We start from the raw sequence: 57,671 nt of genomic DNA, 5'->3' as shown, positions 1-57,671 counted from the left end.
TAATGATTCTTCAATCTCTGAACGTTTGTATCTGATAAGGTTGCCTAATCTGTAAGGCTTTATTACTCCTTTTTTATTCCAATCTGATAAAGTAACTAATGAAACTTTTAAGATTTTAGCTACTTCTTTTCTTGTGAGATATTCTGCTTGTTTTTTTGGTTGAAAGTTTTGAGCAATAGTTTGTAGTTCTGCTCTAACATCTGATAAGATGCTTTCTTTTAATTGAAGTGGTGTTACCCCGTGTACTTGTGTGATATTGTTTTGTTCCATCGTAAAACTATTTATTGATTACGAGGTAAAAATTAAGTAGGATAAAGAGAAGTAAGCGTTCGAGAGGGTGTTCGAACGGAATTAGCTTACCTCTTTTTTGTGTGGTATGTTAAAGTTTTCTTTTTCAAATTTTCTATGGGTTTCTTGCGCTTTACTATTAGTTATATTTAAGTATGCAGCAAGAGATCCAATAGTGGCTTTGATTTTAAATTTATTTAAAACATCTTTACTAAATTGTGTGAAATTTATTTCACCATTAGTAAGCCTTTTTGGATTTATATACTCTAACTCTGCTAATTGCCCCATTATATAACCTAAATGTGATGTTTTACCTAACCATTCTATTTGATATTGTGCTGGTTTTGAATTTTCAATCACTTCTTCTATTTCATCAATTTTATTGTAAAGTACTTTTATAAAACTATTACCTATAGACGATAATGATAAAGGAAGAAACGAAAGCGTTTTATGTTTGTAGTTTTCTAAAAACAAATCTACAAGTTCGTAGAAAGGAATATCAAATTTCTCAACTTTATCTTCTGTATCTTCTTTTAAAATTCTCTCTGCTATTTCTTCTACAGTAGAAAGTTGATTTACATTTTGAGATTCTGAATAATATCTTGAATCTTCTTGGTGTACGTGAAAATCTACTTTTAATTGCCTTAAAGGAATATTGAATAATTGTATTGTGTACTTTAAATAATTCAATTTTTCATTATTGTCGGCTAAACTGGATAATTTTAATATTACTTCACTAATAGACTCAATATAAATAGGTTTTATATCATCAATTATATATTTACGCTGTTTGGTAATATAGTCAGCATCTTGTTCAAAGTATTCATTTCCTCTATAGATTACTAAATCTGGGTATTTTTCTAAATCTACATTATCTTCATCAACAGAAACGATAAATTCTTTATAGTAATTTTTTATCAATGCTTTTTGTAACTTGAATATAGCTTCCAATAGGCTTAATAGTTTGAAAGGTTAGCAATTTTTCTTTAAATATAGAATATTTTATTTTATGCTAAAATTTAAACATTAAAGAAACCAGTTTTTACGATATGAGAAGCTCTTTCTTCGTCTTTGATTCTAATGTATTTGTAAAATTCTTTTTCTGTTGTATGACCAGAAAATAGCATAATATCATAAACACTCATACCTGCTTTGTATTTATTTGTACAAAAACTTCTTCTTGCAGTATGTGATTTTATTAAGTCGTATTTTGGAATCATTTTAGTAATTGTTTTACCACCTTTTGTAAACTCACATTTAACTAACTCATTCCATTTAAGCATTTGTCCAACTTGCTTTATATAATCGTTTAAATAGCTTTCTGCAATTTTTCTTGGTGGTTTACTATTATGCCTTTTAGCCATTATCTCACGCATTTCTTTAGTAATAGGACACAAAACCTCTCTATTGTATCTTTTATTTTTTTGTTGCTTAATTTTGAAATAATGAACATTATCTATTTCAACAATATCATTTTCAGATAAATTATTATAATCACTTATTCTTTGTCCGGTATAACAACCAATTAAAAAAACATCTCTTGCTAATTCTACTTCTGGATATTTAGATAAATCTTTATCTAACATTTCTTTTATTTCTGCATCTGTTAGATAAATTTCTGTAGTAATTTCTGTTGCTACTTTAAAATCTTTACTTTTAAACTTCTGATTACTCGAATAACCTTCTGCAAGTGCATAGTTTAAAAATGTTTTTAAGTTCTTTATATGCTTTCCTATGGTATTCAAAGCATAATCTTTACTTTCCATAAAAGTATTGAAATCATTATAAAAGCTAATATTGATAAAATCAAACATCAATTTTCTATTATAATACTTTTCATATTCTTCTAATCTTTTTTTAGTCTGCTTATAAGACCTAATTGTAATTATTGAAATATGTGATTCTTTTACCTGAATATATTTATCTATAACTTGAAAAAAAGTAAGGTTTGTATTTATTTCTTGGTGAGGTTCTATTTTCTTCGTAAAGATGTCTAATTTGTACTTTAGAAGTTCATTAGATATGTTTTTTGATTCATTTAGAATATTTGCACATTCTTTGTTTAATTGGTTTTCTAAATCGCTTAAATCTTCATTTATCTTGTCTTTGTTTTCTATACCAACTTTATTTTTAATACGTTGTTTTTTAAAATCCCAATCATTAAAACAAGACTTGTAACCTGTAGAGTATTTAAACCTAATTTTACCGTAACTAAAAAATAGAAAAATTAAACTTTGTAGATTTTTATTTTGTTCTAACTTTGCTTTTGAAGTTTTAAAAGCAAACCTAATTGTACCTTTTGTTCTCTCAATCCCTTTACTCATAGCTTAATCAATTTATATAAAGATACAAAAAAGGGTGTTAATTAGGGTGCTAATAAGAGTTTATTTATATAATACGCACTTATTTTTTACGAGCTAAAAAAATATCAAAAACCCAATAAAAATAACACTTAACAAAGTTTTTGACAAGATTTACAATATACAAGAAAAGTAAATTACAGTACTGGAGGTACCACTTAAAAGTCCAAACTTTTGTTTGGGCTTTTTTTGTTTTAAAAAACTACTGTTTTATAGCTCAAGTCAAAAAATCCAGCAAAAGCTGGATTTTTTTTTATTTCATCATCTGAAGATTGTTAATTTCTAATTGTGTTAAGGCTCTCCACCTTCCTCTTGGTAAATTTTTCTTTGTTAGTTCTGCAAAAATTACTCTATCTAATTTGTTAACCTTATAACCAACGTGTTCAAATATTTTACGAACAATTCTGTTTCTACCTGAGTGAATTTCTATACCTATTTCACTTTTTGGCTCGCCATTTATATAAGAAACCGCATCAATAAACACTTTTCTACCTTCAATAATAACTTCGCCTCGTAGTTTTTCTAAATCTTTTAAATCTAATTTTCTATCTAAAGAAGCGTGATATAATTTACGAACATTGTGTTTTGGATGTGTTAATTTTTTTGCTAAATCTCCATCATTTGTAAACAATAACAAACCTGTTGTATTTCTGTCTAATCTACCAACGGGATAAATTCTTTCTTTTGATGCATTTGCAACCAACTCCATTACCGTTTTTCTACCTCTATCATCATCCATAGTAGTAATGTAGTTTTTTGGTTTATTTAAAAGTATATACCTTTTTTGTTCTGGTGAAATTGATGTTCCATCAAAACGAACAACATCATTAGGCTGCACTTTATAGCCCATTTCTGTTACTAATTTTCCGTTTACTTCTACACTTCCATGTTCTATATAAGTATCTGCTTCTCTTCGAGAACAAATTCCTGAATTAGCAATGTATTTGTTTAAACGGATTCCTAATGATTCATCGGCTTTAGGTTTCGATTTAATTTTTTTATACGTTGTTTTTGAGTTTTTTCTGTTTAGAGGAATGCTTTTTTTACCTTCTTGTCGTCCTCGCGACGAGTTTTTATTTGATTTCATTACTTAAAATTTTTGCAAAAGTAGTTATAAAAAACGTTAATTTAATCTGTCTATTACTTTTTCTACAATTAAAGATACATCAATAAAAACCAAAGAAAAAACACCAATAAGAAGCAATATTTTTAAAATATTATGAATCATTCTATATTGATTTCTTTCTTTAGAATTCCAGAGATAAAATCCGAGGAAAATTAATACGAGCATAGAAAAATAAAAATAATACCTCATATAACTTAACGCAGGATAGCTGAATAAAATCACAATAGGAATTAATGTTAAAAACATTAGAAATATTGATAATATCTTGGTCTTTTTTTCTCCGTAAGCAACTGGAAAAGTATCGTAATTATTTACGAAAGCTCCTTTCATATTTTGTAAATCTTTTACCAATTCTCTTACCATTATTACCAAAAACAAGAAAACTGCATGTACAAAAATGATTTTTGAAAAATTTTTAAAATAAATAAAAACTGCAAAAAAAGGTGAAATTGTTAGCACAGTTGCCGAAATTAAACCTGTTAATGGATACTTTTTTAATTTATGAGAATAAAACCAAATGGCAAAAATATAAACTGCAAAAAATAAAGCTGCTCTCCAAGAAATTAGCCATCCAAAAGCAAAACCTATAAAATTTAATGCAAAATAAAGTCTTAGTTTTGTAGATTGTTTTACATAATTATCGATTCCAGATTTTAAAGGACGATTTATCCTATCTACTTTTACATCATAAAAATTATTGATAATATACCCTGCTGCTACTACACAAACACTGGCCAAAATGATATATAGCAAATCAATATCAAAAATTACATTCTTAAGTTTTTTTTGTGGAGAAAAAATAAATATGGCTGCCAGATATTGAGCCATAATTAAAACTAAAATATTGTAACCTCTAATAACTGAGAGTAAGCTAAAAAATTTAAAAATTATTCTTTTTATTTTAAAGCTAGGCATACATTAAAATCTATACACCAACTCTAATTTGTATTTTTTAAGGCTATTTTGTGCTTTTTCATAATCTTCTGTAAACCCTAAAATATAACCACCTCCGCCAGAACCACAAAGTTTAAGATAATAATCGTTAGTTTTTATACCATTTTCCCAAACTTTATGAAAAGCATCAGGAATCATAGGTTTAAAGTTTTTTAGCACAATTTTAGATAATGATTTTACATTGCCAAATAAAGACTTTACATTGCCGTGTAAAAAATCATCTATACAAGCATCTGTTGTTTTCGCAAATTCTTGGCTAATCATTTTTCTAAAACCTTCGTTTTTCATCTTATTCATAAAGATATTTACCATTGGCTCAGTTTCGCCAATCTGTTCTGAATCTAGTAAAAAAACAGCTCCTTTTCCTTCTTTTTGCGATGGTATTCCTGCGGGTTCTATATTTTCTTTAGAATTGATTAAAATGGGTAAACTTAGATAACTATTTAAAGGATCTAAGCCTGAACTTTTTCCGTGAAAAAAAGACTCCATTAAAGAGAAAACTTCTTTTAATTTTAAAAGTTTTTCTCTAGTTAAGTTTTCTAAAACTGTAATTTTATCGTTGGCATATTTGTCGTAAATAGAAGCTACTAAAGCACCAGAACTTCCTACTCCATAACCTTGCGGTATAGAAGAATCGAAATACATTCCGTTATTAATATCCGTTTTAAATTCATCTAAATTAAAAGAAACCAAATTGGTTTTTAAATTTGATAAATATTGATAAAAGCGTTCTAAATTTTGATTTGAAATTTTAGATGTTTCTTTTAACTCTGAAGAAGTTTTTAACGCGCCTCTATAAGAATTAAACGGAATTGCTAATCCTTTAGAATCTTTGATAATTCCATATTCTCCAAAAAGTAGAATTTTAGCATAAAAAAGTGGTCCTTTCATTTTTCTTTACAAGATTTAGGCAAAAATACAAAATTTAATATTAAGAGAATATTGTTAAAGATTTTTGTAAAAAATTTTCCAAACTCCAACTTTTTTACCGTTTTTGTATTTTCCTCGTTCTTTTATTTTACCCGATTTATAGTACGTTTTCCAAACACCTTCTTCTAGATCATTTTTAAACTTTCCTATAACTCTTAACTCGCCTGTATGATAGTATTCTTCGAATTTCCCTTCCTTTTTATTATCAACAGTAAAAAAAACTCTAAAAATATTTCCGTTTTTATAATACAGAGAGATATTTTTATCTTTTTTTGATTCTATTTTATAGTAGGTAGCATTGTATTTTTTTGTCTCTTTTAAGTCAGCATTTAGCCAAACTCTTTCTTGAGAATTTATTTTTGTAGCTACACCTAGAAAGAATAAAAATATGAGAATTTTTTGATACATTATAACTCTTTTGCGCCAAATCCGTTTGTATCGCAAATATACTGATTTTTCTGACAGTACTTTGCTAACTCATTCTCTATGAATTTGTTTACAGTTTCTTTTTCATCTTCAGGATATAAAAGATGAACATTGGCACCTGCATCTAAAGTAAAACAAATATTGCTCTCTTTTTCATAACGATATTGCCAAATTTTATTGATAATTTCTAAGGTATTTGGCTTCATTAAAATAAAATATGGATGGCTTGTTAACATCATTGCATGCAAAGTTAACGCTTCGCTTTCTACTAAATTAATGAACTCTTTTACAGCTCCTTTTTGAAGAATTTTAGAAATTTTACCTAAATTTTCATTAGCTTGTTTAAAACGATTTTCTGCATACGGATGCTTGTGCATTAAATTGTGACCAACTGTGCTAGAAACCTGTTTTTCGCCTTTATCAACCAAGAGAATTGTATCTTGATAATTATTAAAAATGGGATGAATTTTGTAAGGAAATTTTACGCCAAATAAATCTGAACTTTCTTCTATTTCTGGATGCTTACCCCAAACAACCAAAGGACCTTCTATACTTCTGCTTGCACTACCTGAACCTAATCTTGCTAAAAACGATGCTTTTTTATGAATATATTCTTTTGATAAATTTGATATTAATTTAGACTCTAAACTCATTAAACACATTGCAATGGCACTCAAACCACTTGCTGAGGATGCAATTCCGCTAGAATGCGGAAAAGAATTCTCTGAATTAATGGTCATTTTATAATCAAAAATATAAGGACAATATTCTTGTACTCTTTTAAAGAATTCTGCAATTTTAGGTTTGAATTCGTCTTTTTGTTTTCCTTCAAAAAATAAATCGAAATCTACTTTTTCTGTTTGCTGTTTTTTCTCAAAATCTATAGTTGTAATGGTATGACAATTGTTTAAAGTAAAACTAATTGAAGCATTTTTTGGAATTTGAGGATTGCTCTTTCCCCAATATTTTACCAACGCAATATTACTTGGAGTTTGCCAAGTAAAACTTACTTTCTCTACTAAATTCTCTACTGTTTTTGGTATAAATTGATTTGTATGCAAAGTCTAAAATTTGTGTCAAAGATAAAACTATTTCTACTAAAATTCAGTCAACTTTTGCAACACATTTTCTTTATAAGTTCTGCCAATTGGCAAAGCTTTTTTATTAATTTCTACAAACTCATTGGTATAAGAATCTATTTTATTTTTTTGAACAATGTAAGATCTATGAATTCTAAAAAAATTATTTATTGGCAACTTGGTTTCTATATTGCTAATGGTTTCTCTAGTTACCACAATTTTATCTTGCAAATGGATTTTAATATAGTCTGAAAGGCTTTCTACATAACGTATTTCATCAAAAGAAATTTTTACCATTTTTCTGTCTGACCTCACAAAAATAAAATCGTTTTTTATGGGTTTTTCTTCTTTTTTATCATCAATAATAATCGTTGAATTTGTTTCAAAAAACTTGTTTACTGCCTGTAAAAATCGATCGAAAGCAATGGGTTTTAGCAAATAATCTACAGCTTGTAAATCAAAACCATCTATTGCATATTCTCTATAAGCCGTTGTAAAAATAATTTTAGTTTTTTTGTTGATGGATTTTGCCAAAGACAGCCCAGAAATGTCTGGCATATTTATGTCTAAAAACAGTAAATCTATTTTGTTTTTGTTAGAGATTTCTAAGACTTCCATCGCATTTTTACAACTTTTAACAAGATGTAAGTTTGTAATTTTTGCTACAAAAGATTCTAAAATTTCTCTTGCAACAACCTCATCATCAACAATAATACAATTTATTTTATCCATTTTTTAAGCTTCTGTATTTATTTCTAAAAGAACTTTAAATACATTGTTTTTATGATACGTTTTTAACTTATGTTTATCAGGATATAACATTTCTAATCTTTTTTTAATGTTTGTTAATCCTATTCCGTTTGTATTTTTACTTTTATTTATTGATGAATTTTCAACTCTAAAAAACAAGGTGTTTTCTTTTGTTTTTAAATTGATATCAACCTTTAAAACATCATTTAAAATTTTACCGTGTTTAAAACTATTTTCTACAAAAGGTATTAATAACATTGGCGAAATTTGAATTGTATTAACATTAATTTCTTTTGTAAAATGTACTTTTAAAGTATCGTTAAATCGCATTTTTTCTAAAGAAATATAATCTTCTAAATGATTCAGTTCTTCTTGTAATTGCACTTTAGGCTTGTTAATTTGATATAAAATATAATCTAACAAATTAGATAATTTTAAAATCATATTAGGAGCTTCTTCAGATTTTTTTAATGCAAAACCATAGATTGTGTTTAAAGAATTAAACAAAAAATGTGGGTGAATTTGCATCTTTAAAAACTTTAGCTCCTGTTCTTTTAATTGCAGTTGTGTTTGTAAAAACTTATTTTCTAAAGCCTTATTTTCTTCAAGTGATTTATAATTGTGTTTTAAAATTTTTAAACTACTAGCCAATGCAACAATCAACAAAACACAAACTAAAATTACTGAAGAACTTTTGGTAAGCGTTGGCATTTGCTGAAACTCTAAATTAAAGAAAAACACAAACCCAAAAGCCATAGTCATTAAAACACCTGCTGTTACAAAAACAGCTGTATAAAATGAATAGAGCGCAAATATTCTGTATTTTTTAATCAATAAATACTTTGGGATTAAATTGTACACAAAAACGTAAGATGCTACCACAGAAATAGTACTTAAAATGTTAGAAAACCAAAATAAAAATTCTTTATTAGAAGTACCAACACTAAAAAAACTATAAAAGAAAAACCATACTAAAATGCAAAAAAGAAAATGAAGCAGTACTTTTTTTACGTTAAAAAACTGGTTTTTTGCCATTCTGCAAAATAAAAAATAACAAGTTCATTTTATAAATAATTATGACAAATTACAAGTTTTAGTGTCGAAACAACAAAAAATCATCATTTTAACAAGAACTATCTTTCTTTTGTAGAAACCAAATAAAAAACAATCGTTCATCGCAAAAAACAATTTACAATCAATAATAAAAATACATTTACCAAAACTTTAAAATAAATAGTATGCATTTAATTAACGAAGGAGGTCTTTTATTTATGACTTCATTAATCATTTTACTTATCCTTACCTTTTTTTTATTGGCTAAAGGATTTAAAAATAACACCCAAAAAAACCTAAATCTTATAAAAGCGATTAGTTTATTCGCTCTCGTTTTCGGAATTTTTGGTTTTATTCTTGGACTCATAAATGCTTTAGATGCGCTAGATTCTGTTAATGGAGATATACATCCTGCTGTTTTAGCTGGCGGAATTAAACGTAGTATTTTATCACCAACATTAGGAACCTTTGTTTTTCTTGTAGGTAGATTAGGAATTATTGTACTTACTTGGATTAAAAAGGAATAATTATTAAACTTATTATTTATGATAAAAAAACATCTTTTATATACACTGTTTATTACTTTTATACTGTGTAACTGCACACCTAATGTAACCTTAGACGAACTTTTAAAAGAATATGAAACTCAAAAAAAGGCAATGGGCACAATTTCAATTTTTAAAGACGGAAAAGAAATTTACAATAAATCTTTTGGCTTAAAAAATATTGAGAAAAACCAAAAAGCAAATAAAGACACCAAATATTGTATAGGCTCTATCTCAAAATCTTATACTGCTACCGTAATTCTACAATTGGTTGATGAAAACAAGCTATCTCTTACAACAAATTTAAGTAATTTTTTTCCAAAGATAGTAAATGCTAAAACTATTACTATAGAACAACTTTTAAGGCACAGAAGCGGATTGTATAATATTACTAGAAGTCCAAATTTTGAAGTATGGATTGCAGAGCCAAGAAATAGAAAGCAAATGGTTTCTAAAATAAAAGAATTTAAACCAGAATTTAAGCCCGGAGAAAAGACCTCTTATTCTAATACTAATTTTATTTTACTATCTTATATTGCTGAAATAATTGAAAAAAAATCGTTTAAAGAGATTCTTAACAATAGAATTTTTAAAGTACTAGGTTTAAAAAGAACTTCATTTGTTGATACTTTAAACTTAGCAAATAATGAAGCTATGGATTATTTTCCTGAAAACGGAAATTGGTTGCCCATTACTTACCATACCAATTTAATTGGAACTGCTGGGGCAGGTGGCGTTACATCAACAGCCAAAGAAGTAAATATATTTTATACTAACTTATTTTCTGGAAAATTGTTTTCAGAAAAAGCATTAAAAGAAATGACAACCCCCATCAATGAATTAGGAATGGGCATTGGAATTTCTAAATTTAATGGACTAATTACTTATGGCCATAATGGCAGAATAGATGGTTTTAGGTCAATTGCAGCTTATGCTCCAGAAAAAAAACTTTCTATTGCTTTAACATTTAATTGTTCTAAAGTTTCTATGAGTAAAACTTTAATTCGCGTATTTAAAGCTTATCAAAAAACTTTTGAAAAAAATTAATTATTTTTTCTTAGTTTCTAAAATGCCTATTTAGTTTTATAGAAATAGGTATTTTTGCTTTTATGAAAACCCCAAAAGTTTTTTTATTGCTAAATGGAGAACCTCCAAAAAAAACACCTAATTTTTCTGATTATGCTATTATTTGTGCTACAGATGGTGCTTATCAATTTTTAAAAGAAAAAAATATTATTCCAAATTTTATTGCTGGTGATTTTGATTCTATTAAAAATCTTCCAAAAGATATAGAAGCCATTCACACTCCAAATCAAGATTTTACAGATTTTGATAAAATGCTTCAAATTTTATTTGATAAAGGTTTCAAAAATATTGATGTTTTTGGAGCAAGTGGTAAAGAACAAGATCATTTTTTAGGCAATTTGCACACGGCAATTCAATGGAAAAACAAATTAAAACTTATTTTTTTTGATGATTTTAGTCGTTATTTTTTAGCTGATAAAATCATCAAAATTAAAAATTGTAAAGAAAAAATGATTTCTTTAGTTCCTTTTTTTGATGTAAAAAACATAACAACAAAAGGTTTACAATATCCTTTAAAAAATGAGAATTTGGTTTTTGGAGAAAGAATTGGCACAAGAAATAAAGCGATAAAAAACACCATAGAAATCAGTTATAAAACTGGCAATCTGTTTGTATTTATAAATCATTAAAAACAAAAAAGTTGAATAGAAAAATTAAATTATTATGGGATTTTAGAGGTTTAGATGCAAAAGAAACCGCAAAACATCACACCATACATTTAAAAGAATTTGCAACACTAGAAAATCTAACTTTTTTTGAGGTTGATATTCAAGAAAAAAATGCTATGCTATTTTCTGCTTTTATTACAGTTAATGAAAAAGATCTTAAAATTTATAGAGATGCTCTAAAACCACACAGAGGTAAAATTGCTTAGTTTCTAACAAACACAAAAAAAAGACTCCACAAAATGTAAAGTCTTTTTATGTATGTAAATTGCAAACTAAATTACCATCTGATAATTACACTTCCCCAAGTAAAACCACTACCAAAAGCAGCTAAAACAACTAAATCATTTTCTTTTATTTTCCCTTTTTCCCAAGCTTCTGTTAAAGCAATAATTACGGATGCTGCAGTTGTATTACCATATTTCATAATATTATTAAACACCTTATCATCAGACAATCTAAATTTACGCTGAATAAACTGTGTAATTCGTAAGTTAGCTTGATGAGGAATTAACATATCTATATCTTCTTTCTGTAAATTATTGGCTTCTAGACCTTCAACAATGGCTTCAGAAAAACGTGTAATAGCGTGTTTAAAAACAAACTGACCATTCATATAAGGATAATATGAAACATCATTTGGATCATTTTTTTCTAAAATTTCTGGTACCCACCTTTGGGTTGATGGTCCTTCTAAAACTAATTCTTTAGCGTGTTTTCCTTCCGAATGTAAATGAGAAGACAAAATTCCTTTTCCTTTTTCTTCACATCTAGATAAAACTGCAGCTCCTGCTCCATCACCAAAAATAACAGTAACTCCTCTACCTCTGGTAGAACGTTCTAAGCCACCTGAATGATTTTCAGCCCCAATAACCAAAATATTTTTATACATTCCTGTTTTAATAAACTGATCTGCCACAGACATAGAATAAATAAAACCCGAACATTGGTTACGCACATCTAAAGCACCAATTGTTGGCATATCTAATAAATCTTGCACTTGCACACCTCCGCCAGGAAAATACATATCAGGGCTCAAAGTTGCAAAAATAATGAAATCAATATCCTCTTTTGTTAAACCTGCTCTTTCAATGGCTATTCTAGATGCTTTAGCACCCATAACTGCTGTGGTATCTCCTGTTTTAGGATCAATCCATCTACGTTCTTTAATTCCTGTTCTTTCTTGAATCCATTCATCAGAAGTATCCATAAACGCTTTTAAATCGTTATTGGTTACCACATTTTCTGGAACATAATATCCTAAACCAGTTATTTTTGAGTTATACATATATTTATATTTTAGTTATTTGTTGATTAGCTAAAATAGTGATAAATTAACACCTTTACAAAAGTCAGTTTAACAACTTTATCAAACCTAAATTATGAACAGAAAAGATTTTTTATCTCTATCTACAAAAGCAGCAATGTTTTTAGGATTATCTACAGCTATTTCTTGTAAAGAAGAAACTATAGAAAAAACAAACACTTTACTTAATAAAGCTGCCAAAGGAACCGCTTTTGGTTTAACTGCTCCTAAAATTGATAAAGTTAAAGTAGGCTTAATTGGTTGTGGCAATCGCGGGCAAGTACTTATACAAATGTTTGATTGGCTGGTAAAAAACAACAATGCAGAAGTAGTTGCAATTTCTGATTTAAAGAAAGAGAAAACCGCCAAAGTAAATGCACATATTCAAGAAAAACAAGGTTTAAAAGCGCAAGAATATTTTGGTAATTCTGACGAATGGAAAAAAATAGCAGACAGAGATGACATTGATTTATTAATCATTGCAACGCCTTGGGAAATGCACACACCAATGGCTTTATACGGAATGGAAAAAGGAAAACATATTGCTTCTGAAGTTCCTGTTGCATACACTTTAGAAGACTGTTGGAAATTAGTTGAAACCGCAGAACGTACTCAAAAACATTGTATGATGATGGAAAACTGTTGTTTTAACAATGAAGAATTATGGGTCTTAAATATGGTAAATAAAGGTGTTTTTGGAGATTTAACGCACGCAGAAGGTGCGTATATTCATGATTTGCGTAAACATTTATTAGATGAAAAATATTATGAAAATCAATGGAGAATAAAACATCACCTTAAAAAAGATGGTAATTTCTATACAACCCATGGCTTAGGACCAATTAGTCAATATATGGATATTGGACGTGGAGATACTTATGACCACGTTGTTTCTATGAGCTCCCGTGAAAAGAGTTTAAGTGATGCTGCAAAACGAGCAGGAATTAACAAATTCTCTAACGTAAAATGTGGAGATATGAATACCACAATGATTAAAACCAAATTAGGCAAAACTATTATGTTGCAATTTGATGTTCATTCTGGCAGACCTTATGATCGTTTAAACACTGTTGTCGGCACAAAAGCAGTTCATGAAGGTTATCCTTCTAAATTATATATTAATAAAGACGAATTGGCTTGGTGGGGACATAAATGGTTAGAAAAAGAAAAATATACTGAATACAGAGAAAAATACAATCACCCGCTTTGGGGCAAATTAAAAGCACAAATTTCTGATAATTCTGTTGGGCATGGAGGAATGGATTTTGTAATGATTTATCGTTTAATAAAATGCTTAAACAAAGGCTTACCTTTAGATATTAATGTTTACGACAGTGTTTTATGGAGTGCAATTACACCGCTATCAGAATTGTCTGTTGCACAAAATAGCGCTTCTGTTAAAGTACCCGATTTTACTGGTGGCACTTGGAAAAATAAAAACAAAACAGAAATGTTGAGAGACATATAGGTTTTAATGTTCAATTTTAAGTTTTTCAACCCAAAATTAAAAAACTCAAAACTTATATTCTGTCATCTTGTCATAATTTATTGTTTGGTATTTTTTTTGACTATTGATTCGTCAAAAAAGAACATTCTGTCATTTCGAACGAAATGAAATGTAGTTGAGAAATCTGTTTTTTTGAGATTTCTCCATAAAGTCGAAATGACAGTGTGCAAATTATGTAAACAAAAACTAAAATATAAAATTATGAGCAAAGGAAACATTAATGTATCAGTAGAAAATATTTTTCCGCTGATAAAAAAATTCTTGTATTCTGATCACGAAATCTTTTTACGTGAGTTAATTTCTAACGGAACAGACGCAACCACAAAACTTAAACACTTAATTTCTATTGGTGAAGCAAAAACCGAATTAGGAGATGCTAAAATTGAAATTAGTATTAATAAAGAAGCCAAAACCTTAACCATTAAAGACCAAGGTTTGGGTATGACTGCAGATGAAGTAGAGAAATACATTAACCAAATTGCATTTTCTGGAGCTGAAGAGTTTTTAGAAAAATATAAAGACGATAAAAACGACACGGGTGTTATTGGGCATTTTGGTTTAGGTTTTTATTCGGCATTTATGGTGGCAGATAAAGTAGAAATCATTACAAAATCTTATAAAGATGAACCTGCTGCGCATTGGACTTGCGATGGTTCTCCTGAATATACTTTAGTTGAAAGTGACAAATCTGACAGAGGAACAGAAATTATTTTACATATTTCTGAAGATGAAACAGCGTTTTTAGAAGATAGTAAAATTACTAGTTTGTTAAACAAATACAATCGTTTTAACCAAGTGCCTATTAAATTTGGAACTAAAAAAATAAACGACCCAAATTTTACACCAAAAACTACCAAAGACAAAGACGGTAAAGAAACTACAGAGCCTCACAAACAAATTGAAGTTGATAATATTATTAACAACACAAATCCTGCTTGGACAAAAAAACCAGCCGATTTAGAAAAAGAAGATTACGAAAATTTCTACAGAGAATTATATCCAATGCAATTTGAAGAATCTTTATTTCATATTCACTTAAACGTAGACTACCCGTTTAATTTAACAGGAATTTTATTCTTTCCAAAATTAAGTCCAACTATGGACATGCAAAAAGATAAGATTCAATTATATCAAAATCAGGTTTTTGTAACAGATAATGTAGAAGGAATTGTACCAGACTTTTTACAGATGTTAAAAGGTGTAATAGATTCTCCAGACATTCCTTTAAACGTGTCTCGTTCTTATTTGCAAGCTGATGGAGCTGTTAAAAAAATCTCTGGATATATCACTAAAAAAGTAGCTGATAAATTAGCTTCATTATTCAAAAAAGATCGTGAAGATTTTGAGAAAAAATGGAACGATATCAAAGTAATTATCGAATACGGAATGTTGTCTGAAGATAAATTCTTTGACAAAGCTAAGAAGTTTGCATTGTATCCAACAGTTGCAGATTCTTACTTTACGTTTGATGAATTGGTTGAAAAAACCAAAGATGCACAGACGGATAAAGAGGGAAATCACGTTGTTTTATATGCTTCTAACAAAGATGCGCAACATAGTTATATTGAAGATGCAAAAGCAAAAGGATATGAAGTGTTGCTATTAGATTCGCCAATTGTTTCTCATTTAATGCAAAAATTAGAGACTTCTAACAACGAAGCTAAAATTCAATTTAAGCGTGTAGATGCAGATCATATTGACAATCTAATTAAGAAAGATGACAACGTAATTTCTAAACTTTCTGATGAAGAAAAAGAAAAATTAAAGCCAATTATTGAAGCTGCTGTACCAAAAGAAACTTATACGGTTCAGTTAGAAGCTATGGATTCTGCTTCTTCTCCGTTTATCATTACAGTTCCAGAATTTATGCGTAGAATGAAAGAAATGCAAGCTTCTGGTGGTGGAGGAATGATGGGAATGGGTAATATGCCAGATATGTACAATTTGGTGGTGAACACCAATCACCCATTAGTTTCTGAAATTTTAAATACAAAAACCGAAAAGAAACAAACTCGTTTAATTTCGCAAGCGTTTGATTTAGCAAAATTATCTCAGAACTTATTGCACGGAAAAGAGTTAACAGATTTTATTAAACGTTCTTATGAGCTAATAAAGTAGTTGCGAATAGCCAGCCATAATAAATTAGAAGAAGCCGTCTAAAAGGAATTTTTAGGCGGTTTTCTTTTTAGGTGACTTCTTTTATTTACATTTACTGCTATGAACTTCCTAGCTCACCTCTATTTATCACAAAACAACACCAATATTATGATTGGTAATTTTATTGCAGATCATATTAAAGGTAATAATTATGAAGAATACCCAAAAGAAATTCAACAAGGTATTCTTTTACATAGAGAAATTGACACCTATACAGATGCACACCCAATTGTTAGAAAAAGCAAAAGACGTTTACACAACCGTTACAGACATTATGATGGTGTAATCATCGATATTTTTTTCGACCATTTTTTAGCTAAAAACTGGAATACTTATTCTGCTATTCCATTAGCTATTTTTACCAAATCAGTTTATCAATTATTTGAAAATAAAAAAGAAGAACTCCCTGTAAAATCGAAGCAATTTATTGGATATATGATTGAATATGATATTCTGTATAATTATCAATTTTTAGAATCTATAGCGCAAGTTTTAAATGGGATGAATAACAGAACCAAAGGAAAATCTCAAATGAATTTAGCTATTGAAGATTTACAAACTCTAGAAACAGAATTTGAAGAAGATTTTAAACTTTTCTTTAAAGATTTAGAAGAATTTACCCATCAAAAATTAAAAGAAATTAAATAGATTTATGAAAAAGACAATACTCCTTTTTACAATTTCTCTATTGATGTTTCAATGTAAAACATCAAATAAAAAAGAAAAAATTACGGGTTTAATTACCAAAAAAGCAATGGTGGTTTCAGCTCGTGAAGAAGCATCAAAAATTGGAACAGAAATATTAAAAAAAGGTGGTAATGCTTTTGATGCAATGGTTGCAACAGAATTAGCTTTGGCTGTTGCTTATCCTTATGCTGGCAATATTGGTGGTGGTGGATTTATGGTTTACAGAAAAAAAAATGGTGAAATTGGCTCTTTAGATTACAGAGAAAAAGCACCTCTTGCTTCTCACAAAGATATGTTTTTGGATGAAAAAGGCAATGTAATTAAAGACAAAAGCACACTTGGAGCTATGGCTGTTGGAATACCAGGAACTGTTGCTGGTGTTTTTGCAGCGCATAAAAAATTTGGCACATTACCAATTAAAGAAATTTTGCAACCTGTAATTGAGTTAGCTAAAAAAGGTGTTACAGTTACTAAAAAACAAGAAGCTCGTATAAAAAAATATCAGCATTATTTTATAAAAGCGAACAAATCTAAAATACTATTTGATTCTATTTGGAAAGAGAACGATGTTATTAAATATCCTGCTTTGGCTACAACTTTAGAAAGAATTGCTAAAAATGGTAGCCAAGAATTTTATAAAGGCGAAACCGCAAAACGTTTGGTAAAATTTATGCAAGCAAATGGTGGAATTATAACGCTAGAAGACTTGGCTAAATACCAAGTAAAATGGAGAAAACCTATTACTTTTACATACGATGATTTACGAGTTATTTCGATGTCTCCTCCTTCAAGTGGAGGCGTTTGTTTGGCACAAATTATGAATGGAATTGAACCTTTTGACCTCGATAAATATGGACATAATTCAGTAAAAACCATTCAAATAATTACAGAAGCAGAAAGACGTGCTTATGCAGACAGAAGTTATTTTTTAGGCGATCCAGATTTTGTAAAGATTCCTTTAGATTCTTTAATTGGCAAAGGTTACACAAAACACAGAATGCAAAATTTTTCGTTTACAAAAGCAACAAAATCTTCTGATGTTTCTCACGGAAACATTCAAATAATTGAAAGTAATGAAACTACACATTATTCTATAGTAGATTCTTTTGGAAACGCAGTTTCAGTTACCACAACTTTAAATGGGGCTTATGGATCAAAACTATATTGTTCTGATTTAGGTTTCTTTTTAAACAATGAAATGGATGATTTTTCTAGTAAACCAGGTGTACCCAATATGTTTGGTTTAATTGGCGCAAAAGCCAATGAAATTGCTCCAGAAAAAAGAATGCTTAGCTCAATGACTCCTACAATTGTAGAAAAAAATAGTAACCTTTGGATGGTTGTTGGAACTCCAGGAGGATCAACAATAATTACATCAGTTTTACAAACCATTTTAAATGTACACGAATTTAAAATGGGAATGCAAGAAGCTGTAAATCAACCACGTTTTCATCACCAATGGTTGCCAGATATTATTATGATGGAACCCAATAAATTTGATAGAAAAACTGTTTCTGAACTCAATAACTTAGGATACAAAACTAATGAAGAAAGAACGCCTGTAATTGGTAAGGTTGAAGGTATTTTAATTTTACCTAACGGAAAACTAGAAGGAGGAGCTGATCCAAGAGGTGATGATAAAGCTGTTGGTTTTTAGAAAGCAATAACAGTAATTGTTTTGGCTTAAGACTAAAATATGGTGATGATGATTTTATACACCTAAATTAAGCTTTACTTATGTGTAAAAAACTATAATTCATAGCTTTGTCAAAAGAATCCAAAATCCTTTTTACATAAGTACCCCACTAAAGTGGATTGCTTTTTTTTTACTCAAAAAGCAATTTCAAAAAGAAAAAAAGACAGTTTTTTACAACAATTTTAACATTTAAGCCTTTTTTTTAGATAAAGTTTAAATTTTTCTTGCATTTCTAACTTTTATAATTATATTCGAAAATTACAAAAAAGGAAATATTATAGAATGAATTTATTAGAAAGAGCTACAGAGTTTGAAAACAGAAAATTCTCTTTTAAAACTACTAGTGATAGAATATTGGCTTCAAGAGAAGTAAAAGCACTTATTCTTGAGCTTAATGAAGTTTACAAATTAGAAAAAGATCCAGAAATTATGGAGCAAATGAAACGTTTAACAGCTGTTAAACAAAAAATAGAAAAACGTTTAAAAGGAAGACCATAATACGTTTTAACAAATCTTAATTAAAGAGGAATTTTAAGATTCCTCTTTAATTTTAATCACTTTTAAGTGTTGTTTTTTACCATAAAACAAAGTAGAACTCCTTACTGTATTACTAACATTTACTAAGATAATTGCAGCCTAAAAAAATCTTTTATGACTGAAAAAATTAATATATTTTGGTTTAGAAGAGATTTGCGTTTAGAGGATAACTGCGGATTGTTCCACGCACTAGAATCTAAAGAAAAAGTTTTACCAATTTTTATTTTTGATGAAAATATTCTAAGCAAACTACCAAAAAACGATACTCGTATTTCATTTATACATCAAGAATTACAAAACATCAACAATCAACTTAAACAAGTTGGAAGTTCGTTGGCTGTTTTTTATGGTAAACCTTTAGACGTTTATCAAAAAATATCAAAAAAATACACTATTAAAACGGTTTTTACGAATCACGATTACGAGCCTTATGCATTAAAAAGAGATTCAGAAATTAAAGCTTTTTTAGCTTCAAAAAACATCAATTTTAAAACTTTTAAAGACCAAGTTGTTTTTGAAAAAAATGAAATTGTAAAACAAGATAAAACTCCATATAAAGTGTACACTCCGTATTCTAAAAAATGGTTAGAAGCTTTTCAATATAAAGGAATTCAGTTTTATCCTTCAGAAAATCTTTTAGAGAATTTTATCAAAAAGAAACTCCCTTTTTTAACTTTAGATGGTATTGGTTTCTCTCAATCTTCAATTAAAGTTGAATCTTGTAGAGTATCTACAAAACTTATCAATCAATATGAAGAAAAAAGAAATTTTCCTTCAAAAGAAGCAACTTCAAAACTTGGAACACATTTACGTTTTGGTACAGTCAGTATCAGAAAAATAGTAGAAAAAGCATCTAAAAGTAGTAATATTACTTTTCTAAAAGAATTGATTTGGCGTGAGTTTTTTATGCAAATTTTATGGCATTTTCCGTTAACAATTAAAAATAGTTTTAAACCTAAATATGATCGAATTGTTTGGAGAAATAACGAAGAAGAATTTTTAGCTTGGTGTAAAGGAAAAACGGGATATCCTTTAGTTGATTCAGGAATGAGAGAACTAAACCAAACGGGTTTTATGCACAATAGAGTTAGAATGTTGGTGGGTAGTTTTTTATGTAAACATTTATTAATTGATTGGAGATGGGGTGAAGCTTATTTTGCAGAAAAATTACACGATTACGAAATGGCAAGTAACATTGGTAACTGGCAATGGGTTGCAGGTTGTGGCGTAGATGCTGCTCCTTATTTTCGAATTTTTAATCCTACAACTCAAATTCAAAAATTCGATAAAGAATTACAATACATCAAAAAATGGGTTCCCGAATTTCAAGAACTCACCTACCCTAATCCAATTGTAGAACATAAATTTGCTAGAGAACGATGTTTAAGAGTCTATAAAAATGCTTTAAATGACTTCTAACATTTCATCATTAAAAATGTAATATTATTTTCCTATTTTTAAACAATCACAAAATCTTAAAATTATGAATACACAAGAAGTAGCAAAAAAATGGCAACAAATGTGCCAACAAGGAAAAAACATAGAATGTATTGAAGAACTTTATGCAGAAAATGTTGTTAGTAAAGAAATGCCAGGAGTACCTTATGGAGAAATAGTTTCGGGCAAAAAAGAAGTTCTTGAAAAAAGCAAACAATGGTTAGATAATGTTGTTGAATTTCATAATGGAGAAATTTCTGATCCTGTGGTTGCAAACAATCATTTTACTAGCAAAATGTCTTTTGATGTAACTTTTAAAGATAGAGGAAGACAACAAATGGAAGAAGTTTGCGTTTTTGAAGTACAAGATGGAAAAATTACCAATGAGCAATTTTTCTATACAATGTAAATATTTTATTATTCTTAATGAAAGCTTCATTTTTTTATGAAGCTTTTTTTATGCAAAAAATTTATTTTTTCCTTGTTCAATTTCATTTTTTGTATTTTATTTGCCAACTCTTAATTTAAAGCCGATGTAGCTCAGCTGGCTAGAGCAGCTGATTTGTAATCAGCAGGTCGTGGGTTCGAGTCCCTCCATCGGCTCAAAATAATAAAGTCTCAAAAAAAAAATTTTGAGACTTTATTATTATTTTAGAAACCTAAATTCGGGATGTAGCTTAGTCTGGTTAAAGTGCTGGTCTGGGGGACCAGAGATCGGAGGTTCAAATCCTCTCATCCCGACTTTTAATTGCCTTTCTTAACATTTTTTATTTTATTTTGACATCACTTTTTATCAAAAAAAAGAAAATACTAACAATAAAAAAATGCTATATAAGACCAAAATTCTCTTAAAATATTGTAAAATCTTTAGTATTTTAGTCCTTTAATTATTCTAATCAGAAAATATGCTCATAATCGGAATTGCTGGAGGAACAGGAAGTGGAAAAACTACAGTGGTAAATCAGATTATTAAACACTTACCAACAGATGAAGTTTGTGTAATATCCCAAGATTCTTACTACAAAGAAACAGACAACTTGTCTTATGAAGAAAGAACAAAAATTAATTTTGATCATCCTAGAGCCATCGATTTCGACTTAATTGTAAAACATTTAAAGAAATTAAAATTAGGAGAAAATATAGAACAGCCTGTATACTCTTTTGTAACTCATAACAGAACAAAAGACACTGTTAAAACACACCCAAGAAAAGTAGTAATTGTAGAAGGTATTTTAATTTTTAACAGCAAAGAATTAAGAAATTTATTTGATATAAAAATATTTGTGCACGCAGATACTGACGAACGTTTAATTAGAAGAGTTAGAAGAGATATTTCTGAAAGAGGTAGAGATATTGACGAAGTTTTAAACCGTTATCAAGACACTTTAAAACCTATGCATCAGCAGTTTATAGAACCTACTAAAAACTTTGCAGACATTATTATACCTAATGATAGATATAATACTGTAGCCATAGATATTGTTAGAACTGTAATAAATGAACGCCTATAAACTTTATGACTTTTAAAGGACTAAAAAATAATAAAATAGTAAAATTTGTAACAAATATTTTTGTTCTAATACTAATTCCATTTATTATTTGGATGTTGTTTTTTGATGAAAATTCGTATCTTGTACATAGAAAATTTGACAAGGAAATTAACGATTTAGAAAGTACGATTTCTTTTTACAAAAAGAAAATAGCTCAAGACAAAGCAACCATTAAAAAGCTACAAGATTCTTTGCAATTAGAAAGGTTTGCAAGAGAAAAGTATTTAATGAAAAAAGAAAATGAAGATATCTATATTATTGAATTTGATACCTTAAAAAAGTAATGAGCACATTTTTATTTAATGAATTTGAGAGAACTTCTGCAGCTGCCTGGAAACAAAAAATTCAAGTAGATTTAAAAGGTGCAGATTATAATAATTCGCTTCTATGGAAAACCAAAGAAGGCATTGTTGTAAAACCTTTTTATACATTAGAAGATAAAACAAACCAAAAAATAAACGTATCAAAAAAGGAATTTAATGTTTGTCAAACTATTTTTATAGATGATGAAAAAATTGCAAACACAATTGCTCTAAATGCTTTAAAAAAAGGTGCAAATTCCATTCAGTTCTTAGCAAAAACTACTTTTGATTATTCTATTCTTTTAAAAGGAATTAAAACCAAATCATCAATAATCTATTTTAATTTTTCTTTTTTAGATGATGATTTTCAGATAGAATTATCAAAATATATCAATTCAAAAAACACCTATTTTCAAACTGATATTATTGGGAATTTAGCAGAAACTGGTAATTGGTTTACAAACTTAAAAACGGATTTTAATAAATTAGAAAGCCTAGTTAATAAGACAAATAACTGTATTTCAGTTTCGTTAGATTTATATCAAAATTCAGGCGCAACAATAACCCAACAATTGGCTTATACACTAGCACACGCTAACGAATATTTAAATTATTTTGGAGGTGAAGTTGCCTCAAAAATTCATTTTAATTTTTCTGTTGGAAATAATTATTTCTTTGAAATTGCAAAATTAAGAGCCTTTAGATTACTTTGGGAAACGCTTTTAAATGAATATAAAGTTAAAAATGTAGAAGCTCATATTTTTACAAAACCAACGTTAAGAAATAAAACTTTGTACGATTACAACGTTAATTTATTAAGAACAACATCAGAATGTATGAGTGCAATTTTAGGAGGCGCAAACACAATTTCTAACGTTTCTTACGATGCAATTTATCATAAATCAAATGAGTTTGGAGAGCGAATAGCAAGAAACCAGCTTTTAGTTTTACAACAAGAAAGTGGTCTAAACAATCCTCAAAATTATTCAAAAGGTTCTTATTATATAGAATCACTAACAAATCAACTAGCAGAAAAAGCTTTAACTATTTTTAAAGAAATTGAAAAAGCAGGCGGGTTTTTAAAACAGTTAAAGGAAGGAATCATTCAAAAAAAAATAAAAGAAAGTGCTAAAAAAGAAGAAGAAAGTTTTAACAATAAAGAAACGATACTTTTAGGCACCAACTTACAGCCTAATAAAAATGAAACAATGCAAGAGAATATAGAATTACATCCTTTTGTAAAGCAAAGAAATATAAAAACATTAATACCCCCTATAATTAGAGAAAGACTTTCTGAAACAATAGAAAAAAATAGGTTAAAATTTGAAAAAAAATAAAGAAATAGCTCTTCTTCAAAAAAAACAAAAATCTCTCAAAAAAGAGGTGCAAGAAATAAAGAAAAAATTACCTACATATATTATAGGTTTTATTTTATTTACATTTATAAGCCTTTATTTTTTAGAAGACAAGTTTCATACTTTATTTGGTAGTAGTGTTAATTTTATTATTACAGGAGTTATTTTTTTAGGAATTATTTGCCTCTTTCTGTTTTATAAAAATCAAAAAAAAATAAAGGAAAAAGAAAAAGAATCTAAAGCCATAGGGACAAAAATTTTCAATATGCTTAAACTAGATGAAAACGCTATAAATGACTAGAAAAAACATTCAACATATAACACTAAAAAGCTCAACTAATTCATCAAAAAAAACTTTTGAGCACGAAGGTTTTGTAGCTGGTATTGCTCCTAATTTACGTGGGCCATATTCTACAATGTATGTTAGAAGACCTTGGACAATTAGACAATATGCAGGTTTTTCTACTGCAGAAGAAAGCAACGCTTTTTATAGAAGAAATTTAGCAGCAGGTCAAAAAGGATTATCAGTAGCATTCGATTTGGCAACTCACAGAGGTTACGATTCTGACCATGAACGTGTACAAGGTGATGTTGGTAAAGCTGGTGTTGCTATAGATTCTGTTGAAGATATGAAGGTTTTATTTGACCAAATTCCGTTAGATAAAATGTCTGTTTCTATGACAATGAATGGTGCTGTACTACCCATTTTAGCTTTTTATATTGTTGCTGCACAAGAACAAGGCGTTTCTTTAAATCAACTTTCAGGAACCATTCAAAATGATATTCTAAAGGAGTTTATGGTTAGAAACACTTACATTTATCCTCCTAAACCATCAATGAAAATTATTGCTGATATATTTAAATATACCAGTAAAAATATGCCAAAATTCAATTCAATTTCTATCTCTGGTTATCATATGCAAGAAGCTGGTGCTACAGCAGAAATTGAGCTAGCTTACACTTTAGCTGATGGATTGGAATACATTAGAAAAGGGATTGAAGCTGGAATGGATATTGATGCTTTTGCGCCAAGATTGTCTTTCTTTTGGGCAATTGGTATGGATCATTTTACAGAAATTGCAAAATTAAGAGCGGCAAGAATGTTGTGGGCAAAATTGGTAAAACAATTTAAACCTAAAAATCCAAAATCGTTAGCCTTAAGAACACATTGCCAAACAAGTGGTTGGTCTTTAACAGAACAAGATCCTTTTAACAATGTTGCCAGAACTACCATAGAAGCTATGGCTGCTGCATTTGGCGGCACACAAAGTTTACACACCAACGCTTTAGATGAAGCAATTGCATTACCTACAGATTTTTCTGCAAGAATTGCCAGAAATACGCAAATCTATTTGCAACAAGAAACATATATTACTAAAACAGTAGATCCTTGGGCAGGTAGTTATCACGTTGAAAAATTAACTGAAGATATTGCCAATAAGGCTTGGGAATTATTACAAGAAGTTGAAGTATTAGGAGGAATGACAAAAGCTATAGAGAAAGGAATTCCTAAAATGCGAATAGAAGAAGCTGCTGCAAAAAAACAAGCAAGAATTGATAGCGGACAAGATGTAATTGTTGGTGTAAACAAATATCAATTAGAAAAAGAAGATCCTTTACATATTTTAGAAGTTGATAATGAGGCAGTAAGGAAATCTCAAATAGAAAGATTAAACCAATTAAAAGAAAATAGAGATACCGAAAAAGTTAAAAAATCTTTAGTAGCTTTAACAAAAGCTGCAAAATCTGGTAAAGAAAATTTACTTGATTTAGCTGTAAAAGCTGCAAAAAATAGGGCTACTTTAGGAGAAATTTCTGATGCTTTAGAATATAAATTCGGAAGACATAAAGCAGTTCATAAAACCATTTCTGGCGTGTATAGTAAAGAAATAAAAAATGACAAACTCTTTAAAAAAGCAACAGATTTAGCAAATAAATTTGCTGATTTAGAAGGAAGACGCCCAAGAATTATGATAGCCAAACTAGGGCAAGATGGTCATGATAGAGGTGCAAAAGTAGTTGCAACTGGTTATGCTGATTTAGGTTTTGATGTAGATATTGGACCATTATTCCAAACACCACAAGAAGCTACCAAACAAGCTGTAGAAAATGATGTACATATTTTAGGTATTTCCTCTTTGGCTGCGGGTCATAAAACTTTAGTGCCACAAGTAATTGCAGAGCTAAAAAAATATGACAGAGAAGATATTATGGTAATTGTTGGTGGTGTAATTCCGGCGCAAGATTATCAGTTTTTGTTTGATGCTGGTGCAGTGGGTGTTTTTGGACCCGGAACCAAAATTGCACAAGCAGCCATAGATTTATTAACTATTTTAATAGATAGTATTGTAGAGTAATATTTAATTAGATGAAAAACACTTTTTAAAAATAAAAATACTTTCAAAAAGCGCTTTCCTTTTTAATAACCTTAAGACAAATTAATATCAACAAGTTCTTGATCTCCAGATTTTGAAGTAGTAAACTGTATATCTGTAGTAGCATTTTCTACAGACCAATTATTCATTCTTTCGTACATTTCGAATGTGCCCATTGGTATAAATTTACCTGTTTTAGTATCTAATTTACATAATGCAAAATTTAAAGAACTATTAGTATTCATACACGAGGGGAAACTAGCACTTGCCTCAATATATTGTCTTGGGTAAGTTCCACCTGGAGGAATTAATTCCTGATTCCAGTTTCCGCAAGCGTTCATACATTTTGCACCACTTACTTGAACTTGAATTAAATCTTGTGAATTATTTTTGATATTTACAAAAGCTCCATATCCCATAATATTAAATTTAAATTTTCTTACTCTATTTAACATAGGCTTTTCAGATTCCGCCTTTAATATTAAAAAAGTATTGTAGCTACTTAATCAAATATCTTTCTTTATATTTCAATACAAATATCTATCAATACATTATTTTTTCTTAGAGTATATTCACCTCAATTTTATAAATAGGTAAAACACCTACTTTTTAATTTCAAAATAGCTTCCTTTTAACAATTCTTAACAAGAAAAAAACTACACATTAATAAGTATTTACTCTTTTATCCGTAAATTCGCAAAACCTTTTTTTAAAGAACTAAATACGGATGAAAAAAATTTTTAACCTCCTCTACTCTACACGTTTAATGGCAGTTCTATTTATCCTTTTTGCTACTGCAATGGGAGTTGCCACATTTATAGAAAACGACTTTGGTACACAAACCTCTAAAGCTTTGGTATATAACACTTGGTGGTTTGAGTTAATTATGGTTTTCTTTGTCATCAATTTCTTTGGTAACATTTTTAGATATCGTTTGTACAGAAAAGAAAAATGGGCAGTTCTACTTTTTCACTTGGCTTTTTTATTAATTCTTATTGGTGCTGGAGTTACACGTTATATGGGTTATGAAGGTATTATGCTGATTAATGAAGGAGAAACCACCAATAAATTTCTATCAGAAACAATCTATTTAAATGCAATTGTTGATAATGGTAAAGTTCAAAAACCAGAAATTAACAAACCTTTGTTATTATCTGCTTGGGGTAAAAATTATTGGTCTTATACTGATAATTTTAAAAACGATGGAGTACAACAGGATTTTAGTTTTGAATTGGTTGATTACATTCCGTGGGCAGAAAAAAAATTAGTAGCAGATACAAATGGTGTTGAGCATTTATTTTTTGTAGAATCATCAGAAGGAACACGTCATGAACATTGGATTAAAAAAGGAACTATTCAAAACATTCACGGAATTTTAGTGGGTTTTGAAGCACCTAATAACAATGCATCTATCAACTTTAAAAAAGAAAATGACAACTTAAAAATAGTGACAAAAGCAGATGGAGATTGGTTTAGAATGGCAGATCAGAAAAGAGGAAAAATAACCAAAGACTCTATTCAAAATTTTCAGTTTTTAACATTACATAATGTTGCTGGTTTACAATTTGTAGTTCCAAAACCTGCCGAAAAAGGAATTATGAAAACTGTAACTAGCGCAAAAAATGATAAAAAATTAGACGTTATTGTAATTGATATTAAAAGCAATAACGAAACTAAAAGAGTAGAGTTAACTGGCGGTAAATTCAATTCTCAAGGTTCTAAAGAAATAACTGTTGGTGGTTTAAATTTTAGAATGTTATATGGAGCTAAAATTTTAGAAACGCCGTTTTCTATAAAATTAAACGATTTTCAATTAGAAAAATATCCAGGCTCAGAAAGCGCAGCTTCTTATGCAAGTGAAGTAACGGTAATTGATGGAAAAGAAAAGTTTGATTATCGAATATTTATGAATCATATTTTAGACCATAAAGGATATAAATTCTTTCAATCTAGTTACGATTTATCTGGTCCTACAGAAGAAACACATCTTTCTGTAAATTATGATTTCTTAGGAACTTTCATTACATATTTAGGATATTCTTTATTATATATTGGTTTAATCTGTATTCTTTTTGCTAAAAATACACGTTTTAATGATTTAAAAAATGGATTAAAAAAGATTAGAAAGAAAAAACTAACAATGCCTGTTGTAGTAGCTCTTTTTCTATCTAGTTTTAGCTTTGCTCAACATACAGATCATCAACCCAATAAAATAACAAACCAACAAATTGACTCCATTTTAAAAACGAATTTAGTAGCTATTAATCACGCAGAAAGCTTTAATAAATTGGTAATACAAGATGCTGGTGGTCGTATGAAACCTGCACATACTTTTGCATCAGAATTGGTAAGAAAAGTAAGTCATACAGAAACTTTTAATGGTATGCAACCGAGTCAGGTATTTTTATCAATCATAGAAAACCCAAGACTTTGGTACGAAGTTCCCGTAATTTATTTAGAAAAAGAAAATAAAAAAATTAGAAAAACTTTAGGCTTAGCTGATACTACTAAATATGCGCGTTTATCAGATTTTATTACACCTAGAGGTGCTTATAAAATAAAAGAGCAAGTTGCAGAAGCTCAAAAGAAAAAGGTAAAGAACAAATTTGAAAATGACTTCATAAAAATTGATAGACGTGTAGGATTGTTATACAGTGCTATAGGTGGTGGTATTTTAAGAATTTACCCTATACCTAATGATGAAAACAACAAATGGGTTTCTCAACCAGAAACTGCCAACGCTGGTTTTAAAGCTACAGATTCAGTTTTTGTACGCCAAGCTTTACCTGTTTATATTCAATTTTTACAAGAAGCTAAAAAGACAAAAGATTACTCAAAAGCCAATCAAGTTTTAGACGGAATTAAAAAATTTCAAAAGAAGTTTGGTGCAGAAGTCTATCCTTCAGAGCAAAAAATAGATCTAGAAATTGCCTATAACAAATTGGGTATTTTTATGAAAAGTGCTATTTTTTATATGATTTTAGGTTTGCTGCTAATTTTTATTGAAATTCTTAAAATCTTTTATTATAAATCAAAAGTGTTAAATTTTGTTGTAAAAGGACTCATTGTATTCATAATTTTAAGCTTTCTATTTCATACTTTTGGTTTGGCTTCTAGATGGTATATTAGCGGAAACGCACCTTGGAGCAATGCCTACGAATCTATTATTTATGTAGCTTGGGCAACTATGCTATTTGGTTTATACTTGGGTAGAAAATCTGCATTAACCATTGGAGCAACTACATTTTTAGCAGCTATAATTTTACTTTTTGCACATCAAAATTGGTTAGATCCAGAAATTGCAAACCTACAACCTGTTTTAAATTCTTGGTGGATGTTGGTGCACGTTTCTATTATTGTAGCAAGTTATGGTCCTTTTTCTTTAGGAATGATTTTAGGAGTTGTTTCTCTAATCCTTATCGCTTTTACAACTGAAAAAAACAAAAAGCGAATGGACATCAACATAAAAGAACTAACCATTATAAATGAAATGGCAATTACAGTTGGTTTGGTAATGTTAACCATTGGTAATTTTCTTGGCGGAATGTGGGCAAATGAAAGTTGGGGACGTTATTGGGGCTGGGACCCAAAAGAAACTTGGGCTTTAATATCCATTATGATTTATGCTTTTGTGCTGCACATGCGTTTAATACCTGGTTTACGTGGCAGATTGTCGTTTAATTTTGCATCGGCTTTTGCCTATTTATCAATAATGATGACTTTTTTTGGTGTAAATTTCTATTTATCTGGTTTGCACTCTTATGCAAGTGGAGATAAAGTTGTAACACCTAGAGAAGCCTATATTTATATTGCTTCTTTAGTTTTACTAACCATAATAGCCTCATTTAAATACAAGAAATACTTTAAAAAGTAATGATGTAATTTAGCAAGAAAATGTATTTTTGCTTTCGATTTAAAAACAACCTCTCAAATGAGGTTAAGATGATAAAAAAAAGAATTATTTACAATGTTTCATAAAAATATAAAATTAGTTTTAGCGGCTTTAATTACAGGTTGGTCTGTATATCAATTTAGCCAAGGAAATATAATGAACGGAATTTCTATCTTATTATTAGCAGGAATTTTTGTTTTGTTTTACTTTAAAAATGAGTTTATTTTAATGGCTTTTTTACAATTAAGAAAGCAAAATTTTGAAGGAACAAAAAAATGGTTAGGTTATATTAAAAACCCTGAAGCTGCTTTAACCATAAAACAACAAGGTTATTTTAATTATTTACACGGAATTATTTTAAGCCAAACTAATATTACACAAGCTGAAAAATATTTACGAAAAGCAGTAAAATTAGGCTTAGCTATGGATCATGATTTAGCAATGGCAAAATTACAATTAGCAGGAATTGCAATGACTAAAAGACGTAAACGTGAAGCTACTAATTTAATGGCAGAAGCTAAAAAATTAGACAAACACGGAATGCTAAAAGAGCAAATGCAAATGATGAAACAACAGATGAAAAAAATCTAGTTCTCCTCCATTTTTTAGTTTTATAATTTTATTAAAGAACTATTTCAACCTTGTTAAACTTAAGTCTTTATTATATTTCACAATAAACAATCCTTTGTTTTCTGATGTTCCAAATAGCCTGTTAGAATAATCAAACTTACTCTCTACTCTAAAAGAAGCACCTTCTTTAAAAGTAGATTTTAAACTGTTACCAGAAGCCAATCTTATTAAAATATCATAAGTAATATCAAAACCTTTGGTTGCATAAAAAGATGGTAAAGCGTTATTTTTTTTAAAATATTGTTTGTTAAATAATTGCGTAGAAAATGATGTTTCATCTATATATTCATCACTTACATAAGTTAAGTTTACCATTGCTAATTTTAGATTGGCAATCTTATCAAAAGCTTTTCCTTTGTTATAAGTAAAAACTCTAGCATTTGTTTCTTCTGGCAAACTTATTAAACTATTTATTGCATCAGCAACTAAAACATCATCATCTGAAGTTAAAACTACCCAGTTATTTACATTTGGTTTTAAAATATCTAAAAAACGTTCTTTAGCAATATAGCCTTCTTGGGGTTTTAAAACATTAACAGCTGTAATAGAATCATAAGATTCTAAAGATCGTTTTATAATATGAGTAGAAATATTTGAAGTTGATTTACCATCTCCTACTAAAATAATATTTCCATTTGTAAAATTGTCTTTAATGTAGGCTGTTAACTCTTCTCTAAACACCTTTTTTTCTGGTGATGTTTTTATTAATCTTGATGAAGAAAAACTAGATTGATTTTTAGAATACACAGGAAAAACAACAGGTACACTCACATTATTAGCAACCCTTTTTACTTCTTCTGAATACAATGGGCCAATGATAACATCATTTTCATTTAAATGATTTTCTGCTAAAATTGTATTAATTTTTGTATTCTTTTTACCTGTGTCAAAAACATTTAAGTCTATTTGTACACCTTGTTTTCTTAAAGAATCTATGGCAATTTCTGCTCCTAAATAAAAGTCTGTGGCAATATTTACCAATCTACTTTTAAAAATATCTTTAGATTTTATAGTATCATTTTCACTAGCCATAAAAGGAAGTAATAATGCTGCTTTTAATGAAGCATTTTCTTCTATTACATCTTCATAAATATTATTTTCTAATACTTCTTCTCCTTCTTCTATGGGTTTAATTTTTATGATTTGCCCAGTTTTTAAACCTTCTGACAATTCAGGATTTAAAGCAATCAAATTTTCTTGAGAGACATTATAAAAACGTGTAAGACTGTAAAACGTATCTCCTTTTTTAACTTCGTAAACAACAAAATTCTTTTTGAGTTCTTTTAGAATCTCTTCTTTGTCTTTTTTTGCTGTATCATCTTTTGTTGTATCCTCTTTTTTATCATCTATAACCTCATCTTCTTTAGAATTATCTGTATTTATAGTTTTCTTATTAGGTATCACTATAACAGTATTTGCTTCAGGTCTTCTACCAACATCAGGATTTAATCTGAGTAAATCTTTGGTTTTCATATCCAATTTCTTGGCTATAATCCTCATAGTTTCACCTTCTTTAACCTTATACTGAATGTATTTTTTTTGCTGACCACAAGAAACCGCAAATGTTAAAATACAAAGAAAAACAAAAAATTTAAGATGTTTCATATACGCTATTCCCATTCTATTGTTGCAGGTGGTTTAGAGCTAATATCATATACAACTCTATTTACACCTTTTACATTATTTATAATTTTATTTGATGTTTTCTGCAAAAACTCATAAGGTAAATTTACCCAATCTGCAGTCATACCATCTGTACTTTCTACGGCTCTTAAAGCTACCACTTTTTCATAAGTTCTTTCATCACCCATAACTCCTACAGAGTTTACTGGTAATAACATTGCGCCTGCTTGCCAAACTTTATCATACAAACCAGCTTCTTTTAATCCGTTTATAAAAACAGCATCTACTTCTTGTAAAATTCTCACTTTTTCTGCTGTAATGTCTCCTAAAATACGAATTCCTAAACCAGGGCCAGGAAAAGGATGACGCCCTAACAACTCAGCATCTATTCCCATAGAAGCTCCTACTCTTCTTACTTCATCTTTAAAAATCATTTTTAAAGGTTCTACAATTTTCAATTTCATAAAATCTGGTAAACCTCCCACATTATGATGACTCTTGATTGTTGCTGATGGACCTCCGTTTACAGAAACCGACTCAATAACATCTGGATAAATGGTGCCTTGTGCCAACCAAGTTACATCTGTAATTTTATGTGCTTCATCATCAAAAACTTCTATAAAAGCATTACCAATTGCTTTTCTTTTTTTCTCTGGTTCTGTAATTCCTTCTAGTGCTTTCAAAAAACGTGCCGAGGCATCTACACCTTTAACGTTTAATCCCATACCTTCGTATTGAGCAAGTACACTTTCGAACTCATTTTTTCGTAAAAGTCCGTTATTTACAAAAATACAATACAGATTTTTACCAATAGCTTTGTTTAATAAGACTGCTGCAACTGTAGAATCTACACCGCCTGAAAGCCCTAAAACAACTTTATCATTACCCACTTTTTCTTGAATTTCTGCAACTGTATTTTCTACAAAACATTGCGATGTCCAAGTTTGAGCAACTCCTGCTATTTTAACTAAAAAGTTTTCTAATAATTGTTTTCCGTCTTTAGAATGATATACTTCTGGATGAAACTGAATGGCAAAAGTTTCTTCTCCTTCAATTTTATACGCAGCATTTTCAACATCTTTTGTACTTGCCAATAATTTTGCGTTGGTTGGTAATTCTTTGATGGTATCTGAATGGCTCATCCAAACTTGGCTTCCTTCAGAAATATTTTCAAAGAAAAGTTCATCACTTTTAATATAAGATAAATTAGCTCTACCATATTCTCTTGTGTTTGATGGCGCTACTTTACCACCAGAAAAATGTGCTAAATATTGTGCTCCGTAACAAACTGCTAAAACAGGTTTCTTACCTCTAATTTCTGATAAATCTGGATGTAAAACATTTTCTCCTCTTACAGAATTTGGGCTTCCTGATAAGATAACCGCTCTAAATTCTGATTGATTTTTTGGAGGATTGTTATAAGGATGAATTTCACAATAAATGTTTAATTCTCTAACTCTTCTCGCAATTAACTGAGTATATTGCGAACCGAAATCTAAAATAAGTACGTTGTGTTGTTGCATACGCAAAAATAATATTTTGATATTAGATTTACGATATTAGATGCTAGATTTTTTTAACCCGTTAGAATTCGTTAAAATTGATGAGAATTTGTGGAAAAAGAGTGCAGTTTGAAGTGTGAAGCATGGAGTTTGAAGTTTAAGACACTTCTTACTTCAAACTTCTTACTTCCATCTACAAACTTCAAGACTTTAAAACTTAATACTTGTAAACAATGGCATTGATGTTCATTCCTGCGCCTACAGAAGCTAAAATAATTACATCTCCTTTGTTAACTTGTTGATTTTCTATTTTACCTTTTAAAACTAAATCTAATAAAGTTGGCACAGTTGCCACAGAACTATTACCCAATTTATGAATACTCATTGGCATTATTCCTTTTGGAATTGGCTTTTTATACAATCTATAAAAACGTTTTATAATGGCTTCATCCATTTTTTCATTTGCTTGATGGATAAATATCTTTTTTACATCCTCTATAGCAACTCCACTTTTGTCTAAAGCAGATTTCATAGCTTTTGGTACATTTGTTATGGCAAACTCATAAATTTTTCTGCCATACATTTTTATATACTTTACATCTTTGTTTAAAGATGTATTAAAAGAATTACCATAAAAAAGAAAAAAAGCTTCTTCTTTTGTCCAACTTTGAGATGCATAACTTATAATACCTGAATCTTGATCTGAAGTTGTTTCAACAATACAAGCCCCTGCACCATCACTATATATCATAGAATCTCTATCGTGTTTATCTACCACTCTTGATAAAGTTTCTGCACCAATAACCAAACATTTTTTTGCGATTCCTGCTTTTATAAAAGCTTGTGCTTGGATAACTCCTTCTACCCAACCTGGGCAACCAAACAAAATATCGTAAGCTACACAGTTAGGATTTATAATTTCTAATTTATGTTTTACCCTTGTGGCTAAACTTGGTAAAATATCACTCTGTATGGTGTCTTTTTTTACATCGCCAAAATTATGTGCTAAGATGATATAATCTAATTCTTCAGGATTTACATTTGCATCTTCAATAGCTTTTTGAGCAGCAAAAAAGGCTAAATCTGAAGTGGTATATGCAGATTTTGCATAACGTCTTTCATCAATACCCGTAATTGCTTTAAACTTTTGTATGATTACCTCATTTTCTGATGAAAAATCTGAGCCATCTTCATTTAAAAAATTACTATCTAAAAAGTCTTTATTTTCTTTTTTTATGGATGGTATAAAAGCTCCTGTTCCTGTTATTTTTGATGAAATCATTTTTCTTTTTTTAGAATTAATATAAAGGTACGTTTAAGTATAAGTTCTAAAATTTAAAAAGAAGTAAAATAACGAAATTCAACAGACAAAAAACAGTTTTTTAGTAGTTAGTTTTAGGTATTATACACACCCATTTTTAGCTCCATAACAGTAGCAATAGACCTTGCTCTGTTTTTCATATTATGTGCTATTTCTCCATCAAAATAGGCATCTATGGTTTCGAATAAATACGATACCCAAATGGTAAAATGTTCTTTTTTAAAAGTTACAAAAGTATTTTTATCTAAATGTTTTTGCATTACATTATTAGTGTAAGTATTGGTATCAAAAAGAATATCATTCCAGAAATCTGTAATTACTTCTAGATGTTCTTCTAAGTGATTTTTAGCAACAATATCCTCAAAAAAAGGAAGCATTTTTTTATCCTCTAATAACAAATCATAAAATTTAGTAATTATGAATTTGATATCTTTTCTTGTGGTAATATCTGGTTTCATCTATAAATATGAGCTATCAAAAGAAAAAGGCAATAAAGAAAGTAGCGATTCTGTTTTAACAACTTCGCCAATTTCTCCCATAAAAAGTACTTGAAATGGTTCTTTTTGATTGATTTCAAATTCGGATAAAGTTTGTCTGCAAGCGCCACAAGGTCCCACAGGTTTGTTAACTTTACTAATTGTTGAACTTGCTGTAATTGCTAATTTTTTAATTTTAATACCTGGAAAAGTAGAACCTGCTTTCCAAACCGCAACTCTTTCTGCACACATACCTGAAGGATATGCTGCGTTTTCTTGGTTATTTCCTAATACAATTTCATCATTTTCTAACAACAAAGCTGCACCTACATTAAATTTTGAGTAAGGTGCATACGCCTTTTTTCTTGCTTCTATTGCTTTATTCATCAATATTTTATCTTCTAAAGATAATTCTGAAATATCTTTAAAAACTGTTGCTGAAGCCGAAATTTGAATTTTTTTCATAAAATTTGTTCGTCAAAAAAAGCAGCCTTTTTTGACTGCTTTTGAATAATGTATAAATTTACTAAAAATTTATCAGATTTTTAGAAATCTTCAAATACTTCTCCTAAATCGAAAGATAAAGAAAATCGCAAAGAATTTTCTAATGGATTATTTACATCTGAAGAGTTAACTAAATAAGATAAATCGATATTTAAAGCATTGGTTTTAAAACCACCACCTAAAGTAAAGTATTGTCTGTTTCCTTTTATTTCGCTTTCATGAAAATAGCCCGCTCTTAAAGCAAAAGCATTGTTGTATAAATACTCAGCTCCTAATGCATAAGTAAACTCTTTTATTTCTTCGCTAAATCCGCCAGGTGCATCACCAAAAGATTGAAAAATTCCACTAACCCAACCAACATTATCATCTTTACCTTCTAGAATTTTACCATTTGTATCTCTTTTTGGAGGAGTTGGTACTAATAATTTTGTAAATTCTAATGTGGCAGAAATGGTATTGTAATCGTCTAAAATAAAATCGAAACCACCTCCTAATTTTAAATTGGTGGGTACAAAGTCTTCATTTTCTGATTTGGTTGTATAATTAACTTTTGGACCAATATTGGTAATGTTAAATCCTAAACGATAACGCCCGTTAAAATTACCATAATTTTCTTCGAAAGATTGATAATAGCCTGAAACATCTACCGCAAAAGAATTAACTGGTTGTATGGTATTGGCTGCTGTACCGTTAAAAGCCAAATTAGAACGCAAGTATTTTAAACCTACTCCCATAGAAAAAGTTTCACTTAATTTTAAAGCATAAGAACCTGAAAAAACAAATTCATTTGGGTCTATGGTACCATTGTCGCTTCCGTCTGATTTTGTTAACTGAATACTCCCTAAAGAAAAATATCTAAATTCTGCTCCCCAAGCTGAGTTTTCGCTAAATCTATTCATATAAGAAACACTTCCAATAAAAATATCATCAGTTAAATTTCGTAACCATGGAGAATAAGTAATCCCTGTTTTTACTTGTCTATTACTAAATGTCATTTTTGCAGGATTATGATACAATGAAAATGCATCTGCACTTGTTGCAACACCCATATCTGCCATACCACCTGCTCTAGCATCTGGCACAATTAATAAAAAAGGAGCTGCTGTTGTTATACCTCCTCTTGTTTGTGCATTTGTAACCTTATTTAAGGTTAAAACACAAATTAAAAAACATAATGCTATTTTTTTCATTTTTATTTTCTTGTTTTGTTTTACAAATATCTAACTTTTATTGAAGTATTACTAATTTTTCGTACTTCTCTGAAACTAGATTACTAATTGTTGATTTTACTCTTAATTTATAAACGTACACTCCTTTGCCTATTTTATTGCCAAAATCGTCTAAACCATTCCAAGTAATGCTTCTTGCCAAATTACCTGGTGTTTGTACATTTTTGTTGATGGTTTTTACTAATTTACCAGAAACTGTAAAAACCTGAACCTGAACTTCTAAAGGCTCATTGGGTTTGTTATGATTAAACCAAAACTCTGTGTAATTTATAAACGGATTCGGATAATTTAATACATTTTCTAAATTTAAAATGGCATCGCTAACAACCACGAAGTTTAACGTAGTTTCTGATGAATTATTGTAAGTATCCCAAGCTTTTATTTTTAAAGTGTGCGGTCCTACTTTTAAATCTCTTAATTTATAGGTAACCTTACCTTTTGTAAAATCGTTTAATTCTGTTTGATAAAAGTCATTTAAAATAATTGGATTGGTTGCATCTCCGTCTAAAATACCCACAATATCATGATCTACAGCTGTAATAGAAGTGTTAATTCCGCTTGCATCTGACAACACAGCAATTAAATTTGGAGATGCATTTGTGTTTCCTCCATCTATAAAAGATTCATCATTCATAAATAATTTAACTTCTGGACCAACTTTATCTTCTGGAGCGTTTTTGTTGATTCCGCCTACAACAACATCAAAATTAGCACCCGATTTATCTATTTTACCATTTTCTGCATAAAAGCTTAATTTACCTTCGCCATAAGCTACTTTTATATCTTTTGGCACAATAAAATCGAATTTAAAAGTGCCGTTTTTTACAGACGATTTACCTCTAAATAATTTACTGTCTTGTGTATTAAAACTCATTTTTATGCCAAATTTATCATTATCTAAGGTTGTTTTTTTTATAGGTTTATCAAAAATTGTGGTAGATAAAGTTCCGTTAAAATCATTTAAAATAGTATTTGTTTTGTCTACAACAACACCTTCAAAAGTAACTTTAGACAGCGCTTTTAATGTATCAACTTTTTTAGCGATAAAGTTTTTACCATTTAACTTTGTAATTTTAATATTTGGTTCAGGTATTGCCAATTTCATAGCGGGATCTCCAAAATGATAAATAAAGAATTTTTGCGTACTTGTAGTTGCATTTTTAGTTTTTACTAACGATTCTGCAATGGACAAATCTTCGTTATTAAATTCTAACAAAACTCTAATTAACTCTAAATTAAATCGCTGACCAACAGATATATAAACCTCTCTAGTAGTAGTTATCATACTTGCAGCACCACCTTGTTTGTTCCATAAAGTAAGTTCTCCTGCAGTGGTTCTGCTTGGGTTATCGAATCTAGAAAAATCACAAGTAACAGTTATTAATAATGGTAATGTGTTAATATTGTTAAAAGATTGTATTTGTGGTTTTACTAAAATTTTTTCTGATGCAAAACCATCTTCACCTCCATGACCAAAATAATCGAATACAAGTGAGCCTTTTTCTATGGCATTTGTAATTGCTTGGTTTACTTCAGGGTAGCGTTCACCTCCAGATGAATTCTGCTGCACATAAGAATCTATGTATATTTTATTGATATTAAAAACTGATTTTTTATTTTTAATTTCGTTGGAAATTAATTCAACTCCTTGTTGCAAAATTTCTTCTCCTGGTTCATCAATATCATCAGCCAACATTGTAATGGTATTTCTCCAATCTCCAATTGCTTCTTTTTTATAGTAAGATAATATTTTATCTACCACATCTTTGGCTTGAGAAACTGTGGAAACAGGAATTCTACTAGAAGCAACATCTACTGTATGATTGCTTAACATATTGCCTTCATTGTCATCTAACATCACATAAAAATCATCAGTAACCCAAGAATTTGCTAGGTTAAAACTGCTGTAAGATAATTTTACAGGCACAATATTATTGTTAGAAGTTATTCTGTCTTTATAATCGTAAGAAGCATCACCAAAAAAACAAACATATTTTAATTTTTTATCTGCAGATGAATTGGTTGCATAAATATGTTTTATAAAATCTCTAATACCTGTAATATCTTTAGAACCCGAAGAAAACTCATTATAAATATCTTCTAAAACCACAACTTTTGTTGTTAAATTAGAGTTTGTTTGATGATAATCTGCTAATCTTTGTGCTTGACCAGAAAGTTCTGGAATGGTAATAATTAAGTAGTTTATATCTTTAATTCCGTGTAAATTTTGATTGACAACTTTTGATTTTTGAATAGCTTTTGGCGTGTAAAAATTATTTTGTGATACAACTATATATTCTTTTAAATTCCCCTTATCATCTAACCCAGCTTTATCTTTAAAACTAAAGTCAGAACCAGAACTTTCATTTGCAATACTCTTTGGATTTATATAATTAGAAACCTCCCAAACTTGAAAAATATTATTGGCATTTTTAATTTGATATTGTATAGTTCCTGTTGCTGCTGCTTGCTCAAAACTTCTAAAAGAAAACTGATTGCCATCTGCTATTAATTCTTTTTTACCATTAATTTCTATAAAATCTAAAAACGTATTTGCTGAAGGATTTCCGCCATTGTTATATTCTAAAGAAACATCTATTACATTAGAAGTATTCTTTATTTCTGCAGTTCTTTCTTTAGCAATAGCTTTGGTTAGCGATGCTGGGTTAACACCAAAAAAATTCAGGCTGTAAATATCGCTACCATTAACTTTTACTTTTAATGTTGATGAAACTACCGAGTTAGAAACTGCTCTAACTCTTACTGTAATATTTTCTCCAGATACTGCATTTGGGAATGGAATTTTAAAATTTTGCTTATTTTCTATATTTAAATCTTTATTGTAAAACCATTGTGTACCAGCAGAAATAAGGTTTTTTTCATCCTTTTCTATAAAAGTAAAATCATTAAAAGTTGTAATTGTTTTAGAAGAACTATTAGTAATAGGAGTTTTGGTTTGAATTCTTTTACCATCTGCATCATTTACGGTAATAAAATAAAAAGCTTCATCAGAAAAAATATTATATCTGTGTTTTGCATTTTTTTGTGTGGTATTTACTTCCCAATCATGAGGTCCTTTTGCATAAAACAAAATATAATCATCATTATTAAAAACACCATCATCTTCGCCTTTAATATAAATAGCATTTTCTTGCAAATCATCATACCTAGCATCGCTATTTAATGTTGGTAATAACTGACCTCCATTACCATAAATATGAATCTTTTTAGGATTTAATCCACTGGTAGCTATTCCTATCTGCTGCAAAAAATTTTTATCTATTTTAAAAACTCCAGTAGTATCTACAGAAAATTTATACCAATCTCCACTAGACAAAACAGAATTTGTAACTTGACCTAAAACTATAGGTGTTAAAAAACTTAAAAAAATGAATAAAAAATAACGCTTCATAAATAGTATTCAAATAACGCAAATAATTTATAGATATTTTAGTACTAAGCTACATAAATTATACTAAATTAAAAAAGCAACCGTTTTATGATAGTAAATATAAAATGATGCGTTAAATTTAGCAATTTACTTGCCTAAAAGCATATTTATTGTAAATTGCATCGCTATAATAAAAACCCTAATAATTTTTCTTTTAGAAAATGAAAAACATATTAAAAATTTCTTTTGTTGTATTAACAACAATATTTTTAGCTAATTGTAGTAGATCTACAGCAGGCAAATCTAAATTAACAGGTTTAAATTTTAATGACCAAAGAGATGGAAACTTTACCAAAGGGAATTCTTTTGAAGGTCAAGAACCACCTTTAGGTATGGTTGCTATAGAAGGAGGTTCTTTTACAATGGGGCAAGTTCAAGACGATGTTATGTTTGATTGGAATACAACTCCTAAAAAACTACACGTTCGATCTTTTTTTATGGATGAAACCGAAGTTACAAATTCTGAATACTTTTTATTTGTACAATATATTAAAGATGTTTTTCCGCCGTCTGAAGAAAAATACAAACATATTTACAGTTCTGTTTTACCAGACACTTTAGTTTGGAGAAAAAGCTTAGGAAATACAGATGTTTTATCTGAAAACTATTTAAGACATCCTGCTTATGCAGATTACCCAGTAGTTGGTGTTAGTTGGATTCAAGCAAACCAATACTGCAAATGGCGTACAGATGCTGTTAATCTAAAACGATTAATTGATAAAGGATATCTTAAAAATATATTAGCTATGGATACGATCAGAAATTATTTTGATACAGAAGTATTTTTAGCTGATGATTCTAAACTTTTTGAAGGAGATACTACCATATACAAAAAAGGAATAAGAACTAGAGGTGCAAGAAGACAAAGCAGAAATGCTTTTCAAGGAAGAAAAATAACAAGAGCTGATGGAGTTATTGGCCCTAAATTTAGATTACCCACAGAAGCAGAGTGGGAGTTTGCAGCTAAAGCAACCTTAGAAAACAGAGAGTACAACAATATTAGAGGCAGAAAAAAATATGCTTGGAATGGTAAGTATACCAGAGAGAAAAAGAAACGTTTTAGGGGAGATCAATTAGCAAACTTTAAACAAGGTAAAGGGCAATATAGTGGTTTACCAGGATGGAGTTCAGATGGTTCTGACATTCCTATTAGAGTTAAATCTTATCCGCCAAATGCATTTGGTTTGTATGATATGTCTGGCAATGTAGCAGAATGGGTTGCAGATGTTTATAGACCTTTAATAGACAATGAAGCTAATGATTTTAATTATTTTAGAGGTAACATCTTTACAAAAAAAATGATTGATGAAAATGGAAATGTTGTTATAGCTGGTTCTTCTAAAAATGGTGCAGAAGTTGCTTATGATACATTACCAAATGGAAAAATAGTACCAAAACAATTACCCGGAAGTATTAAATACATACCTATTACTAAAAACGATGTAACTCTAAGAAGAAACTTTACGCAGTCTGACAACAGAAGTATTAGAGATGGAGATTTAAATTCTTCAAGGTTTTACCAAGATGAGGAAGATGAATTTGATTCAAAACCAAGTATGTATAATTCTCCTAAAAGACCAACTGTAGTATATGATTCTATTCTTGGTAGAAAAGTAATTACAAACGATTCTAAAAAAAGAACTACTTTAATTAGCGATAGAACTAGAGTTTACAAAGGAGGATCTTGGTCTGATAGAGAATATTGGTTAGACCCTGCCCAAAGAAGATATTTACCAGAATATATGGCTACCAACTATATTGGCTTTAGATGTGTTTCTGATAAAGTAGGTCCAATGACATACAAAAAAAGAAAATCTAGAAACTAACACTCAGTTCTCATAAAAACATAAAACCTCATTGCTTTTACAATGAGGTTTTTTTATCTTTAAAAAATGAAGATTAAAAACATTTATCAACTATACAAAGAGTTTAATTTAGTAGATACAGACACTAGAAATATTCGTAAGAACTCTTTATTTTTTGCCTTAAAAGGCGACAATTTTAATGGTAATAAATTTGCAGAAGATGCTTTAAAAAAAGGTGCAAAATATGCTATTATAGATGAAAAAGAGTATAAAACTAATAGTTCTATCATTCTTGTTGATGACGTTTTAGAAACTTTACAAAAGTTAGCCAATTACCATCGCAAGCAATTATCTATCCCTTTTATTGGTTTAACAGGCAGTAATGGAAAAACAACAACTAAAGAACTCATAAATTGTGTTTTAAGTAAAAAGTATAAAACTACTGCTACAATTGGTAATTTAAACAACCATATTGGTGTTCCTTTAACTTTGTTATCCATAAGTAAGAAAACTGAAATAGCCATTATAGAAATGGGTGCAAATCATCAAAAAGAAATCGAGTTTTTATCTTCTATTTGCGAGCCCAACTTTGGCTATATAACCAATTTTGGGAAAGCGCATTTAGAAGGTTTTGGAGGAATAGAAGGTGTAATAAAAGGGAAAAGTGAATTGTATCATTATATTAAAAATAATGATAAAATTGCTTTTGTAAATCAAAATGATATAATTCAGTTAGAAAAAAGTAAAAACTTAAATTCAATTTTTTTTGATGCTTCTATTTCATTAATCGAAGCAAATCCTTTTGTAAAAGTAAAATATAAATCCTCAGAGATTCTTAGCAATCTTATTGGAAAGTATAATTATACAAATATTGCAGCTGCAATTACTATTGGTAGTTATTTTAAAGTATCAGAAAAAGACATCAAAAATGCAATAGAGAATTACACTCCAACAAACAATCGTTCTCAAATCATAGAAAAAAAATACAACAGAATTATCTTAGATGCTTATAATGCAAACCCTTCTAGTATGAAAGCTGCTTTAGAGAGTTTTTCTTTAACTAAAGAAAATTATAAAACCGTTATTTTGGGTGATATGTTTGAGTTGGGTAAAACCAGTCAGAAAGAACATCAAAAAATTGCAAATTTAGCCTATGATTTAAATTTTGATACTACAATTTTAGTAGGAAATAATTTTAGTTTAGTTGATACTAAAAATCATCAATTTAAAACCTTTGAAGAGTTAGAAATTTATATAAAGAAAAATCCTCTTAAACATCAATCAATTTTGATTAAAGGTTCAAGAGGAATGCAATTAGAAAGACTTTTAAATCTTATTAATTGATATTATTTTTATGATATTCTAATAAATTATCTATAGGTCTTTGTATAACATCAGTAATTTTTAAATTATTTTTTTCTGCAATATTTTCTAAAATATCTCTAAAATAATGTGCTATAGAGCCAATAAAATATATGGGTGTTGCAGATGTTTTATGAAATGGTAAAACTCTGTATTTAAAAAATTTCTGAAAACCTTTTTTAATTATTCTTTTTATATATTTTTCTTCTTTAAAATCGAACATAAATTTTGCAAAAGAAGCTAAATACATATTTGGGTTTGATTCTCTGTATAAATTTCTTTTAATATAATCTGCATCTAAGTTAAATTCTTCTTCAAATTTTTTGGCAATTTCATCTGGCATTTTTTTGTAATAATAATCTATAATTAATTTTTTACCAAAATAATTACCACTTGCTTCATCCATTAAAATATATCCTAAAGAAGGTGTAAGCATTTCTAATTCAGAACCGTTAAAATAACAACTATTAGAACCTGTACCCAGTATACAAACCAAAGCTGGTTCTTTACCAGTAGCAGCGTAAACTGCCGCTAGCATATCTTCGGAAACAAAGATTTTTGCTTTTACAAAAATAGAGGCTAATACACTTTTTAATATTTCAATTGGCTTTTCTGTTCCACACCCGGCTCCGTAAAAATGAATCTCTTCAACATCATCTTTAACATTAATAAGCTGAAACATATTGATTATTCTGTTATACAATTCTTCTTTTGGAACAATGGCTGGATTCAATCCTAAAGTTCTTGTTCTAAATATTTCTTCTTTATTTTCTATGGCGATCCAATCTGCTTTAGTAGATCCTCCGTCTGCGATTAAAATCATAATTTTATCTATTTTACTCAAAGATATTACAAGTAAACCGCATATACAATAGCGATTTAAACTTCAATCGTTTTCGTAAATGTTAATTTTTTTTGAATATGAATAACACTAAAAAAAGTCTGTTAAATATTGTAAATTTGTAGTAAATTTTAAATATGTTTTTTTTTAAGAAAAAGGAAATTCCTTTAGCTAATTTTTTCCCTAAAGGTTTTGTAGATATTCATTCGCATTTAGTACCTGGTATTGATGATGGTGCAAAAAACATAGATAATTCTATAGAATTAATTACAAAAATGAGGTCTTATGGTATTAAAGATTTTATTACTACTCCTCACGTTTTGGGTGATGTTTACCCTAATTCTTCAGAAAAAATAAAGAGTAAACTTCAAGAAGTTAAAGATGAGCTTTTAAAAAGAAATATGAATGATATTTCTTTTAGAGCGGCAGCAGAATATATGATGGATGAACAGTTTTCTTTGCTCTTAGAAAAAGAGGATATTTTAACTCTTAAAGACAATTATATTTTAGTTGAAATGTCTTATTTTAATGCTCCTATTAACTTGTATGATATTTTATTTGAAATACAACTTAAAGGTTATAAACCTATCTTAGCTCACCCTGAACGTTATAATTTTTATCATAATGATTTTGAAAGTTATTACAAACTAAAAAAAGCAGGATGTCTTTTTCAGTTAAATCTTTTATCATTAACAGAACAATATGGAAAAAATGTTCAAAAAATAAGTAATGAATTACTAAAAGAAAACTTATATAATTTTGTTGGTAGTGATACGCATCACCAACATCACTTAGAGCTTTTAAAAAAGATTGGAACTAAAAAGAACTTAGAAAAAATCAAAGTTTTAATTGAAAACAACATTAAAACTTTTAAATAAAAAAGCAGCTTAAAAAGTTGCTTTTTTATAGGTAAAACTTATGAAAATATTTTTTTATACCATGGTTTTTCTTGTTCTGCTAAATAACCATAGCCATACCCTCCATAACCATACCCATAACTTCTTTTAGGATCTGTATCATTAAGAACTATAGCCATATTTGGTAATCTCTTATTCTTATACAAATCTTCTGGTACAGCTAACAACCTTTTATCAATATAATTTGCTCTAACAACATATAAAAACATATCAGCATACTTAGAAATCAATAAAGTGTCCGTAACTAAATTTACTGGAGCAGTATCTACTATTACATAATCATAATAATAATAATTTTTTACTTCTGTAAATAAATTCTCAACACTTTTACTAACTAATAATTCAGCTGGGTTTGGAGGAATAGCACCAGATGAAATAATATCTAAATTTTCAATTCCAGAGATATTAAATTTCAAATCATCTAAGGTTAAATTTTTACTAGTAATATAGTTTGTAACTCCTTTTCTACTCTCTAACCCAAGATACTCAGTAACTTTTGGAGCACGCAAATCCATCCCCATTAATAAAACCCTTTTTCCAGATTGCGCTAAAGTAGCTGCTAAATTTATAGAAATAAATGACTTACCTTCTCCACTTGTTGTAGATGTAATAAAAATAAACTTACTTGTTTTTGTATTACCTGCCAACATAAAATCTAAATTAGTTCTAATCAATCTAAATGCTTCTGAGGTACTAGATCTAGAGTCTTGCCCTATTACAATTTTACCTTTGGTTTCTGAATGAGGAACATCGCCTAAAAAAGGTGAATTCGTTAAATCTTCTATATCTTTTCTAGTATGAATTTTTGTATCTAACAAATTCTTTAAATAAATAATAATAAAAGGAATTATCAACCCTAACAAAAATGCAGCTGAATAAATTACTTTTCTTTTTGGAGATACCGCTACACCAGTGCTATATGCTTTATCAATAATTTTTGCATTAGTAACAGTAACTGCCAAAGATATTGCTGTTTCTTCTTTCTTTTTTAGTAAATAAGAATACAATCCAGAAATAATCTCTTGTTGTCTTGCAATATCTATAAACCCTCTTTCAATTACAGGAATAGAAAATATTTTATTATCAATAATTTTATCAACCTTTACCAACTCATCTATTTCAATTTTAATAGATAAAACTAAATTTTTTATACTTTGTTTTAAATTTTTTCTCTGAGTCTTAATTTCTCTTCTTAATTGAATTAATCTTGGATTCTTTTCTCCTGCATTGATAGATAATTTATTTTTTGCCAACACTAATTTATTAAACTCAATAATCGATTCAGTTATGTTTTCATCTCTTAAACCTAAATTAGGAGGCAGTGTTTCATCTTTACTATCTTTTAGATTTTTTAAAACTCCTTCTGCTAGAGTCTTCTGTGTTTTTAATACTATTAGCTTTTCATTATTCTTTGATGCTTGCTCTAAAATTAATTCACCCTCATTAGACAAACCAGTAATATTATTTTCAGTTTTAAAATTTTTAACTCTATCTTGAATTTGGGCTAATTCTTGATAAACTTTTTCTAATCTATCATTTATAAAATCTCTAGTTTTTTGAGATACTTCATTTTTATCATTTATTGCATCGATATTGTACTGTCTAACCAGTTCATCTAAAAAGTCTTCAGCTTTGGATTGAACGGGGCTATTTATTGATAGTTTTAAAACACTAGTATTTTTATTTATAGGTGAGATATTTATTTTCCCTCTATAAAAGTCTATTGTCTTTTCTCTTTTTTTAATTTGTATATAAATATCTTCATTAAAATTCTTCTTCTTATTTAATAATGAAATTTTAAACCTTCCAATATTTGAATACACCTCTTCATCGTATAGATACTTTTTTGCATTTTCTTTTAACGAATTTGATAAGGTAAAAGTCTTATTATCCACAAGAGAAACAACCATTGTTGTATCTTTGTCTAAAAATACAGAGTCTTTCTGAATAAATTTTAGTTTTATTGGACTATTACTGTATAATTCTGATTTTATAACCCTTCCTTCAACAATATATAAAATATTTAAATCTAGGCTATCTACAACATTTCCAATTATTTTTCTAGATTTTATAATTTCGATTTCATTATCAGTATTATTTACAGATCCTGTACCTACTATTCCTAAATCTGCAACTGCTTTTAATTGATCAGAAATACCTGACTTCTGATTATCTTTAATCATTATGGTAGAAATAGCATTATACTTAGGAGGTGTATATCGTAAATACAAATAAGCCCCTAATAAGGAAAACACACCACCTAAAACAAACCATTTCCAGTGAATTAAATATTTTTCAATTTCTTCTCTAATATTTAGAGAGTCGTTATCCATAACCTTATTGGTATTAAAAACTTTTTCTTCTTGCATTTTATCTTGTTAAAAGAGAAACTATTGTAATCAATAGACCTGTTATTGAAATAAATAAACTAGTATTAGAATTACTTGATGCAGACTGAATTCTTGCATAATTATGTTCTATATATATATTATCGTTTTGCTGTAAATAGAACACTGGAGATGTGTAAAGGCTTTTAGATCTTAAATCTATTCTGTATTCTTGCTTTTGGTTGTTAACTTCTCTAACAACCATAACATTATCTCTTCTTCCTGAAATATTTAAATCTCCTGCCAAGCTTATTGCATCGAAAATAGTAACTCTTTCGTTTGGAATTGTATAAGTGCCTGGATTTTTAACATCTCCCATAATATTAATCTTAAAATTAGTAATTCTAATATTAATATTTGGATTTTTTAAATACTCTGGAGACAATTTATTTTTTAACAAAGAAATAGCTTGCTCTCTAGTTAAACCTCCTATTTTTAGTTTTCCTAAAATAGGAAAATCTATTTCTCCTTTACGATCTACTAAATATGGTAATTGTGTAGGTTGACCAACTAAAGAGTTTGTTGAAGTAGATGTAACAACTGCAGGAAGATTAAATACTCTTGCAGCTTCAAAATCATCAGATGTTACTGCTATTTGCAATAAATCATCTGGCTTAAAAACTGTAGTGTAAACATTACTTACTTTTGTTTGATCTATTTCGTCATTTTGTAAATACGCAATTTTTTTATTGGAAACACATGAAGAAAAAATTATTACTAACAAAAAATACTTCAAGTAACTGCGTAAAGTTTTGTTTAAATACATATATATTTTTTCTGCGAAAATACTATAAAAATTATTTACTAGCTAACTTTATCTAATTTTTCAAATTCAGAATTTTTAGATACATATTCTGGCAACAATTCTTTCATTAGTACAACAAGTTCACAATTGTCTAATTGTCTAAAATCATTTGAAAGTAAATCTATTTTAGATTTTACAATGGCATAATCAACTTCTTGAGTCTTAGCTATCATAATCTTCTCATGGTAAGTTTTGACTGTATTTTCTCCATTGGCTAACAACTCTTCATATAGTTTTTCTCCTGGCCTTAAACCTGTTATTTTAATATCAATATCTTCTGGATATTTTAATCCAGACAAGTAAATCATTCTTTTTGCAATTTCAAAAATCTTGACTGATTTACCCATATCAAAAATGTAAATTTCACCTCCATTACCCATTGTTCCTGCTTCTAAAACTAAACTGCACGCTTCAGGAATTGTCATAAAATATCTTGTAATATCTTTATGAGTTACTGTTAACGGACCTCCATTTTCTATTTGTCTTTTAAATAATGGTATTACTGAACCATTAGATCCTAAAACATTTCCAAATCTAGTAGTTGTAAATTTTGTAATTTTTGTTTGCTTGCTTACACAACTAATATATAATTCTGCAATTCTTTTAGAAGCACCCATAACATTTGTAGGGTTAACTGCTTTATCAGTTGAAACCATTACAAATCGTTCTATGTTATTTTTTATAGACAAATCAGCTAAATTTTTGGTTCCTAAAACATTAATTTTTATGGCTTCATAGGGTGATTTTTCCATTAATGGAACATGCTTATAAGCTGCTGCATGAAAAACTCTTTGTGGTTTATATTTTTCAAAAATTCTAGAAATTTTATATTTATCTCTAACATCAGAAACAATAGCGACAAAGTTTGTAATCCCTTTTTGTTTTAATTCTTGCTCAAGATCATAAAGTGGTGATTCTGCTTGGTCTACCAATACAATAAGTTTACAACTGTACAAGCTTAACTGTCTAGATATTTCGCTTCCTATAGATCCTGCAGCTCCTGTTACAAGAATTACTTTATTATTTACCTCTCTTTTAACGATAGGATTGTCAATTAAAATTTGTTCTCTATCAAGCAAATCGTCAATATTAACTTGCTTAATTTGATTTGCTTTTAAATCTCCTTCAATCCATTTTGATAATGGTGGTACAATTTTTACTTTAACCTTTAATTTTATTAATTTGTCTGTAATTTCTAGCAGTTTATTAGATTTTAAATTTTGTATAGAAATAATAACTTCATTAATATTATTTTTTTCTATGAAATTTTCATCTATTTTTTCGGGACTGTAAATTCTAATTCTATCAATTTTTTTATTTATTTTATTATTGTCATCATCAATAAAACCAACAATATCATAATTGTTTTTTTTATCTCTATTTAATGCCCCATATGTAATTATTCCTGAATCTCCTGCACCGTAAATAAGTGCATTTGTTATTGATTTTATTTCTGTTGATATAACCTCATAAAAAGCTTTAAAAATATATCTACTAATTATTAAAACAAATACAGATACTAAATAGTGAATTAGAATTATCGATTTTGGGATGGTAAAAGCCTTACTAAAAACAAAAAGCTGGTTAACTATTACTAAAAAGGCTATAATTATACTAAAAATTGACACCCCTATAAAAACATTAAAAGCATCCTTAGTACCTGTGTGCCTTATAATCCCTTTATATGAACCCACAATAAGAAAACTAAAAGCAGCAACCATAATTACAATAGGCAATTGACTAATTAAATGAGAGGTATCATAATCAAAGCTTAAGTTAAATCTTATTGAATAAGCAACAATAAATGAAAAACATATTAAAACAATATCTACAAATAAAACTAACCACCTAGAAGCATATTTATTTAATGCCTTAATAAAAAAATCTCTTAACATAATAATTATTTCATAAGCTAATTTACAAAATTTTATTGATTGACTTTGTAATTCTATTTAAATCATTTTTTGTAAGATTAGAACCGGAAGGTAAACACAAACCTTTATTAAATAACTTTTCTGAAACTGTATTTCCAAAATATTTACAATCTTTAAAAACGGGTTGTAAATGCATGGGTTTCCAAAGTGGGCGAGATTCTATATTGTCTTCTAATAATTTTAAACGTAAATCTTCTCTAGAAAAACCTGTTTTAGATTCATCAACTATTATAGAACTTAACCAATGGTTAGAAAAATAATCTGAAGTGGGTTCTGTAAAAATAGTTATTCCATCCACATCTTTAAAAAGTTTTTGATAAAATTGATTCATTTCTCTACGAAGTTCAATATGCTTATCTAAAACTTCCATTTGACCACGACCAATACCCGCAACAATATTACTCATTCTATAATTATAACCAATCTCCGAATGTTGATAATGTGGCGCATTATCTCTTGCTTGTGTTGCTAAAAAAATTGCTTTTTGTTTTGCTTTATCTGTTTTACAAACTAAAGCTCCACCTCCAGATGTTGTGATAATTTTATTTCCGTTGAAAGAAAGAATTCCAAAATCTCCAAAAGTTCCACATTTTTGACCTTTATATGTCGAACCTAAAGCTTCAGCTGCATCTTCTATTAAAGTGATTTCATATTTCTTAGCTATTGCTAAAATATCGTCCATTTTAGCTGGCATTCCGTACAAATGAACTACAATTATAGCTTTTGGCTTTTTTCCTTTAGAAATACAATCTTTTATAGCTTTTTTTAAAGAGATTGGACACATATTCCAAGTATCTTTTTCGCTATCTATAAAAATTGGTTTAGCTCCTTGATAAACTATGGGATTTGCAGATGCAGAGAATGTCATACTTTGGCAAATTACCTCATCGTTTTGAGTTACTCCAGATAAAATTAATGCTAAATGTAAGGCTGCTGTACCAGAAGATAAACAAGCAACCTTAGCATCTTCTCCTATATAATTCTCTAAATTTTGTTCGAAACCTGTTACGTTTGGGCCTAAAGGTGCTACCCAATTAGTATCATAGGCTTCTTTAACATATTTCATCTCATTTCCTCCCATATGGGGTGAAGAAAGCCATATTTTTTCTTTCATTACTACTTATTATATTTTATAATTTTTCCTGGGTTACCAACTACAACAGCATAATCAGGAACATCTTTAATGATTACTGACCCAGCTCCAATTATAGCCCATTTACCTATTTTTATATTGGGTATTATAATTGCTCCTGCACCAATATGTGTACCTTCTCCAATACTAACATTTCCTGTAATGGTCGCATTGGGAGATATGTGTACAAAATCACCAAGACAACAATCATGTTCTACTACTGATGATGTGTTTATAATTACTTGTTTACCTATCTTGGAATCAGCATTTACAATTGCTCCCCCCACAACTACTGTACCTTCAGAGATTCTTACAGTTGGGTCTATTGATGCTCTTTTATCTATAAGAGAAGTAAAAGGATTTTTTATTTTACGACTTAACTGTTCTCTAATTTTATTGTTACCAATACTAATTATAAAGCTATGTTCTGGGTAATTTTTTATTTTATCAAAAGTGAATACTGGTATATTATGCAAGAATTTTAATTTCGGATCATCATCAAAAAAAGCTTCAATTACTTTATTTTGATTTAAAGCAACATCTTTAACAATTTTACCATGACCACTTGCACCAAAAAGACAAATACTATCCATTTCCAGTAAATTTAGTTGTAGTAGCCTGATTTTGAGTATTTATTCCTTCAGATCTAAAAACTTTTAAAAAAGTCAGAAAGAATATTTTTACGTCTAATGCAAAGGATAGGTTTTCAACATACCAAACATCATATTCAAATTTTTGCTCCCAACTTATTGCATTTCTCCCATTTACCTGTGCCCAACCTGATATTCCTGGTTTAACCAAATGTCTTTTCTTTTGTCTTTTATTATATAAGTTAAGATATTCAGGCAATAATGGTCTAGGACCAATTATAGCCATATCTCCTTTTAAAACATTTAACAGTTGTGGTAACTCATCTAAAGATGTTTTTCTTATAAATTTACCCGCACTTGTTAACCTTAAAGAATCTGGTAATAAATTACCATCTTTATCTTTTTTATCATTCATAGTTTTAAACTTAATGACATTGAAAATTTGACCATTTTTACCTGGTCTATGTTGGTAAAAAAAAGGAGTGCCATTGTTATTGTATAATAAAACTAAAAAAATAATGATAAAAAAAGGACCAAAGACAACTAACCCTATCAATCCAATAATAATATCAAAAAAACGCTTAAAAAAAATTCTATACATTTTTTTCTATTTTAGTAATATATTGTTTAGCTAAAATATCTCTATCAAAATATTTTTTAGCATATTGATAACCAGAATTTCCTAAAGAATCGATTTCTTCTAAATTCAAATTCATCATTTTTTTTACACCTCTTACAATATCTTCAACATTCTCAGGCTCTACATATTCTCCACAGTTTGCATTGTTTACCAACTCTCTAGAAACACCATCAATTGCTAATAAAATTGGTTTTTTACAAGACATATAATCAAATGTTTTATTAGAATAAATAGTTTTAAATGTATCTACTTTTTTTAAAACTGAAGCTCCAACATCTGATGCTAAAATATATTTAAACACTTCTGCTTTTGCTACTGGGTCTCTAAAAATTACATTTTTTAAATCTCTTTTTTTAACTTCTTGCTGTAAAGTTTCTTTTCGCATTCCTGCGCCAATTAATTGAAAAACCACATTGGTTTCTTGTAGTTTTTCTGCGGCGTCTACTAATTGAATTAAGTGATTAGCAACTCCGTGTGCTCCAACATAGGTAATTACAAATTTACCTTCTAATCCTATATCTTTTTTAAAAGCTTTAGCGTTGAAAGATTTATCTTCTTGTATTTTTTCTGCCAAAGAAAAATCTGCTGCATTGGGTATAAAAATTACTTTTTCTTTGGGTACATTTTTCTCTTGTATTAATTTATCTCTAAATGCTGGAGTTAAAACGTTAATTAATTTTGCTCTTTTGTAAATAAAACTTTCAAACCAATAAGCAAATTTTATAATAATTTTATTTTGAAGTACACCTGTGTCTATAGCAGACTCTGGCCATAAATCTCTAATTTCAAAAACAAAAGGAATACGTTTTATTAAAGATAAAACATAAGCTGTTATACCTACAAAAAGTGGTGGAGATGTTACCAAAACAACGTCATATTTCCCTTTTACTTTAAATAACCCTGCATAAATACTTGAAAAAACAAACGAAAAATATGCCCATAATCTCCCTAAAAAACTCACGTTATAACTTTCTGAAACGTGACAACGTATAACATCTACATCTTTATAAAAAGCTAAATCTTTAAAAGTAAACTTACCTTTATACTTTTCTGGTTTTTTACCAGTATTATAATGTACCATTCCTGCCAATACAGTAACATTATGACCTTGTTCTGACCAAGTTTTTGTCATCTCATTAAAACGAGAACCTCCGCCATCTCCTTTTTCTAAAAAATATTGATGAATTAATAATATTCTCATTCTTTTAAACTAATTTTTGTCTTAAATGATTTTGTTTGCGATGCAAATGTAAGCCTTAAAGATGATTCTTTAACACCATAATAACTAGAATACCATTTATCTTCTATAATTGGTTCTAGAACTTTATTATTTTTATCAACTGAAGTTATTGTTATTTTATCTTTATATTCTTTAGGGAAATGCCAATATTGATAACATACTTTACGCTCTGGCATTTCAATTTCATCTTCTATAATCCAATTGTTCTTAGCAATAGTTTTTGTAACTTTTCTTTGATGATAAATATTATTACCCAATTGTTTGTATGCTTTTATTTTTCCGAAGAAAACAAAATTGTTTTTTTCTTTTCTGAAAAATGCTTCTGCTTTTTTAACCCAATAATACCAAATAAATCGTCCCCCTTTTTGCATCTGATTTTCACCATCAATACTAACGGTATTATGTCCTTCTGAACCGTTAAAATAATCTACAAATTCTTTCTCTGTATTATATTTATATGAGCCATTATCTCTCAAAATGTTTTCTCCATTTACCCAAATATCTAAATGCAAATTATCAGACTGATAAGGTCTATCTTTATAACTTCCACAACGAATAAATGTTTTTGTGTTATCTTCTTGAAGTATAAAATACCCACTATTTTTGAATTCGTTTAATTCTGGAATTTGTTCTGGTTCTTTATTTTCTGGTTGTATTCCGTACCAAAAAGAACTTTTAGAATTGTAGTTTGTATATCCTTTTAAAACCGCTCGTAAATCATCTAATTGCGAACGATAATTTCTATAATCATTATTTGTTAATTTAAAAAACAATGCACCATCATTAGACCCATAATTTGGCAACTTTCCTGTAACTGTATCTGAACAAACATCTAAAAAATATAATGATTTTTCTGCGCGTTTATAAACTACATCTTTAAATGTATCTTTATTTAATTTTGAAAGTTGAATTGCCCAAGTTAATAATTGAATTACTACTCTGTGGTAATTCATTGAAAATTGTAAAAAAGTTCCGTCTGGATATATTTGATATGCTATTTCTTGTTCAAACCAAGCTTTTCCTTTTTTACTCCATTTTTTTACGTTTGGTAAAAACGGAAACAATTTATCAGACAAATACAACATTAACGTTTCTGTAATCGCGTGATTGTTTCTTACTGAAATTCTTGAGAAATGAATATTATGATATACGTGATGTATCTGCCAATATATTATGTGCATTATTTTAGCAAATACATCTTCGGTTAAATACTTAGAATCTTTATAATAATATAGTGCAAAAGTCCAGTTTAAAATACGCAAACTAATTTCTTGACTACATTTGTAATTTGGTCCTTGATTGATTGGATTTTTGTCTATAAAATCTTCTATTTGTTGAAATACAAATTGGGATTGATCTTCTTGAAAATGATAATCGTATCGAATAATATCATACAAAAAAGAAAAACGAGCTTTTTCCCAGACATATTTTATATCACCAGCTTCTACAGATAAATCTTGAATTTCTGACCAGTGTTTATTGATATTGTATTTATAATTGGTAGATGGATTTGTGACCCAATCATAATCAGTTCCTAAATCTATTTTGGTTTTATTAAAAAAAGTATAAATCCCTTTTTTAATATTTTGAAAATTAGTTTTTAATTCTTCGGTTGGATTTTTCTTTAATCCTTCAATATCTTTTCCGTAGAAAAAGAAGGGTTGTAAATTATCTTTCCATTCTTGTAAACTAATATACTTTTTAAAATCAGGGTTTATAGGAAAAGTTTTCTTTTGCCAACCTAACTTGGTTTTAACGATATACCAAATTCTAAAAAAAACATACCTCATTCCCATATTGGAAATGAGGTTAAGAATTCTTTTTGTTTTTTGTATCATAAGTATTTTAATGGATTATAAAACTTACTCAATAGTAACCCAAGAACCTTCTTTTAAACTTTGTATTGCGGCAAAACTTGCTTTGGTAACGTTTACTAATTCTTCATAAGGAATTAACTCAACAGACCCTTGTTTTATCTTTTCTACAATTAGACCAAATTGTGCTTTATGACCTTTATCTAACTTGGTTTTTAATTTAGAAAAACCTTTTACGCCATAGCCAGAAGTTTTAATAAAGTTATCCATTATTAACACTTTTTCTTGAGAAAAAACCTCTAAACGCTCTTTAGCATAAGACTTTGCTCCGTTAGCAAAATAATTTACAACTCCTGTTGAGCCGTTTTCCATCTTTACTAAAATAGAGGCGTTGTCTGTATTTTCTGAAGGATTTTCTCCTAACGCATTCATACAAACCGATTTTATTTTACTTCCTGATAAAAAGACCATTAAGTCTAAATAATGACACGCTTCTCCAATAATTCTTCCTCCACCAACTGCCATATCGTGTACCCAAACTTCTGGTGGAATTGCTCCTGCATTCATTGTAGCAACAATATTCATTGGTGCATTACCAACTAAAGATTTTATCTTTTGTGTATGTGGCGAAAAACGACGATTAAAACCAATCATTAAGGTTCCGTTATTCTTTTGATACGATGCTTCTATGGCTTGTAATTCTTCGTTATTTAAAGCTAAAGGTTTTTCTACAAACACGTGTTTGCCTTTATCTAATGCTTTAATTACCATATCTGCATGCAGATTATGGCGCGTAGTAATCATTACTAAATCTACATCTTTATCGTCTAAAACTAAATCGTAATCTGTTGTACTTTGCGCAATATTGTGTTTCTGTGCTAATGCGGTTCCGTTTACACCTCCTGAAGAAACAATATGCTTAATATTTGCGTTTGTACCTTTTAAGGCTGGTAACATTGTCATTTTAGTAAAATTCCCTGCACCAATAATACCTATTCCGCCTTTTGTTGGAGAAGTTTCTTTTTTATTTACAACAATGGTATGTTCTGGAGTACTGTTTTCATTATATTTAATAATTGAGGCTATTGATTTTGAATTGCCAATATCTCCATAAATTTTATCGTATTTTTCTAACGGAATTACTTCAGAAATTAATTCTTTTACTGCTAATTTTCCAGAGGAAATCAATTGCAAAACGGTTTCAAAATTTCGTTTTTCTGTCCAACGAACAAACGGTAACGGATAATCTATTCCTTTAAACTCATAATCATCATCATATCTTCCGGGACCGTAAGAACAAGATACTTGAAAACTTAATTCTTTTTCGTAAAAATCGGCTCTTGAAATGTCTAAGCCAATTACACCAACTAAAACAATTCTTCCTCTTTTTCTACTCATTTGTGCA

At 28.8% G+C, this 57,671-nt stretch carries 50 protein-coding genes and 2 tRNA genes (2 of these 52 cut by a window edge); 23 read left to right on the top strand and 29 right to left on the bottom strand.

Features of this window, described 5'->3' with window-relative positions:
• From ACY2RX_RS05735 to ACY2RX_RS05690, 10 genes are all read right to left on the bottom strand, one after another.
• Positions 1–270: the 5' portion of a helix-turn-helix domain-containing protein gene (locus tag ACY2RX_RS05735; RefSeq protein ID WP_490103014.1), read on the bottom strand. 21 nt of this gene lie to the left of the window's left edge; only the first 270 of its 291 coding nucleotides appear in the window; its start codon is at positions 268–270; the stop codon falls past the left edge of the window.
• 81 nt (positions 271–351) lie between these two features.
• Positions 352–1,209 carry a hypothetical protein gene (locus tag ACY2RX_RS05730; RefSeq protein ID WP_490103013.1) on the bottom strand — a complete coding sequence of 286 codons (858 nt, stop codon included), beginning with the start codon at positions 1,207–1,209 and terminating at the stop codon, positions 352–354.
• A 98-nt stretch (positions 1,210–1,307) separates the two neighbouring features.
• Positions 1,308–2,612: a tyrosine-type recombinase/integrase gene (locus ACY2RX_RS05725; RefSeq protein ID WP_490103012.1), complete on the bottom strand. Its 1,305-nt coding sequence runs from the start codon at positions 2,610–2,612 to the stop codon at positions 1,308–1,310.
• 289 nt (positions 2,613–2,901) lie between these two features.
• Positions 2,902–3,735, bottom strand: a complete 834-nt coding sequence (locus tag ACY2RX_RS05720) for a pseudouridine synthase (RefSeq protein ID WP_490103011.1) — start codon at positions 3,733–3,735, stop codon at positions 2,902–2,904.
• A 36-nt stretch (positions 3,736–3,771) separates the two neighbouring features.
• Complete coding sequence (locus ACY2RX_RS05715; RefSeq protein ID WP_490103010.1) at positions 3,772–4,689, bottom strand: geranylgeranylglycerol-phosphate geranylgeranyltransferase; 918 nt, start codon at positions 4,687–4,689, stop codon at positions 3,772–3,774.
• 3 nt (positions 4,690–4,692) lie between these two features.
• A complete protein-coding gene (locus ACY2RX_RS05710) occupies positions 4,693–5,619 on the bottom strand; it encodes a mevalonate kinase family protein (protein ID WP_490103009.1) in 927 nt (308 codons plus the stop codon).
• Positions 5,620–5,673: 54 nt separating this feature from the next.
• A complete protein-coding gene (locus ACY2RX_RS05705; protein WP_490103008.1) occupies positions 5,674–6,066 on the bottom strand; it encodes a toxin-antitoxin system YwqK family antitoxin in 393 nt (130 codons plus the stop codon).
• Positions 6,066–7,145, bottom strand: coding sequence for a diphosphomevalonate decarboxylase (locus ACY2RX_RS05700; protein ID WP_490103007.1), 1,080 nt, complete (start codon positions 7,143–7,145; stop codon positions 6,066–6,068). Before ACY2RX_RS05700 ends, ACY2RX_RS05705 begins: the two co-directional genes overlap by 1 nt.
• A 36-nt stretch (positions 7,146–7,181) precedes the next feature.
• Entirely contained in the window at positions 7,182–7,895 is a 714-nt protein-coding gene (locus ACY2RX_RS05695) for a LytR/AlgR family response regulator transcription factor (protein WP_490103006.1), read from the bottom strand.
• Between the two features lie 3 nt (positions 7,896–7,898).
• Positions 7,899–8,948, bottom strand: a complete 1,050-nt coding sequence (locus ACY2RX_RS05690) for a sensor histidine kinase (protein ID WP_490103005.1) — start codon at positions 8,946–8,948, stop codon at positions 7,899–7,901.
• Positions 8,949–9,151: 203 nt separating this feature from the next.
• Between ACY2RX_RS05690 and ACY2RX_RS05685 the strand changes: the two genes are divergently transcribed.
• The 4 genes from ACY2RX_RS05685 (at position 9,152) to ACY2RX_RS05670 (ending at position 11,471) form a co-directional block, all read left to right on the top strand.
• Positions 9,152–9,493, top strand: coding sequence for a MotA/TolQ/ExbB proton channel family protein (locus ACY2RX_RS05685; RefSeq protein ID WP_490103004.1), 342 nt, complete (start codon positions 9,152–9,154; stop codon positions 9,491–9,493).
• An 18-nt stretch (positions 9,494–9,511) separates the two neighbouring features.
• Complete coding sequence (locus tag ACY2RX_RS05680) at positions 9,512–10,558, top strand: serine hydrolase domain-containing protein (protein ID WP_490103003.1); 1,047 nt, start codon at positions 9,512–9,514, stop codon at positions 10,556–10,558.
• Positions 10,559–10,620: 62 nt separating this feature from the next.
• Positions 10,621–11,226 carry a thiamine diphosphokinase gene (locus tag ACY2RX_RS05675; RefSeq protein ID WP_490103002.1) on the top strand — a complete coding sequence of 202 codons (606 nt, stop codon included), beginning with the start codon at positions 10,621–10,623 and terminating at the stop codon, positions 11,224–11,226.
• Between the two features lie 11 nt (positions 11,227–11,237).
• Positions 11,238–11,471, top strand: coding sequence for a hypothetical protein (locus tag ACY2RX_RS05670; protein WP_490103001.1), 234 nt, complete (start codon positions 11,238–11,240; stop codon positions 11,469–11,471).
• Positions 11,472–11,542: 71 nt separating this feature from the next.
• Here ACY2RX_RS05670 and ACY2RX_RS05665 read toward each other — a convergent pair whose 3' ends face one another.
• Entirely contained in the window at positions 11,543–12,550 is a 1,008-nt protein-coding gene (locus tag ACY2RX_RS05665) for a 3-oxoacyl-ACP synthase III family protein (protein ID WP_490103000.1), read from the bottom strand.
• A 94-nt stretch (positions 12,551–12,644) separates the two neighbouring features.
• Between ACY2RX_RS05665 and ACY2RX_RS05660 the strand changes: the two genes are divergently transcribed.
• The 14 genes from ACY2RX_RS05660 to scpA all read left to right on the top strand — a co-directional run bounded on the left by ACY2RX_RS05660 (position 12,645) and on the right by scpA (position 26,153).
• Positions 12,645–14,036, top strand: coding sequence for a Gfo/Idh/MocA family protein (locus tag ACY2RX_RS05660; RefSeq protein WP_490102999.1), 1,392 nt, complete (start codon positions 12,645–12,647; stop codon positions 14,034–14,036).
• Positions 14,037–14,276: 240 nt separating this feature from the next.
• On the top strand, positions 14,277–16,193 hold the full coding sequence (gene htpG / locus ACY2RX_RS05655; protein ID WP_490102998.1) for a molecular chaperone HtpG: 1,917 nt from the start codon (positions 14,277–14,279) through the stop codon (positions 16,191–16,193).
• A 99-nt stretch (positions 16,194–16,292) separates the two neighbouring features.
• On the top strand, positions 16,293–16,880 hold the full coding sequence (locus ACY2RX_RS05650; RefSeq protein WP_490102997.1) for an acyl carrier protein phosphodiesterase: 588 nt from the start codon (positions 16,293–16,295) through the stop codon (positions 16,878–16,880).
• Positions 16,881–16,884: 4 nt separating this feature from the next.
• Positions 16,885–18,576: a gamma-glutamyltransferase gene (ggt, locus tag ACY2RX_RS05645; RefSeq protein WP_490102996.1), complete on the top strand. Its 1,692-nt coding sequence runs from the start codon at positions 16,885–16,887 to the stop codon at positions 18,574–18,576.
• 321 nt (positions 18,577–18,897) lie between these two features.
• Positions 18,898–19,113 (top strand): hypothetical protein, encoded by a 216-nt coding sequence (locus tag ACY2RX_RS05640; RefSeq protein ID WP_490102995.1) that lies wholly within the window; start codon positions 18,898–18,900, stop codon positions 19,111–19,113.
• Between the two features lie 153 nt (positions 19,114–19,266).
• Positions 19,267–20,571: a cryptochrome/photolyase family protein gene (locus tag ACY2RX_RS05635; RefSeq protein WP_490102994.1), complete on the top strand. Its 1,305-nt coding sequence runs from the start codon at positions 19,267–19,269 to the stop codon at positions 20,569–20,571.
• A 64-nt stretch (positions 20,572–20,635) separates the two neighbouring features.
• Complete coding sequence (locus ACY2RX_RS05630) at positions 20,636–20,998, top strand: SnoaL-like domain-containing protein (RefSeq protein ID WP_490102993.1); 363 nt, start codon at positions 20,636–20,638, stop codon at positions 20,996–20,998.
• Positions 20,999–21,118: 120 nt separating this feature from the next.
• Positions 21,119–21,192 (top strand) — tRNA-Thr (locus tag ACY2RX_RS05625).
• Positions 21,193–21,255: 63 nt separating this feature from the next.
• Positions 21,256–21,330: transfer RNA gene (locus ACY2RX_RS05620), tRNA-Pro, on the top strand.
• 164 nt (positions 21,331–21,494) lie between these two features.
• On the top strand, positions 21,495–22,100 hold the full coding sequence (gene udk / locus ACY2RX_RS05615; protein ID WP_490102992.1) for a uridine kinase: 606 nt from the start codon (positions 21,495–21,497) through the stop codon (positions 22,098–22,100).
• Positions 22,101–22,105: 5 nt separating this feature from the next.
• Positions 22,106–22,423, top strand: a complete 318-nt coding sequence (locus tag ACY2RX_RS05610) for an FtsB family cell division protein (protein ID WP_490102991.1) — start codon at positions 22,106–22,108, stop codon at positions 22,421–22,423.
• Complete coding sequence (locus ACY2RX_RS05605) at positions 22,423–23,778, top strand: methylmalonyl-CoA mutase subunit beta (protein WP_490102990.1); 1,356 nt, start codon at positions 22,423–22,425, stop codon at positions 23,776–23,778. The genes ACY2RX_RS05610 and ACY2RX_RS05605 overlap by 1 nt, the downstream gene beginning before the upstream one ends.
• Positions 23,765–24,097 carry a hypothetical protein gene (locus ACY2RX_RS05600; RefSeq protein WP_490102989.1) on the top strand — a complete coding sequence of 111 codons (333 nt, stop codon included), beginning with the start codon at positions 23,765–23,767 and terminating at the stop codon, positions 24,095–24,097. Before ACY2RX_RS05605 ends, ACY2RX_RS05600 begins: the two co-directional genes overlap by 14 nt.
• Positions 24,090–26,153, top strand: a complete 2,064-nt coding sequence (gene scpA, locus ACY2RX_RS05595; protein ID WP_490102988.1) for a methylmalonyl-CoA mutase — start codon at positions 24,090–24,092, stop codon at positions 26,151–26,153. Before ACY2RX_RS05600 ends, scpA begins: the two co-directional genes overlap by 8 nt.
• Positions 26,154–26,224: 71 nt before the next feature.
• Here the strand turns inward: scpA and ACY2RX_RS05590 are convergent, their stop codons facing one another.
• Positions 26,225–26,626, bottom strand: a complete 402-nt coding sequence (locus ACY2RX_RS05590; RefSeq protein ID WP_490102987.1) for a hypothetical protein — start codon at positions 26,624–26,626, stop codon at positions 26,225–26,227.
• A 272-nt stretch (positions 26,627–26,898) separates the two neighbouring features.
• Here ACY2RX_RS05590 and ACY2RX_RS05585 point away from each other — a divergent pair, with 272 nt between their 5' ends.
• Positions 26,899–30,045 carry a cytochrome c biogenesis protein gene (locus ACY2RX_RS05585; protein ID WP_490102986.1) on the top strand — a complete coding sequence of 1,049 codons (3,147 nt, stop codon included), beginning with the start codon at positions 26,899–26,901 and terminating at the stop codon, positions 30,043–30,045.
• A 93-nt stretch (positions 30,046–30,138) separates the two neighbouring features.
• A complete protein-coding gene (locus tag ACY2RX_RS05580; RefSeq protein ID WP_490102985.1) occupies positions 30,139–30,654 on the top strand; it encodes a DUF2892 domain-containing protein in 516 nt (171 codons plus the stop codon).
• Positions 30,655–30,693: 39 nt separating this feature from the next.
• Here ACY2RX_RS05580 and ACY2RX_RS05575 read toward each other — a convergent pair whose 3' ends face one another.
• The 7 genes from ACY2RX_RS05575 to porU all read right to left on the bottom strand — a co-directional run bounded on the left by ACY2RX_RS05575 (position 30,694) and on the right by porU (position 40,760).
• Positions 30,694–32,298, bottom strand: coding sequence for a LysM peptidoglycan-binding domain-containing protein (locus ACY2RX_RS05575; RefSeq protein WP_490102984.1), 1,605 nt, complete (start codon positions 32,296–32,298; stop codon positions 30,694–30,696).
• 5 nt (positions 32,299–32,303) lie between these two features.
• Positions 32,304–33,839 carry a glutamine-hydrolyzing GMP synthase gene (guaA, locus tag ACY2RX_RS05570; protein WP_490102983.1) on the bottom strand — a complete coding sequence of 512 codons (1,536 nt, stop codon included), beginning with the start codon at positions 33,837–33,839 and terminating at the stop codon, positions 32,304–32,306.
• A 196-nt stretch (positions 33,840–34,035) separates the two neighbouring features.
• On the bottom strand, positions 34,036–35,100 hold the full coding sequence (locus ACY2RX_RS05565) for a 3-oxoacyl-ACP synthase III family protein (protein WP_490102982.1): 1,065 nt from the start codon (positions 35,098–35,100) through the stop codon (positions 34,036–34,038).
• A gap of 113 nt (positions 35,101–35,213) precedes the next feature.
• On the bottom strand, positions 35,214–35,597 hold the full coding sequence (locus ACY2RX_RS05560) for a group III truncated hemoglobin (RefSeq protein WP_490102981.1): 384 nt from the start codon (positions 35,595–35,597) through the stop codon (positions 35,214–35,216).
• Complete coding sequence (cdd, locus tag ACY2RX_RS05555; RefSeq protein WP_490102980.1) at positions 35,598–36,080, bottom strand: cytidine deaminase; 483 nt, start codon at positions 36,078–36,080, stop codon at positions 35,598–35,600.
• An 80-nt stretch (positions 36,081–36,160) separates the two neighbouring features.
• On the bottom strand, positions 36,161–37,309 hold the full coding sequence (gene porV / locus ACY2RX_RS05550) for a type IX secretion system outer membrane channel protein PorV (RefSeq protein ID WP_490102979.1): 1,149 nt from the start codon (positions 37,307–37,309) through the stop codon (positions 36,161–36,163).
• A 37-nt stretch (positions 37,310–37,346) separates the two neighbouring features.
• Positions 37,347–40,760 (bottom strand): type IX secretion system sortase PorU, encoded by a 3,414-nt coding sequence (gene porU, locus ACY2RX_RS05545; protein WP_490102978.1) that lies wholly within the window; start codon positions 40,758–40,760, stop codon positions 37,347–37,349.
• Between the two features lie 200 nt (positions 40,761–40,960).
• On the opposite strand from porU, the gene gldJ reads away from it, so the two are divergent.
• Both gldJ and ACY2RX_RS05535 read left to right on the top strand, forming a co-directional pair.
• Positions 40,961–42,625, top strand: coding sequence for a gliding motility lipoprotein GldJ (gldJ, locus tag ACY2RX_RS05540; protein WP_490102977.1), 1,665 nt, complete (start codon positions 40,961–40,963; stop codon positions 42,623–42,625).
• Between the two features lie 66 nt (positions 42,626–42,691).
• Positions 42,692–43,948: a UDP-N-acetylmuramoyl-tripeptide--D-alanyl-D-alanine ligase gene (locus ACY2RX_RS05535; protein WP_490102976.1), complete on the top strand. Its 1,257-nt coding sequence runs from the start codon at positions 42,692–42,694 to the stop codon at positions 43,946–43,948.
• Here the strand turns inward: ACY2RX_RS05535 and ACY2RX_RS05530 are convergent.
• Complete coding sequence (locus ACY2RX_RS05530) at positions 43,941–44,789, bottom strand: N-acetylglucosamine kinase (protein ID WP_490102975.1); 849 nt, start codon at positions 44,787–44,789, stop codon at positions 43,941–43,943. The genes ACY2RX_RS05535 and ACY2RX_RS05530 overlap by 8 nt on opposite strands.
• A 155-nt stretch (positions 44,790–44,944) precedes the next feature.
• Here ACY2RX_RS05530 and ACY2RX_RS05525 point away from each other — a divergent pair, with 155 nt between their 5' ends.
• On the top strand, positions 44,945–45,685 hold the full coding sequence (locus ACY2RX_RS05525; RefSeq protein ID WP_490102974.1) for a tyrosine-protein phosphatase: 741 nt from the start codon (positions 44,945–44,947) through the stop codon (positions 45,683–45,685).
• A 38-nt stretch (positions 45,686–45,723) separates the two neighbouring features.
• Here the strand turns inward: ACY2RX_RS05525 and ACY2RX_RS05520 are convergent, their stop codons facing one another.
• The 9 genes in view from ACY2RX_RS05520 to ACY2RX_RS05480 are tightly spaced (at most 38 nt apart) and all read right to left on the bottom strand, a layout consistent with a single transcriptional unit that may run on beyond the window.
• Positions 45,724–48,093 (bottom strand): GumC family protein, encoded by a 2,370-nt coding sequence (locus ACY2RX_RS05520; RefSeq protein ID WP_490102973.1) that lies wholly within the window; start codon positions 48,091–48,093, stop codon positions 45,724–45,726.
• 1 nt (position 48,094) lies between these two features.
• On the bottom strand, positions 48,095–48,877 hold the full coding sequence (locus tag ACY2RX_RS05515) for a polysaccharide biosynthesis/export family protein (RefSeq protein ID WP_490102972.1): 783 nt from the start codon (positions 48,875–48,877) through the stop codon (positions 48,095–48,097).
• A 38-nt stretch (positions 48,878–48,915) separates the two neighbouring features.
• Positions 48,916–50,811, bottom strand: a complete 1,896-nt coding sequence (locus tag ACY2RX_RS05510) for a polysaccharide biosynthesis protein (protein ID WP_490102971.1) — start codon at positions 50,809–50,811, stop codon at positions 48,916–48,918.
• A 22-nt stretch (positions 50,812–50,833) separates the two neighbouring features.
• Entirely contained in the window at positions 50,834–51,964 is a 1,131-nt protein-coding gene (locus tag ACY2RX_RS05505; protein ID WP_490102970.1) for a DegT/DnrJ/EryC1/StrS family aminotransferase, read from the bottom strand.
• Between the two features lie 2 nt (positions 51,965–51,966).
• The gene (locus ACY2RX_RS05500; protein ID WP_490102969.1) at positions 51,967–52,575 is read right to left on the bottom strand and encodes an acetyltransferase; all 609 of its coding nucleotides are present in this window, start codon (positions 52,573–52,575) and stop codon (positions 51,967–51,969) included.
• A complete protein-coding gene (locus tag ACY2RX_RS05495; RefSeq protein ID WP_490102968.1) occupies positions 52,568–53,173 on the bottom strand; it encodes a sugar transferase in 606 nt (201 codons plus the stop codon). Before ACY2RX_RS05495 ends, ACY2RX_RS05500 begins: the two co-directional genes overlap by 8 nt.
• On the bottom strand, positions 53,166–54,413 hold the full coding sequence (locus tag ACY2RX_RS05490; protein ID WP_490102967.1) for a glycosyltransferase family 4 protein: 1,248 nt from the start codon (positions 54,411–54,413) through the stop codon (positions 53,166–53,168). Before ACY2RX_RS05490 ends, ACY2RX_RS05495 begins: the two co-directional genes overlap by 8 nt.
• Complete coding sequence (locus ACY2RX_RS05485; RefSeq protein ID WP_490102966.1) at positions 54,410–56,290, bottom strand: alginate lyase family protein; 1,881 nt, start codon at positions 56,288–56,290, stop codon at positions 54,410–54,412. Before ACY2RX_RS05485 ends, ACY2RX_RS05490 begins: the two co-directional genes overlap by 4 nt.
• 24 nt (positions 56,291–56,314) lie before the next feature.
• Positions 56,315–57,671, bottom strand: the 3' portion of a protein-coding gene (locus ACY2RX_RS05480) for a bi-domain-containing oxidoreductase (protein ID WP_490102965.1). The gene runs 758 nt beyond the window's last position; only the last 1,357 of its 2,115 coding nucleotides appear in the window; its start codon lies off the right edge, out of view; the stop codon is at positions 56,315–56,317.

It is taken from the genome of Polaribacter sp. 2405UD43-2 (assembly GCF_058147125.1).
This window is presented reverse-complemented; position numbering and strand designations above follow the sequence as displayed.

Coding starts and splice junctions, on each gene's coding strand:
- ACY2RX_RS05725 (WP_490103012.1), bottom strand. CDS start 2,612: ATGAGTAAAGGGATTGAGAGAACAAAAGGTACAATTAGGTTTGCTTTT.
- ACY2RX_RS05720 (WP_490103011.1), bottom strand. CDS start 3,735: ATGAAATCAAATAAAAACTCGTCGCGAGGACGACAAGAAGGTAAAAAA.
- ACY2RX_RS05715 (WP_490103010.1), bottom strand. CDS start 4,689: ATGCCTAGCTTTAAAATAAAAAGAATAATTTTTAAATTTTTTAGCTTA.
- ACY2RX_RS05710 (WP_490103009.1), bottom strand. CDS start 5,619: ATGAAAGGACCACTTTTTTATGCTAAAATTCTACTTTTTGGAGAATAT.
- ACY2RX_RS05705 (WP_490103008.1), bottom strand. CDS start 6,066: ATGTATCAAAAAATTCTCATATTTTTATTCTTTCTAGGTGTAGCTACA.
- ACY2RX_RS05695 (WP_490103006.1), bottom strand. CDS start 7,895: ATGGATAAAATAAATTGTATTATTGTTGATGATGAGGTTGTTGCAAGA.
- ACY2RX_RS05690 (WP_490103005.1), bottom strand. CDS start 8,948: ATGGCAAAAAACCAGTTTTTTAACGTAAAAAAAGTACTGCTTCATTTT.
- ACY2RX_RS05685 (WP_490103004.1), top strand. CDS start 9,152: ATGCATTTAATTAACGAAGGAGGTCTTTTATTTATGACTTCATTAATC.
- ACY2RX_RS05680 (WP_490103003.1), top strand. CDS start 9,512: ATGATAAAAAAACATCTTTTATATACACTGTTTATTACTTTTATACTG.
- ACY2RX_RS05675 (WP_490103002.1), top strand. CDS start 10,621: ATGAAAACCCCAAAAGTTTTTTTATTGCTAAATGGAGAACCTCCAAAA.
- ACY2RX_RS05665 (WP_490103000.1), bottom strand. CDS start 12,550: ATGTATAACTCAAAAATAACTGGTTTAGGATATTATGTTCCAGAAAAT.
- ACY2RX_RS05660 (WP_490102999.1), top strand. CDS start 12,645: ATGAACAGAAAAGATTTTTTATCTCTATCTACAAAAGCAGCAATGTTT.
- htpG (WP_490102998.1), top strand. CDS start 14,277: ATGAGCAAAGGAAACATTAATGTATCAGTAGAAAATATTTTTCCGCTG.
- ACY2RX_RS05650 (WP_490102997.1), top strand. CDS start 16,293: ATGAACTTCCTAGCTCACCTCTATTTATCACAAAACAACACCAATATT.
- ggt (WP_490102996.1), top strand. CDS start 16,885: ATGAAAAAGACAATACTCCTTTTTACAATTTCTCTATTGATGTTTCAA.
- ACY2RX_RS05640 (WP_490102995.1), top strand. CDS start 18,898: ATGAATTTATTAGAAAGAGCTACAGAGTTTGAAAACAGAAAATTCTCT.
- ACY2RX_RS05635 (WP_490102994.1), top strand. CDS start 19,267: ATGACTGAAAAAATTAATATATTTTGGTTTAGAAGAGATTTGCGTTTA.
- ACY2RX_RS05630 (WP_490102993.1), top strand. CDS start 20,636: ATGAATACACAAGAAGTAGCAAAAAAATGGCAACAAATGTGCCAACAA.
- udk (WP_490102992.1), top strand. CDS start 21,495: ATGCTCATAATCGGAATTGCTGGAGGAACAGGAAGTGGAAAAACTACA.
- ACY2RX_RS05610 (WP_490102991.1), top strand. CDS start 22,106: ATGACTTTTAAAGGACTAAAAAATAATAAAATAGTAAAATTTGTAACA.
- ACY2RX_RS05605 (WP_490102990.1), top strand. CDS start 22,423: ATGAGCACATTTTTATTTAATGAATTTGAGAGAACTTCTGCAGCTGCC.
- scpA (WP_490102988.1), top strand. CDS start 24,090: ATGACTAGAAAAAACATTCAACATATAACACTAAAAAGCTCAACTAAT.
- ACY2RX_RS05590 (WP_490102987.1), bottom strand. CDS start 26,626: ATGTTAAATAGAGTAAGAAAATTTAAATTTAATATTATGGGATATGGA.
- ACY2RX_RS05585 (WP_490102986.1), top strand. CDS start 26,899: ATGAAAAAAATTTTTAACCTCCTCTACTCTACACGTTTAATGGCAGTT.
- ACY2RX_RS05580 (WP_490102985.1), top strand. CDS start 30,139: ATGTTTCATAAAAATATAAAATTAGTTTTAGCGGCTTTAATTACAGGT.
- ACY2RX_RS05575 (WP_490102984.1), bottom strand. CDS start 32,298: ATGAAACATCTTAAATTTTTTGTTTTTCTTTGTATTTTAACATTTGCG.
- guaA (WP_490102983.1), bottom strand. CDS start 33,839: ATGCAACAACACAACGTACTTATTTTAGATTTCGGTTCGCAATATACT.
- ACY2RX_RS05565 (WP_490102982.1), bottom strand. CDS start 35,100: ATGATTTCATCAAAAATAACAGGAACAGGAGCTTTTATACCATCCATA.
- ACY2RX_RS05560 (WP_490102981.1), bottom strand. CDS start 35,597: ATGAAACCAGATATTACCACAAGAAAAGATATCAAATTCATAATTACT.
- cdd (WP_490102980.1), bottom strand. CDS start 36,080: ATGAAAAAAATTCAAATTTCGGCTTCAGCAACAGTTTTTAAAGATATT.
- porV (WP_490102979.1), bottom strand. CDS start 37,309: ATGAAAAAAATAGCATTATGTTTTTTAATTTGTGTTTTAACCTTAAAT.
- porU (WP_490102978.1), bottom strand. CDS start 40,760: ATGAAGCGTTATTTTTTATTCATTTTTTTAAGTTTTTTAACACCTATA.
- gldJ (WP_490102977.1), top strand. CDS start 40,961: ATGAAAAACATATTAAAAATTTCTTTTGTTGTATTAACAACAATATTT.
- ACY2RX_RS05535 (WP_490102976.1), top strand. CDS start 42,692: ATGAAGATTAAAAACATTTATCAACTATACAAAGAGTTTAATTTAGTA.
- ACY2RX_RS05530 (WP_490102975.1), bottom strand. CDS start 44,789: ATGATTTTAATCGCAGACGGAGGATCTACTAAAGCAGATTGGATCGCC.
- ACY2RX_RS05525 (WP_490102974.1), top strand. CDS start 44,945: ATGTTTTTTTTTAAGAAAAAGGAAATTCCTTTAGCTAATTTTTTCCCT.
- ACY2RX_RS05520 (WP_490102973.1), bottom strand. CDS start 48,093: ATGCAAGAAGAAAAAGTTTTTAATACCAATAAGGTTATGGATAACGAC.
- ACY2RX_RS05515 (WP_490102972.1), bottom strand. CDS start 48,877: ATGTATTTAAACAAAACTTTACGCAGTTACTTGAAGTATTTTTTGTTA.
- ACY2RX_RS05510 (WP_490102971.1), bottom strand. CDS start 50,811: ATGTTAAGAGATTTTTTTATTAAGGCATTAAATAAATATGCTTCTAGG.
- ACY2RX_RS05505 (WP_490102970.1), bottom strand. CDS start 51,964: ATGAAAGAAAAAATATGGCTTTCTTCACCCCATATGGGAGGAAATGAG.
- ACY2RX_RS05500 (WP_490102969.1), bottom strand. CDS start 52,575: ATGGATAGTATTTGTCTTTTTGGTGCAAGTGGTCATGGTAAAATTGTT.
- ACY2RX_RS05495 (WP_490102968.1), bottom strand. CDS start 53,173: ATGTATAGAATTTTTTTTAAGCGTTTTTTTGATATTATTATTGGATTG.
- ACY2RX_RS05490 (WP_490102967.1), bottom strand. CDS start 54,413: ATGAGAATATTATTAATTCATCAATATTTTTTAGAAAAAGGAGATGGC.
- ACY2RX_RS05485 (WP_490102966.1), bottom strand. CDS start 56,290: ATGATACAAAAAACAAAAAGAATTCTTAACCTCATTTCCAATATGGGA.